This is a genomic window from Caballeronia sp. A2-2, from assembly GCF_057612605.2.
Genome location: NZ_CM172588.1, coordinates 1078497 through 1135124, shown reverse-complemented (window position 1 = coordinate 1135124; position 56628 = coordinate 1078497). Strand labels below are relative to the sequence as shown.

The window sequence follows — 56628 nt, the reverse complement described above, 5'->3', positions numbered from 1 at the left end:
ATCAAAACCGCTTTCCAACTGGAAGATTGCCTTCAGGCCACCGCCGAGGTCTTCCTGACCCTTCAAGCCCCAACGCGGGCCGGACAGCGTGCCGTTCAGCATGCCGAACTGGTGGTCGCCTGCCGTGTTGGCTGCGCTCACCCAGGCAATACCCGTATCGATCACGCCATAGAGCGTCACGCTCGTTTGGGCCTGTGCCGCGCCTGCTGCGCCGAGCAGTGCCAGCGAGAGGGACGTCAGTGCGACTCGTTTCATCGAATTCTCCACGCGAATGATTAAAATCGTTGTTGCCGGCGCAGAGAATAACGCAACGTTTCAAAACTTAAGAACTGGAAAAATAAGAGTGTCTCGAAAAACACACATATTGCGGAAACCCCGCCCGTAAAGGTTTTTGGGGTGTTTCCGGTGATTTTCGCGATGACAGGAAGACGTGGGAAAAGTTCCGGACGGAAGGCGGCCAGTAAAAAGTGCCTTCCGCTTAGCGCAGACGATTGCCTGCGATTTTGGTAACAAACGAATTAGTTCGGGCTTCGTTCAGCGTTCGCCGTGCTGGGCACCAGCGAACGCTGCGGACTCATCAGCCAGCGTCTCGCTGATTTCGGTCAACCGGCTGATCGCGCTGGGTCAGCAAGGCGACCGCCACGCCCGCGCCCGCCGCCAGCAACACCGAACGCCACGGATGCCTGCGCACCGCTGCATTGGCGTCCGACGCCCGGCGGCCCGCGCCGATCATGGCGCGCGCGGTAACCTGCGTGGCTTTCGTCTCCGCCCGCGCGATCTTGCGCGACAACTCCAGCGCCTTCGCCACGGCGGAAACCTTCTTGCGCGCCTGTCCGGTCAATTGCTGCGCGTGCTGAGCGCGCGCGCCGATCGAACGGCGCGCCGCCGCTTCCGCGAATACGTCCGGTCGTGCGCTGGCGGGCGTCGCGGGCGCGACGGTGGATGCCGCCGCCTGCAAGGGCGACGCGCTGCGTGTGGATGCCGCGAGCATCGAGCCGATCTTGGCGCGGCTGCCGGGCGGCAGGCGTCCGTTGTTCTGCATGCCCCACGCGCCGCGCGGATCGTGCATGCGTGCCCGTGCCGCCGAGAATTCCGCGCCGAGCAGCAGCACGGCGGCGGAGAAATACAGCCACATCAGCAGAACGGCCAGCGAACCCGCCGCGCCGAACGCGCTCGCGGTGCCCGCGTGCGTGAGATAAAACGCAAACAGCTTCTTCCCCGCCGAAAACAGCACGGCCGACACCAGACCGCCGACTATCGCATCGCGCCATTCGACGGGCGCATCCGGCAAAAACTTCATCAGGCCGCCGAACGCGACGGACAGAATCAGCAGGCCGGCCACCAATTGCACGATATCGCCAATGATCACGAACGGCGAATTCCCCCACAACCACATGCCGACCGCCTGAATCGCCGTATCCAGCACGAGCGAGACGATCAGCAAAAACGCCACGCCCAGCACCAGCCCGAACGAGACGAGCCGCACGCGCACCATCGCAAACACGCTGGAGCGCTGCTCGCCGGACATCGGCCACACTATATTGAGCGCCGTATTAAGCGATGAAAACGTCGCCGACGCGCCGACCGCCAGCAGCACGAACGAAATGATCGCGGCAATCCCCGTCCCGCCGCTGCGATGCGCGTTCTCGACGATGCTCTGCACGCCCGACGCCGCCTGATCGCCGAGCAACCCGTTGACCTGATGGAACAACTGTCCGCGCGCGGCTTCCGGCCCGAACACCCAGCCGGCCACGGCGATCACCATGACGAGCGTCGGCGCGAGCGAAAACGCCGAGTAGAACGCGATGCTCGCGGCCATCGCCGCGCAACGGTCCTCCGAGAACTTCTTCAGCGCGCCGATTGCCCACGACGCGTCCTTCTTCATGGTGGCTTCGAGCTTTTGCGTGGAGACGGAACTCATGACGGCCTCGGGTTTTGGATGATGTTCGATGGTTATTCGAAAGGCAAACGAGCATGTTCCATTCCAGAACACGCATTCGGCACCGGACGGTGCGCGGATTAATCTGACACCCTATACTTTGCACACCCCAGTACAAACACAACGCGCCGAGGCAATCATGCTGCACATGTCACGGCGACAGTTCCTCAAGGTCTCCGCGAGCACGCTCGCCGGATCGAGCCTGGCGGCAATGGGCTTCTCTCCGGCACCCGCGCTTGCCGAAGTCCGACAATACAAACTGTCGCGTACCACCGAAACGCGCAACACCTGCCCGTACTGCTCAGTCGGGTGCGGCATCCTGATGTACGGCCTCGGCGACAACGCCAAGAACGCGAAGGCCAGCATCATTCATATCGAAGGCGATCCCGACCATCCGGTCAATCGCGGCACGTTGTGCCCGAAAGGCGCCTCGTTGATCGACTTCATTCATAGCCCGAGCCGCTTGCTGTATCCCGAACATCGCGCGCCCGGGTCGGACGAGTGGAAGCGCATTTCGTGGGATGAGGCGCTGGACCGCATCGCCATGTTGCTGAAGGAAGACCGCGATGCGAATTTCGTCGAGAAAACGCCGGACGGCAAGACGGTCAACCGCTGGCTGACTTCGGGGTTTCTCGCGGCGTCGGCGGGCAGCAATGAAGTGGGTTACCTGACGCACAAGACCGTGCGCAGTTGGGGGATGCTCGGTTTCGACAATCAGGCGCGTGTCTGACATGGCCCGACGGTGGCAGGTCTTGCCCCGACGTTTGGCCGTGGAGCGATGACGAACCATTGGGTCGATATTCGCAACGCGGACGTGATTCTCGTGATGGGCGGCAACGCAGCCGAGGCGCACCCGTGCGGCTTCAAGTGGGTGACCGAGGCGAAGGCGCATCGGAAAACGAAGCTGATCGTGGTCGATCCGCGCTTCACGCGCACGGCATCGGTCGCGGATTTTTATGCGCCCATTCGCACCGGCAGCGATATCGCGTTTCTGGGCGGTGTCATCAACTATCTGCTGACGAACGACAAGATTCAGCACGAGTACGTGAAGAACTACACGGATATGTCGTTCATCGTCCGTGAGGATTTCGCGTTCAATGACGGACTGTATTCGGGCTATGACGCGGAGCATCGCAAGTACGACAAGACGAGCTGGGATTACGAGCTTGGCGACGACGGTTTCGCGAAGGTCGATCCGACGCTGCAGCATCCGCGCTGCGTCTACAACCTGCTGAAAGCGCATTTCTCGACCTACACACCCGAGATGGTGGAGCGCGTCTGCGGCACGCCGAAGGACAAGTTCCTCAAGGTCTGCGAGATGCTCGCGACGACCGCCGCGCCCAATCGCGCGGGCACCATTCTTTATGCGCTCGGCTGGACGCATCACTCGGTTGGCGCGCAGATGATCCGCACCGGCGCGATGGTGCAACTGCTGCTGGGGAATATCGGCATCGCGGGCGGCGGCATGAATGCGCTGCGCGGGCATTCGAACATTCAAGGTCTGACCGATCTCGGACTCATGTCGAATCTCTTGCCCGGCTACATGACCTTGCCGATGGAAGGCGAGCAGGACTACGAGGAGTTCATCAAGAAGCGCGCGACGCAACCGCTGCGGCCCAATCAGTTGAGTTATTGGAAGAACTACCGCGCGTTTCATGTGAGCTTCATGAAATCGTGGTGGGGCGATAACGCGAACGCCGGCAATAACTTCGGCTTCGATTATTTGCCCAAGCTCGACAAGTCCTACGACATGCTGCAAGTATTCGAGTTGATGGCCAACGGCAAGATGAACGGCTATATCGCGCAGGGCTTCAATCCGCTGGCTGCCGCGCCGAACAAGTCGAAGATCGGCCTCGGGCTGTCGAAGCTCAAGTGGCTCGTCATCATGGACCCGCTTGCCACGGAGACTTCCGAGTTCTGGAAGAACCACGGCGAATTCAACGATGTCGATGCCTCGAATATTCAGACCGAAGTCTTCCGTTTGCCGACGACGTGTTTCGCGGAAGAACGCGGCTCGCTGGTGAGTTCGTCGCGCGTGCTGCAATGGCATTGGCAAGGCGCGGTCGGGCCGGGCGAAGCGCGCAGCGATCTGGAGATCATGTCGGGTCTGTGGCTGCGCATGCGCAAGGCGTATCAGGAAAAGGGCGGCGCATATCCCGATCCCATCCTCAAGATGACGTGGCCTTACTCGGACCCGGAAAGCCCGACGCCCGAAGAAATCGCGATGGAGTTCAACGGCCGCGCGCTTACGGACGTCACCGATCCCACCGACAAAACGAAAGTGCTCGCGAAGAAGGGCGAACAACTCGCGAGCTTCGCATTGCTGCGCGACGATGGTTCCACGTCGAGCGGATGCTGGATCTTCTGCGGTTCATGGACGCAGGCCGGCAATCAGATGGGCCGGCGCGACAACTCCGACCCGACCGGCATCGGCCAGACATTGAACTGGGCGTGGGCGTGGCCGGTGAACCGGCGCGTGCTGTACAACCGCGCCTCGTGCGATGTCAACGGCAAGCCGTTCGACCCCACGCGCAAGCTGATCGCGTGGAACGGCGCGGCGTGGTCGGGCGCGGACATCCCCGATTTCAAGGTGGACGAACCGCCGCAGAACGGCATGAATCCGTTCATCATGAATCCGGAGGGCGTGGCGCGTTTCTTCGCGCGCGATGGCATGAACGAAGGACCGTTCCCGACGCACTACGAACCGTTCGAAACGCCGCTCGGCTACAACCCGTTCTTCCCGGACAACAAGCTCGTCACGAGCAATCCGGCGGCGCGCGTGTTCCCGGACGATCGCGCGGCGTTCGGCACCGCCGACAAGTTTCCGAATACCGCGACCACGTATCGGCTCACCGAGCATTTCCACTACTGGACGAAGCACGCGCGGCTGAACGCGATCATCCAGCCGCAGCAGTTCGTCGAGATCGGCGAGGAGCACGCGAAGGAAGTGGGCGTGGTGGCGGGCGATCGCGTGCGCGTGTCGGGCAATCGCGGGCATATCGTGGCGGTGGCACTGGTGACCAAGCGCATCAAGCCATTGAATGTGGATGGCAAGAAGGTGCATACCGTCGGTCTGCCGTTGCACTGGGGCTTCAAGGGTCTCGCGCAGCCGGGCTATCTCGTCAACACACTGACGCCTTCCGTGGGCGACGCGAACTCGCAGACGCCGGAGTTCAAGTCGTTCCTCGTGAAAGTGGAAAAGGCATAGGAGGCGGGATGGCGCTGCAATCGCTCGATATCAAACGCCTGTCGGCCACGACCACGCCGCCGCCGGGCGATCGCGTGCCGGTGACGGGCACGGTCGCGAAGCTGATCGATGTGTCGAAGTGCATTGGCTGCAAGGCGTGTCAGACGGCGTGCATGGAATGGAACGATCTGCGCGACGAAATCGGCCATACCACAGGCATCTATGACAATCCGCGCGACCTGACCGAGAAGTCATGGACGGTCATGCGCTTCACCGAGTATGAAAATCCGAAGGGCGATCTGGAATGGCTGATCCGCAAGGACGGCTGCATGCATTGCGAAGATCCCGGTTGTTTGAAGGCGTGTCCGTCGCCGGGAGCGATCGTGCAGTACACCAACGGGATCGTGGATTTTCATGAGGAGAATTGCATCGGCTGCGGGTATTGCATCACGGGATGCCCGTTCAATATTCCACGGCTGTCAAAGGAAGATCATCGCGTGTACAAGTGCACGCTGTGTTCGGATCGAGTTGCCGTGGGACAAGAGCCCGCGTGCGTGAAGACGTGCCCGACCGGGGCGATCATGTTCGGCACGAAGGTGGATATGATCGCGCAGGCGGAAGATCGCATCGAAGACTTGAAGGAGCGCGGCTTCGAGCATGCCGGACTCTATAACCCGGCGGGCGTCGGTGGCACGCATGTGATGTACGTGCTGCATCACGCGGATCAGCCGGAGTTGTATCACGGGCTGGCGAAGAACCCGCGCATCAGTCCGTTCGTGCAGTTGTGGAAAGGCGTGAGCAAGCCGCTGGCGATGATCGCAATCGGTCTGACTGCACTGGCAGGATTCTTCCATTACACGCGCGTCGGGCCGAACGAAGTGAGCGAGGAAGAAGAACTCGAAGCGCAGCACGAAGCGGAAGAAGTGCGTCGCCGTCGCGAAGGCGGACTGGAGCGAGCAGATGAAACACGATAGCGAATTGCGCGATATCAAGGGCAACCGGCTGATTCAACGCTATACGCCGAACGAGCGCACGAATCACTGGATCACGGCGATCACGTTCGTTCTGCTTGCGCTGTCGGGGCTGGCCATGTTTCATCCGTCGATGTCGTGGCTCTATGCCGTGTTCGGCGGCGGACAATGGACGCGCATTCTGCATCCGTTCGTGGGCTGCGTGATGTTTCTCTCGTTTTTGATTCTGGCGCTGCGCTTCTGGCATCACAACTATCTGGATAAGAGCGATGTTCAGTGGATGAAGCAGATTGGCGATGTGCTTGCGAATCGTGAAGATCGGTTGCCTGAAATTGGTAAGTACAACGCGGGACAGAAGCTGCTGTTCTTCACGATGGTTTTATGTCTGTTCGTGCTCTTGGTTAGCGGCGTCGTGATCTGGCGGCGGTACTTCTCGTTCTACTTTCCGATTACCGTGATCCGCATCGCGGCGCTTGCGCACGCGGCGGCGGCGTTCGTGCTGATCGTGGGGATCATCGTGCATATTTATGCGGCGATCTGGATCAAAGGCTCCGTCGGCGCGATGACGCGCGGGACCGTCACCTACGGATGGGCACGGAAGCATCATCCGAGGTGGTTTCGGGAGATTATTGGGAAGTAACGCGCTCAGTCGAGGATGGTTTGCAGACGCGCCAGCGCATCTTCTGTCGCCTCGACGGATGCGCGCTCGATTCTGCGTCCACCCCGCGCTTCCAGATCGAGCATGCGAACCATGTTCACGAGCGCGACGCCCTGAGTTTCCGTGCCGGCGCCGGAAAGCGGGACCGCGAATCCGGCAAAGCGCGCGAAGTTTCCTCCTTGCGTGATCGGCGCGACGAGCGCGACCCCCATTGAATTGAACAAACCCGAGGACAGAACAAGCACGGGACGCGAGTCGCCTTGCTGTTCGTGTCCCACGACCGGATCGAGGCTCACGCGCACGATATCGCCTCTTTCGAACTTCACGCGCTTCACCATACTTCGCGACCCTCGGGCTTGATGTCGTTCCATGCCGCGACGTCCTCAGGCAAGGGTGCCGACAGATCACACTGGGCCACGAGGTCTTTCAGCGCATATTGCGGCCGTGCCGGAATCAGCATGATGCCTTCCGCGCGTACATCAACTTCGAGCCGGTCGCCCAACTCCAGATGCGCGCGATCGAGCAAAGCAGCCGGCAAGCGAACGGCTGCGCTGTTGCCCCATTTTTGAATCATCAGTTTCATGAACGAAAAGTCTGGAAAAGGTAGAGCCATTGTAGATACCATCTTTCCTCCGAGTCAAGTTGAATGTATCCACAGCGTAGATACATGACGGCCCACGCCGTTCAATTCGACTCTATGCTGATATCCTAGGCACCGGTAGTCGGCCGAATGGCATAAGTCGTGCAATCCAATGCAATGCTTCGCGAGGAAACCCGTGGTCCAACGCATTCTCGAAGCCGCGAAAATCGAGTCGCTCGATCCTTCCGCCATTCCGCGCCTGCGCAGGCCCGACCGCGCCACTGTCTTCAGCGCACGCGCCGCGCGTCTCCTGCAACTCGCGAACGCGAGCAATCCCATCGCCGGTTATCTTCGTCTGATGGCCGCGCTGGCGGACGCCCAGCAACGCGCGCTTTCCACCTTCAGCGCCACCATGCCGGAACGCGCGAGCATCGAACTGAACCAGCGTCATTCGATGCCGATCATCCCCGCGCTCACCGATACCCGCTCGCCCGCCTGGCGCGATGTGCTGTTCCTGCTGCTCGACGGCATCGAGTCTGCCGGCGCGCTCACGCCCGCGCTCGTGCAACTGGTGGCGCGTCTGCGCGCGATGGACGCATCCACGCTTGATACCCAAGCCGACGCCATACTCGCGCTGCGCTTCGCCGAAATCGATCCGGCCACCGCGCCCTTCATCATGGCCGCGTTGCAAGTGGTGTGGACGGACCTCGCCAGCCGCATCGACATGAAGGATGTGCCGTATCTCGACGCGCCCGGCGTGTGTCCGGTCTGCGGCGCGATGCCGGTGGCGAGCCTCGTGCGCGTGGGCGGCGCGTATGACGGTTACCGCTACGTGCAATGCGGATTGTGCTCGACGGAATGGCACGTCGTGCGCGCCAAATGCACGAATTGCGATTCGACCAAAGGCATCGCCTATCACGCCATGCGCACGGACGACCCGCACGGCGAAACCGAGGAAGAACTGGCCGAACGCGCGCGACAAGCGCCGCTCAAAGCCGAGTCATGCGATGAATGCGGCACGTATCGCAAGATCGGCTATCAGGACAAGGCCTACGATTTCGACGCCAGCGCCGACGATCTCGCCAGCCTCACGCTCGATCTGCTGATGGGCGATGCCGGTTATAAGCGCGCCGCGCCGCATCCGTGGCTCTGGCCTGAACAAGCCGAAGAACAAGAACAAGCACAAGCACCGGGCGGCGCGTCATGAGCAATCTTCAAGGCAGCGACGGCGGCGAACTGCGCGCATTGATGGCGCGCGTGCCTTCGGTGGAACGCGTGTTGGCATCGGCGGAATTCGCGCCTGTCATCGCGCAATACGGACGCACGCAGGCACTCGCCGCGCTGCGCTCGACGCTCGATACATGGCGCGCCGATGCGCAAAGCGGCCGCGCCTCCATCGATGCCCTGACCAACACGATGCTCGCGCACGCGGTGAACTTCGCGCTCGCGCGACGCGCGCAAAGCAGCGTGAAAACGGTCTTCAATCTCACCGGCACGGTGTTGCACACGAATCTGGGCCGCGCGCTGTTGCCCGATGAAGCCGTGCGTGCCGTCACGGAAGTGCTCACACGTCCTGCCAATCTCGAATTCGATTTGCGCAGCGGCACGCGCGGCGACCGCGACGATCTCATCGACGGGCTTGTTTGCGAGCTCACCGGCGCGCAAGCGGCCACGGTCGTGAACAATAACGCGGCGGCGGTGTTTCTCATGTTGTCCGCGCTCGCATCGCGGAAAGAAGTGGTTGTGTCGCGTGGCGAACTCGTGGAGATCGGCGGCGCGTTTCGCATTCCCGACATCATGAGCCGCGCGGGCGCGAAGTTGCGCGAAGTCGGCACGACCAATCGCACGCATCTGAAGGATTACGAAGAAGTCATCGGGCCGCGCACGGCGTTGCTCATGAAAGTGCATTGCAGCAACTATGCCGTGAGCGGCTTCACGAAGGAAGTGACGGTCGCGGATCTCGCGCCGCTTGCGCGTGAACGTGGCGTGCCCGTTGCCGTGGATCTGGGCAGCGGCACGCTCGTCGATCTCGCGCAATACGGTTTGCCGCGCGAAGCGACCGTGCGCGAAACCGTGGAGGCGGGCGCGCAACTCGTCACGTTCAGCGGCGATAAATTGCTGGGCGGACCGCAGGCGGGATTGATCGTCGGCGACCGCGCGCTCATCGCGAAGATCAAGAAGCATCCGCTCAAGCGTGCGCTGCGTGTCGGCAAGCTGACGCTCGCGGCGCTCGAAGCCGTGTTGCGGCTGTATCGCGCGCCGGAAGCGTTGCCCGAACGTCTCACCACATTGCGCCTGCTCACGCGTCCCGCCGATGCCATGCGTCTCGCCGCCGAGCGCATACAACCCGCGCTGCAACGCATGCTGGGCAATGCGTGCATCGTGAGCGCCGAGCCCATGTTCAGCCAGATCGGCAGCGGCGCGTTGCCCGTCGATGTGTTGCCGAGTCACGGTCTCGTCGTGCGTTTGAACAATGGAAAACGCACGGGCAGCGCGTTGAATCGCATCGAAAAGAAACTGCGGGATTTGCCGCGCCCGGTGATCGGACGTATTGCGGATGGCGCGCTGTGGCTCGATCTGCGCTGTCTCGAAGAACGCGACGAATCGTCATTCATCGCGCAACTGGAAGGGCGGAGCGAAGGCGCATGATCGTCGGGACGGCCGGGCATATCGATCATGGCAAGACCACGCTCGTGCGCGCGCTGTCGGGCGTGGACACGGACCGCCTGAAGGAAGAAAAGGCGCGCGGCATTTCCATCGAACTCGGCTATGCGTATGTGCCGGTGAAGAACGGCGCGGGGACGCTCGGTTTCATCGACGTGCCCGGTCACGAAAAGCTCGTTCACACGATGGCGGCGGGCGCGTGCGGCATCGACTTCGCGCTGCTCGTGATCGCCGCCGACGATGGCGTGATGCCGCAAACGCGCGAGCATCTCGCCATTCTCCAATTGCTGGGTGTTAAGCAAGGTGCGGTCGCGGTAACTAAAACCGATCGCGTCGATGCCGCCCGCGTGCGCGAAGTGCATGCGCAGATCGAAGCGCTGCTCGCATCCGGCCCGCTCCATGACGCACCGCTCATCGACACGAACGCTACGCACGACGACGATTCCGGCGTCGCCCGCCTGAACGAATATCTGCATGATTCGGCATCCCGATGGAATGCGCGGCGCGATGACGGATTTTTCCGTCTCGCGGTGGATCGCGTATTTACGCTCGCAGGGCAAGGCACCATCGCGACGGGAACCGCATTCGCGGGCCGCGTGAATGTGGACGATACGCTCGTTCTTGCGCCACGCGAGACGCACGAACCCGTGCGCGTGCGCTCGATCCACGCGCAGAATCGCGCGACGCAACACGGCCACGCAGGCGAACGATGCGCGCTCAATCTCGCGGGCACGCCGAAAGAAGCGCTGACACGCGGCGATTGGATCGTGGATGCGCGGCTTGCGCGTGCGTCTGAACGCATCGACGTAGAACTCATGCTGCTCGATGACGCCGCGCTCACGCTGACGCACTGGACGCCTTTACACGTTCATCTCGGCACCCTGCATCGTGTCGCGCACGCCGCGCTGCTGGAAGGCGATACGCTCGACGCCGGACAACACGCCCGCGTACAACTCGTTTTCGATGCACCCGTCTGCGCGCTGCCGGGCGATCGCTTCATCGTGCGCAATGCGCAGGCGAATCGCACCGTGGGCGGCGGACGCGTGCTCGATCCGTTCGCGCCCGCGCGCAAGCGTCGCGCGCCGCCGCGCCGCGCGTGGCTCGATGCGCTCGTCGCGCTGCTCGACACCGGCCGCGCCGATGCATTGTTCGCCGAAGCACCGCATGGTCTGCCGCGCTCGCTGATCGAGCATCTGTGCGGCAAGGCCATCGATCAGACGATACTGCCTTCTGGTCTGCACACGGTGCCCATGCAGGACGATGCCCTTCTGATCGCAGCATCGTCATGGAATGCCATGCAAACCCGTCTCATCGATGCACTCGCCGCCTTCCACGAACGTTATCCCGATGAACAGGGCGTCGATGCCGCACGCCTGCGCCGCATGACCGCGCCGCTCGCGCCGGATGCGCTGTGGCGCGCGCTCATCGACGATGCAGTGAAGCAGAACACCGTGGCGCGCAGTGGTCCGTGGCTGCATTTGCCCGCGCATTCTGTGTCGCTCGATGCGAAAGAAGAAGCGCTGGCGCGAGACGTGCTGTTATCCATCGAAAGCGGCCGTTTCGAACCGCCGTGGGTGCGCGATCTGGCGGCGACGCATGGCACCACGGAGGACGATATGCGTCGCTTGTTGAAGAAGCTCTCGCGTCGTGGCGATGTGTTTCAGGTCGTGCGCGATCTGTTCTACTCGCGCGCGGCGGTCAGCGAACTTGCGCGCCTCGCGGCGAGCGAAGCGCAAAGCGGCGGCGGTGCGGTCGGCGCGGCGGCCTTCCGCACGGCCAGCGCGCTCGGACGCAAGCGGGCCATTCAGGTTTTGGAATTCTTCGACCGCGTTGGATACACTCGATTTCACCGCGACCTGCATCTGTTGCGCGCCGACAGCCAGTGGCACGAAACGATTTGACCATCTGAACATTTGCCTCGGGGGCGTGCGTCTGTCGATCCGATGGAGCATTGGTACTTCACACTTCTGCATCTTCTCTCGGGCCACCCGGAATGGGCGCTCGCCATCGTGCTGCTCGCATCGTTTCTCGAATCGGTCGCGTTCATCGGAACATTCATACCCGGCAGCACGGCGATGTTCATCGCGGGCGCGCTGGTCGGCACCGGCGCGCTGAATCTCGGCTGGGTATTCGTCTGCGCACTCGCGGGCGCCATTGCAGGCGACGCGGCGAGCTTCTCGTTCGGCAAGCATTACGCGGATTCCATCGCGCGCATGTGGCCGTTCCGGCAGCATCCGGGCGCGCTCGCCGCGGGCCGCAAATACTTCGATGCTCACGGCGCAAAAAGCGTGGTGCTCGCGCGTTTCGTCGCGCCCATGCGCGCGGTGGTGCCGGTCGTCGCGGGTCTCTCGGGCATGACGCCCATCCGCTTTCTGGCGGTCAATATCCTGAGCGCGGTGATCTGGGCGCCGCTGCATATTTTGCCGGGCGTGGTGTTCGGGGCATCGATCGAACTGGCGGGCGCGGTGTCGGTCCGGCTCGTCGTGATTCTCGTGATCGCGGCGGCGCTCGGGTGGGTCGTGTGGAATCTCGCGTGCGTGGTCGTGTCGCACGCGAAGGGCTGGACGGCGGCGTCGCGTGAAAGACTGGTCGCGTGGGGGCAATGTCATCAGGGCTTGTCCGCACGGTTGATCGCGCGCGCGCTCGATCCGGCCAATCCGGCGACCGGCCTCATCGTGATGATCTCCGTGCTGCTGCTCGTCTCGGCAATGGTCTTCTTCTCCGTGATGTCGAATGTCGCGCGCGGTGCGTCCATCGTGCAGATCAATGTCTCGACTTACCGCTTGCTTCAGTCGTTCCATTCGACCTGGGCCGATTCCATTCTCGATGCCGCCGCCTCGCTCGGCAGCACGCCGACGCTGCTCGCGGTGTCGGTGCTGGTGGTCGTGTGGCTGGTGTTCGAGCGGCGCTGGCGCACGCTCACGTACTGGATTTGCGCGGTCGCCTTCTCGCAACTGCTGGTGATGGCGATCCGCTTTACGGTGCATCGGCCGGTGCTGGAATCGTTCACGCAGACCGATCACCTTTATCCGAGCACCCATCTTTCGGCGACGGTCGTGATCTACGGCTTTCTCGCGTTCTTGCTGCTGCGGCGCGTGGGTTTGCTGACGGGCGTCATCATCGCGACGGCGACTTCGGCTATCGTGACGGCGGTGGCGCTCGCGGGACTGTACTTCGGCCGCTTCATGATCTCGGATGCGCTCGGCAGCGCGGCGCTCGCGGCCATCTGGGTGTTTCTCGTCGCGTTGACTGCCGTGTGGCGCAATCCCGTCAAGCCGCGTCCACGTCCGCTGATGCCGGTCGCCGTGCTGGCGGTGATCGGCGCGAGCGTCGTGCTGCAAACCACCGACGAGTCGGAAGCGCACAGTGCGCCGCCGCCGACCGTCGTCGTATCGCCGATTCAATGGACGGATGCCGTGTGGCGCACGTTCTCGTGCTATCGCGCGAGCATGGATGGCGACCGGCTCGAACCGATCACCGTGCAATGGGCCGCGACGCCCGCGCAGATTCGCGCGCAGCTCGCTAGCCGCGGATGGAGCGAGGTTCATGGCGTGTCGATGCGCAGCATTTTGTCCGTGGTGTCGCCGAATGCGCCCGCCACCGCCTTGCCGGTGCTGCCGCGTTTGAACAACGGCGAGCCATCGACGCTGGTGTTCACGCGCTCGCCGCGCGGTCCGGAAGAGCGCGACGTGCTGCGCTTCTGGCCGACGAATTACGCCGTGCGCGGGCCCGAACACGCGGCGCCCGTGCCGATCTGGCTCGGCTCGGTGGTGCATGAGCGCATCCGCCGTCCGACGTGGCCGTTCAACGTGCTGCGCCCGGACCGCCGCGTCGATCCGATGGCGTTCGACCGTGGCCACGATTCGCCATGGGGCGGCATCGAAATTGCGAGCAGCGAGGGCTGTGGGAGCGTGCCGGTGATGCTGCTCGAATCGCGGGCGGATTAACGTACGTGTATCGGCCTCGACCATCCGGTTTACTTTCCAAGAGGTGCGCTTGATCCAGATTCCGCCGTCGGCCATCGAGGAGTGGGGCGCTGCCGCCGTGTTTCTGAATGTGCTGCTCACGCGTCTGGGCGTGCCCTTGCCTTCCGCGCCAATGCTGCTGCTGGCGGGGTCGGCCGTGACGAGCGGCCGGCTTTCCTTCGTTCACGTATTCGCGGCGGCTGTCGCGGGCGCGCTGCTCGGCGACACGGTCTGGTTTTCGGCGGGCCGCATTTACGGGCGAAAGCTCATCGCTGCGCTCTCGCGGCGTTCGTATGCGGTCGAGTCGGGCATGCGCAAGACCGGCGAATTGTTCGAAAAGCACGGTGCGCCGATCGTTGCGGTGTCTAAATTCGTTCCGGGGCTCGGACTCGTCACGCCGCCGCTCATGGGCACGACGCAGATCGGCGTGCCCGCTTTCTATCTCTGGGATGCAGTGGGCGTGCTTGCCTGGGCCGCGTTCTGGCTGGCGGGCGGGGCGCTGTTCCAGCGTCAACTGCATTTCGCGGTGATGGAACTCCAACTTCATGGCGCGACGGTCATCGATGTTCTGGTCGTGGCCGCGCTTATCTATTTCGCCTACCGGCTGATGCGTCGGCGTGCGCCACGCGAGCGGGCGCGCGGCGACGGGCGCTCGTGAATATCGGCCCGTTATAATCGGCCGGCATCAAATTGCGGGAGGGCATCCGTATCCGGTGGTACGGCTGGGCTTCAAACCCAGTTGGGGATGTCAGACATTCTCAGGTAGGTTCGACTCCTGCTGCCCTCCGCCAAATATAGTTATTCAATAGATGTTCTTTGGCAGCAAAAGTTAGGAATTTTAAATGATGGTTTAATACGAGCCAGCGTGTAAGATGATTTCGCTCCCGATACTGCGAGAAAACTAGTAAGGCATTCTTAATGTTAAAGGAAGCGAAGGCGTTTGCCGCTGTCTCGTCGGCCTGTAGGCCTGTCATTTGAAGAAGGTATTTGAAGCATGATCAAAATCAATCGTTCAATGCTGGTGCAATCGAACATTGCCGGTGGCGCATCGAAGCCTGCCGGTTACGAGTGCCCGGCCGATTCCACCGTGAGCACGCCGTCCGTCTCGTCGAGTAGCAAGGTTGTCGTCAACGGGCAGACTGTCGTCGACCAGACAGTCAATCTTTGATCGAAAGCCATTTCGACCAAGAGAAGGCGGACCGTGGGGTCCGCCTTCTCGAACGTTGTCATGCGGAGTGTGCTGTTTTAGCGGCCTGTTTCGGCAGGTTCTGCGTCGTGCGATCTTCGCCATTCGGCAGCCAGCCGGGCGGGCGCAGCAGGAAGGCGACTGCATCGCTCAGGCTTTTCGCGCGGAACATGTCCTTTGCGAGACTCGTCCAGTGCTCCGTTTCCACGACTATCGGATTGCGGGATGTCGTCGGCGTGGTCAGTCCGTAACGGCACGGTTCATCGGCGCGCTCCGCGGCATAGGTGCCGAAGATGCGGTCGAAGACAATCAACACGCCACCGAAGTTCTTGTCGAGATACACGTCGTTCGATGCATGATGCACGCGGTGCGACGAAGGTGTGTTGAACAAATGCTCCAGCCATCCGAGCCTGGGAATCCAGGTTGCGTGCAGCCAGAATTGATAGAGCAGATTGATGGACACGACCGCGAGCACCACTTCGGGCCGCACGCCGAGCCACGAAAGCGGTGTGAAGAAGATAGCCGAGCCGGTGAGCTTGGTGAACCATCCGAGCCGATAGGCGGACGACAGTGTCAACTGGTTCGGTGAATGGTGAACCGCGTGGTTCGCCCAGAAAAAGCGCACCGTATGCGCGATCCGGTGATACCAGTAATAGCAGAACTCCTGTCCGATAAAGAGCAGGAAGAACGTCAGCACGCCGTTCGTCGTGACCGTGTGAATGCGGTGCTCCCATGCGAGATTGAACACGGGCGTCGCCAGCGAAAGCGGCAGCAGCGCGAGCAGCTTGCGGCCCACGAGATCGGCCAGCGAAATCCAGTACTCGTGCCAGTCGAACGCGTCTTTCGTGCCGCGTCGCTTGTAATGCAAGACGATGGCCTCGACGATCGAAGCCGCGAGAACGACGACCATCATGACCGTCGTGATTGTCTGAATCAGTTGCATGTCCGGGCCTGTTAGAAGTGGGTGGCGAATGAGGTCACTTTAGCCATCGGCCCGGTCGAAAACCACGCGCAACTTATTTCACGGCATGTCAGCGCGTGACCCCGGACATCGTGCGACATGGCCAAATGAGGTTGACCTTACGTTTGCCTTGCCGCAACGCGCGCCACTCTATAGAATGCGAACCATTCCTATTTGCGTGGACCGTTTGTCATGATAGATGTCGCGAACCTTTCCTGCTCCGAACCCCGCCGGACATGAGGCCGATTCTGGTTCGCCTGCATCGCTGGCTGGGTATCGCGACGGCGCTGTTCCTCTTCGTGTCGGGCCTGACGGGCGCGATCATCGCGTGGGATCACGAGATCGACGCGATGCTCAATCCGTCGTTCTTCGAAGCGAAAACGCACGCCGCGCCGCTGCCGCCGCTCGAACTCGCGCGACGCATCGAAGCCGCCGACCCGCGTGTGCAGGTGACGTATCTGCCGTTGTCGGTGGAAGCGGGGCATACCACGCAAATCATGGTCATGCCGCGCACGAATCCGGCGACGAACGCGCCCTTCGATGTGGACTACAACCAGATTGCCGTCGATCCCGCCACCGGCGAGGTGCAGGCGCGGCGTTTCTGGGGCGCGGTGTCGCTGGCGCGCATCGATCTGATGCCGTTCCTCTACAAGCTGCATTACACCTTGCATCTGCCCATTGTCGGCGGCTTCGATATCGGGACGTGGCTGCTCGGAATCGTGGGCATCATGTGGTTTTTCGATAGCGGCATTGCGCTGATTCTGTCGTTTCCGAGCGTGAAGGCGTGGCGCAAATCCTTCGCGTTTCGCGTGAAGCGCGGCGGCTATGCGCTCACGTTCGATCTGCACCGCTCGGGCGGCGTGTGGATCTGGGGCGTGCTGCTGATGCTCGCGCTGACATCGATTTCGATGAACCTGAGCGAGCCGGTCATGCGCCCGGTGGTATCGACGTTCTCCACGCTTTCGCCTTCGTTCTTCGATAACGCCGCGCTCGTCGCGCCCGGCCCGAAGGGACGTCCCGACGCCACGCCCGAGCAGATTCTCGCCACCGCCGCGCGCGATGCGAAGCGTCTGGGCATCGATGCGCCAATGGGCGCGCTCTACTACGTGCCGGCGTGGCAAGCCTATGGCGTCGGCTTTTTCGCAGCAGGCATGGAGCACGGCGATGTCGGCCTCGGCAACGCCTGGCTCTACTACAACGGCCATACCGCGACGCTCGCGGGCACCTCGATTCCCGGACGCGGCACGGCGGGCGACATCTTCATGCAGGCGCAGTTTCCGCTGCACTCGGGGCGTATTGCGGGTGTGGCGGGGCGCATCGCGATCAGCATCGTCGGCGTCTTGGTGGCGATGTTGAGCATCACCGGATTGATGATTTGGCTGAAGAAGCGCGGGGCGCGGCGGCGTTCGTCGGCGCCGGTGGCGAGGAGCGCGCGTGTCAGTGTCAAAGCCGCCGAAACTGCCGTTGCACGCAACGTGGATCGAGAAGAATCGCACCATGCGCACGGAGAGCAGGTCGAAAGCACTGAAAGATAAGAAGAATTAACGAGAAGAAAATTCTCGAATAAAGCAGCAATACGACGCGGTAGATCAATGAGATGTTGCGTCGGTGCAAAATCATTGATTTGTAAACGATAACGAATCGCATTTAATTTATACTCACGGCATTAGAGATTCGCGGCATCGACGCGTCAGCGGTCGAAGCACCGCGATTCCAGCCAATGCCGCCCGGATTCCATTCGCGCCCCGGGACGGAAGACCGACCTTCACCGAAATCGTCCCGATTCATGCCCGTTTCCCACTCGCACTCCTTGCAGGCCGCGCCTGCGAAGGCGCTGATTTGTCGCGCCGTCATTGCCGCCATCGCGGTGCTGTTTTCCTTGTCCGCACATGCGCAGACGACCGATGCCGATACGTCGAACACTGCCGCGCTTCCCGCCGTGAAAGTGCAAGGCGCGCGTGACACGCTGCCGGGCGATCTCGCGCCGTCCTTCGCGGGCGGTCAGGTCGCGCGCGGCGCCGATTTCGGCGTGCTCGGGCAGCAGAAGAACATCGACGTGCCGTTCAGTATGACGACCTACACGTCGAAGCTGATCGAAGACCAACAAGCGCGCACGCTCTCGGACGTGATGGCCAACGATCCGGCCGTGCGCACGACTTACGGCTTCGGCAACTTCTCGGAGCAGTACATCATTCGCGGCTTCCTGCTGGAAGGCGACGATATCTCGCTCAACGGCCTATATGGCATCACGCCACGTCAGCTCGTGGCGACGGATGCGCTCGAACGCGTCGATGTCTTCAAGGGCGCTAACTCGTTCCTGAATGGCGCATCACCGGCGGGTTCGGCGGTCGGCGGCGGCGTGAATCTGCAACTGAAGCGCGCCGACGACAAACCGCTGACGCGCGTCACGCTGGAAGGCGAGACCTCGGGTGTCATCGGCGCGCATGTGGATGTGGGCCGCCGCTTCGGCAGCGAAGGGCAGTTCGGTATCCGCGTGAATCAGGCGAATCATGATGGCGAAACCGCGACCGATGGCGAACATCGCCGGGATAACACAACGGCCGTGGCGCTCGACTGGCGTGGCGAGAAAGTGCGCCTGTATGGCGATTTCCTCTACCAGCGTCAGCGCGTGAACGATGGCCGTCCGACCGTCAACGACTTCGCCAACTTCATTCCCGAGCCGCCTTCCGCCACGCATAACTACGCGCAGACGTGGAGCTTCAGTTCCATCGAAGATACCGTTGGTATTTTGCGTGCAGAATACGATTTCCTGCCGGGCTGGACGGCGTACGTGACGGGCGGCGTGCGTCACACGGACGAGCACGGCGAATACTCGTCGCCGAATATCAATGCCGATGGCTCGACCACGGCCACGCGTCTGGGCGTGCCGCACAAGGAAGACGGCACGTCCGCCGAAGCGGGCGTGCGCGGCCGCTTCAACACGGGACCGGTGTCGCACTTCGTGACGGCGGGCGCGTCCATCGTGCGGGTGGATTCGAAGTCGGCCTTCACGTTCAGCAATTCGTTTCCGACGAGCCTCTACGACACACCGAACGCGCCGTTCCCCGCGACCACGCTCACCGGCGGCAACAACGCCGATCCGCAGACCACCGCGCTCAATCTCATGCGCAGCGTGTCGGTCTCGGACACGCTCGGCTTCCTCAACGACCGCGTGTTGTTCACCATCGGCCTGCGTCATCAGGATCTGCATTCGACCGGTTTCGCCTATACCGGCGAGCAGAACGCGTTCTATAACGATTCGATCACCTCGCCGCTGTTCGGCCTCGTCGTGAAGCCGTGGCAGAACGTGTCGTTCTTCGCGAATCATAGTGAAGCGCTCGCCATCGGCGATCAGGCGCCGACGACGGCGCTCAACTTCGGCCAGCAACTCGCGCCGCAGAAGTCGAAGCAATGGGAAGTGGGCGCGAAATACGACAACGGACAGTATGGCGGCCAGCTTTCCGCGTTCCAGATCGAGAAGCCGCTGACCTTCACGAACAGCGCGGATATTTTCGTGCAGGACGGCACGCAGCGGCACCGCGGTGTCGAATTGTCGGTGTTCGGCGAGCCGGTCAAGGGCGTGCGCCTGATCGCGGGCGCGACCTATATCCACGCGGTTCAATACGGTTTGAGCGATTCCACCGCGGATGGCAACAAGCCCATCGGCGTCCCGACGATGCTGTTCAACGTCAACGCCGAATACGACGTGCCCGTGCTTCAGGGTCTGACGGTGACCGCACGCTGGATTCACACCGGCTCGCAGTACTTCAACACCACGAACACGTTGTCGATTCCGGCGTGGGACCGTTTCGACCTCGGCGCGCGCTACGCCACTGTGCTGTTCGGCAAGCCGACGACCTTCCGCGCCAACGTGCTCAACGTGACGAACAAGTCCTACTGGGCCTCGTCGATCGGCGGTTATCTGACGCAAGGCGCGCCGCGCACGGTGCTGCTTTCGATGACGACGGATTTCTGATCGAGCGCATCGCGATGCGTTTTTTTTGCATGCATCATGCAAAATGCGATCTTGCATGATGCATGCAAAATACCTTAAGCCGCGCGTCCCGTCTTGCGGGGCTTCGAATCCGGCGGCAACGAGGCCACTCGTTGCAGATGCGCTTCCAGCCGCTTCGCTTCGTCGATCAATTGCTTTCCGAGCACGGCTTGCCGCTCTTTAGGTAGCCGCGATTCGACCGCCGCGATCGTCAGCGCGCCGACCACATCACCCGAAGGACCGTGCACGGTGGCGGCCACGCCCCACGATCCGCTCACAACGTGACCTTCGTTCACCGCGTAACCTTGCGCACGCGTGAGCGCGATTTCCTCACGCAACGTCGCCGCCGAAAAATACGGATAACTCTGCGCGAGCAGCGCGGCGTTCTCCGTCATGCAGCGTTCGACGTCCTCATCATCCATCGATGCGAGCATCGCCAGACTCCCCGCGCCCACGCCCAGCGGATGCCGCGTCCCCGGTTGAAGCACATGCGTCTTCAGCGGAAAGTCGCCATCCTCGCGCAGCACGCAAACGGCGAAGACATCGCTTCGAATGGAAAAGAACGCCGAGTCGCCCGATGAGCGCGCCAGCCGCGCGACCGTATCCACGGCTTCGCGCCCCAGCCCGAAGCGCTCGCTCGCGATGCCGCCGAGCACATAGCACTCGCGCCCGACGAAATAGCGCAGCGAAGCGCGGTCCTGCTCGACCATGCCTTCGGCCATCAGCGCAAGCAACAAGCGATGCACGGTCGGCTTGTTCAGCCCCGTATCGCGCACTAGTTGCGCGAGATTGACGCCTGCCGTGCGCGTGCGGGCCACCGCGCGCAGCACGCACAACGCACGCGACACGGCCTGAGCGCCGGGAATGGCTTCCATGAATGCTCCTAATGGATCGATCGAAGGTCCATATTGTGACACCATCGTTAACCCGGAAAACAACTGCAAAGCGCTGTTAAAGCCAAAGCAGCTTGTTTAGCATGATTATCACGCCAGAAGCGTAGCAGATAAAAGGTTCACTATATGGACCTATACGAAAAACCGCCTCATCGGAGGAGACACATGTCGAGCATCAAGGGTATCGCGCATCCGGGCGTTGCAAGCCAGACGGACGAAGCGCGCGTCTATGCAAAAGTCACATGGCGGCTTATTCCGCTGCTGTTCATGTGCTACGTGGTCGCCTATCTGGACCGCGTGAACGTGGGCTTCGCCAAGCTGCAAATGCTGCGCGACTTGCAATTCAGCGAGACCGTTTATGGGCTCGGCGCGGGGATCTTCTTCATCGGATATTTTTTGTTCGAAGTACCGAGCAATATCATCCTGCACAAGGTCGGCGCGCGCGTATGGATTGCGCGCGTAATGATTACGTGGGCGATCATCTCCGCCGCGACCATGTTCGTCACCACGCCCACGATGTTCTATCTCGTGCGCTTCCTGCTCGGTCTCGCGGAAGCCGGCTTGTTTCCCGGCGTGATTCTCTATCTCACGTACTGGTATCCGTCCAAGCGCCGCTCGAAGATGATCGCGCTGTTCATGACGGGCATTCCGGTGGCGGGCGTGATCGGCGGTCCCGTGTCCGGCTGGATCATGCATTCGATGGCGGGGCTCAACGGCTGGGCCGGCTGGCAATGGCTCTTTCTGATCGAAGCAATTCCTTCGGTCGTCATGGCCGTCGCCGTGCTGATCTGGCTCGACGATCGCGTGAGCGACGCCAAGTGGCTCACGGATGACGAACGCAAACTCATCGAACGCGACATCGCGCAGGACCAGACGCAGACGCAATCGCACAGTCTGCGTGACGGCTTCACGAATCCGCGCGTCTGGCTTATGTGCGGCATCTACTTTTTCTTTGCGATCGGTCTGTACGGCACGGGCTTTTTCCTGCCGACGCTCATCAAGAATTCGGGCGCGACGGACCCGCTTCTGATCGGCATGTTGAGCATGCTGCCTTACGCTGCGGCGACCGTTGTCATGATTCTCGTGTCGCGGTCTTCAGACGCGTTACGCGAGCGCCGCTGGCACATCACCGCGCCTGCGTGGATCGGCGCGCTGGCGTGGCTTGTTGCAGTAGCCTTCAGCCATAACCTCGTAATCGCGATGATCGCGCTCACCGTCGTGACAAGTTGCGTGGTCGTCACCATCTCGCAGTTCTGGTGCTTGCCGACCGCGATTCTTTCGGGCGCGGCTGCGGCGGCGGGCATTGCCGTCATCAATTCACTCGGCAATCTGTCGGGCTTTCTCGGCCCGTTCTTTATCGGCTGGGTCAGCGACAAGACGCATTCGACCGATATCGGTCTCTATGTGATGGCGGCGTCTATCGCGATAGGCGGCGCGCTCGTTCTGCGCGTGAAGAAAGAAATGGTCAATCGATGAATTCCGCTTTCCTAAACGTTTTCAGCAAGGGGCATTAAATCATGCAAGCATCCATCATCGGCTGGAGTCATCTTCCGTTTGGCAAACTCGATGCACTCGAACCGGAGGACATGATCGCCATGAGCGCACGCGATGCCCTCACGCACGCGGGCATCGATGCAAGCGTTGTCGATTCGGTGCATGTGGGCACCTTCAACGGCGGCTTCGTATATCAGGATTTCCCCTCGGCGCTCGTATTCAATGCGATTCCCGAGTTGCGTTACGCGTCCACCGTGCGTTGCGAAAACGCCTGCGCGACCGGCTCCGCCGCCGTGTATTCCGCAATCGATGCCGTGCGCGCGGGCCGCTCGAAAGTCGCGCTCGTGATCGGCGTGGAAAAGATGAACGGCCTGCCGACGAAGGAAGTCGGCGACGTGCTGCAAAAGTGCTCGTATGCGAAGGAAGAAGCGGGCGTGCCGGGCGGTTTCGCGGGCATCTTCGGCACCATCGCGCAATCGTACTTCGACCGTTACGGCGATCAGTCGGATGCGCTCGCGGCGATTGCGGCGAAGAACCATCGCAATGGCATGGCGAATCCATATGCGCATATGCGGCGCGATTTCGGTTTTGATTTCTGTCGTAATGTATCCGAGAAAAACCCCTTCGTGGCAGGCCCGCTCAAGCGTACTGACTGCTCGCTCGTGTCGGATGGCGCGGCGGCGCTCATCATCGCTTCGCCGGATTTCGCGCGCGATGCGAAGCGCGTGATCGACTTTCGTTCGACGACTCAAGTAAGCGATTTCCTGCCGTTGTCGAGACGCGATCCCACGGAATTTTCCGGTGCGCGTCGCGCATGGCAACGCGGTTTGAGCGATGCAAAGCTCACGCTGGACGATCTCGCGTTCGTCGAAACGCACGATTGCTTCACCATTGCTGAATTGTTGGAGTACGAAGCAATGGGCTTGGCCGAAAAAGGCCAGGGCGCCCGCGCGATTCTCGATGGCGTGACGACGAAGGAAGGCCGCTTGCCGATCAATCCTTCCGGCGGCTTGAAATCGAAAGGGCATCCGATCGGCGCGACCGGTGTATCGATGCACGTCATGGCCGCGATGCAACTCGCGAACGAAGCAGGCGACATGCAGGTTCCGAACGCGAATATCGCAGGCGTGTTCAACATGGGCGGCGCGGCGGTGGCGAACTATCTGAGCATCCTCGAACGACGCGCCTGAAGCGTCGGTGCCATTCATTCGGAGGACAGAATATATGCTCACTACGGTCATGAATCTGGGCGATCTACTTACGCAGGCCGCTCGCCGTTTGCCTGAAGAACCGGGCTTCATCACGCCATCGAACACACATACGTGGGGCGAAATCAACCGGCGTGTGGATGCCGTGTGCGCGGCGTTGCGTGCGCTCGGCGTCGGCCAGGGCGACAAGATTCTCGTGCATTCGCGCAATAACCTGCCGTTGTTCGAGAGCGCATGGATCGCGTTCAAGCTCGGCGCGATATGGGTGCCGACGAACTATCGCGTCGCACCGCCCGAAGCCGCGTATCTCGCGAAATCGAGCGGCGCGCGCGTGATGATCTACGACCGTGGCTTCGCGCATTACGTCGATGCCGTGCGCGATGCATCGGATGCGCTCGAACATGTCATCGCGCTGGATTCGCCCCGTTTGGGCGAGCTAAATTACGAAGCGCTGGCTGCATCGACCGATCAGCCGTTCGCCGCCGTCGATGTCGATCGCGACGATCCGCTGTGGTTTTTCTATACATCGGGCACGACGGGCTATCCGAAGGCCGGCACGCTCACGCATGGGCAAATGGCGTTCGTCGTCACGAATCACCTCGCGGATTTGATGCCGGGCATCACGCATCAATCGCGTTCGCTTGTGGTCGCGCCGCTCTCGCATGGCGCGGGCATTCACGCGATCGTCAACACGGCGCGTGGTGCAGCGCATGTGTTGCCTGCATCCGAGAAGATGGATGCGGAGGAAGTGTGGGCGCTGGTTGAGAAGCATCGCGTGGACAATATGTTCACTGTGCCGACCATCGTCAAGATGCTGACCGAGCATGAGAGCGTGGACCGTTACGATCATGCATCGCTCAAGTTTGTGATCTATGCGGGCGCGCCAATGTATCGCGCCGATCAGAAGCATGCGCTGAAGAAGCTCGGGCGCGTGCTCGTGCAGTATTACGGACTGGGTGAGGTGACGGGCAATATCACGGTGCTGCCGCCCTCGCTTCACGAGGAAGACGACGACGCGCCGAATTGTCGCGCGGGGACGTGTGGGCATGCGCGCACGGGCATCGATATCGCTATTTTCGATGAGGCGGGGAATCGATTGCAGCCGTTTGAAACGGGTGAAATCTGCGTGCGTGGGATGGCGGTCATGCTTGGGTATGACAACAATCCGGAGGCCAACGAGAAGGCGTTCAAGCATGGCTGGTTTCATACCGGCGATCTTGGGCATCTGGATCGCGCGGGTTTTTTGTACATCACCGGACGTTCGTCGGATATGTATATTTCGGGCGGCTCGAATGTTTATCCGCGTGAAGTGGAGGAGGCGCTGCTGACGCATCCGGCCGTTCATGAGGCGGCGGTGTTGGGCATGCCCGATCCGAAGTGGGGTGAACTGGGCGTCGCGGTGATCGTGTGCAGGCCCGGTCAGCGTGTGGACGCGGAGGCGTTGCTCGCGCATCTCGATGGCAAGCTCGCGCGGTACAAGTGGCCGCGTCATGTGGTGTATTGGGATGCGTTGCCGAAGTCCGCTTATGGGAAGATTACGAAGAAGGATGTGAGGGCGGAACTGGCGAAGGAATGGGAGAGGGTGTGTGCGGGGCAGGTGGTTTGAGAGGTAGCCAGCGGCGCTTGAGGTGTTGGTTTTACTGTCGTTGGTGAGTTGGGGTTTGGTGTTCTTTCGTGCAAGGGGCTTCTTTTGTTTGGGTTGTTTATTGCAGTAGCCGCCTCCCCGGCGGGGGGGTAACTTTCTTTGCTGCTGCAAAGAAAGTCACCAAAGAAAGCAGCTTTTACCCCCATGCACGATGGCTGGAGAGGGTGGTCTGGTTTAACGAAGCAGTGGCCGCAATAGGACTTCCTTCGCTTAACAAGCACGTAGGCAACCTGGCGATTTCGCGCTCGAATTCTTAAACCTTAGTGGACCGCATTCATTCATTCGGCCATGCGCTACGCGCGCCGAGAGCTTTAGAACGGAATCCCGCAGCCTATTAGCGCCCAGACAACTCACACCTCGCCGCTATGTCGTTATTCGGCCCTAACTTGGTAAGTGCTTCTAGGCAAAGCGTGCATACCAACGCAAGTCACCTTTCAGTCGGAGCACTAACCAAGGTAGGACCGAATAGCAATCTTGCGGGGAAGCATGATGTGGCTGGGCGCTTATAGGCTGCGGGATTCCGTTCTAAAGCTCTCGGCGCGCGAAGCGCATGGCCGAAGGAATGAATGCGGTCCACTAAGACCAGAGAGTTGGAGCCCGCAATCGCGAGGTTGCCTAAAGCGGCTCGTGATGCGTGGCAGGTCCTATTGCGGCCACTGCATCGATTAATCCAGACCAACCCTCTCCAGCCATCGTGCATGGTGTAAAAAGCTGCTTTCTTTGGTGACTTTCTTTGCAGCAGCAAAGAAAGTTACCCCCCCGCCGGGGAGGCGGCTACTGAATAAAAAGCCCAACCAACAGCAGCCCCTTGCACGACATGTAGACAGCCGCTGTCCGATAAACCGAGCACCGGCTAACACCCGTTACCCATTCACACACCGAAAGCCCGCATAAACATACTGATAATGCCCCTGAAACCAGTTACGAAAACTTGGCCTCAACATACACGCAGCCGTCCGCGGCGATCCACCCTTGATAACAAAGTGCTTCCCATCGAAGAAATTCGCCGAATACCCGAGATAGAACGGAAACGGCTCAAACCCCTGCAAAGGCCCGAAAACCGTCGAAGTCCATTCCCACCCATTCCCGAACTGCCCTTCGACACCGAATGCACTGCGATTCTCCCCGTGCGCCTGCACCGGCGACGGATCCCATCGGCGGAAATCGAAGTTACCTTCCGCGACGTGTGGCGCACCTTCCGCCGCGCGTTGCCATTGCGCTTCGCTCGGCAGTTTCTTGCCCGCCCAACGCGCATACGCATTGGCTTCCGCATAACTCACATACACCGGCCAGTCGCGCGGCAGATCGATTTCCTCGAACATCGTGCGCAGCTTCCAGCCGCCGTCATGTGGAATCCAGAACGCGGGCCGCTCGATATGTTCCGCTTCTTTCCACTGCCAGTCCGCATCCGTCCATAGCGCGCGATTCGCATAACCGCCCGCATCGACGAAGCGCAGGTAATCGCCGTTCGTCACCATATGGCGGTCGATTTCGAACGCAGGCACATCCTCGCGCATGGCACCGAATTCGTTATCCCAGCCGAATGAACCGCTTTCGCGCGTGAGACCGAGCGTGACCGAACCCGCCGGAATCTTCACGCTTTCATGCGCAAGTTCACGCGCCGAGGTCCGCTCCGAACCCAAACCCGATGGTGCAATTTTTCTATCGACCGGCAATTGATGCAGCATGTACGCCAGCGTTTCGGCATGCATCAACCGATGCTCGATGGCCACTTCCAGCAATTGCGCAGACGATTCGATGTCGGACGCCGTGACCTTCACCGGATCGAAGTGCGCATCGATATCCGCGCGCGCACGGTCGCGATACGCGCGCACTTCGTCGAGCGTCGGCCAGTCGGCGGGCTGATCGGTCGGCAATCCGCCATCCACCGGATCGATGCCGAAGGCGAACAACTGATCGTAGGCGGGATTGAAGTCGGGCAGGTCGAACAAACGCTTGTCGAACAGATTGCGGTCGAACGCTTCGAGATGCCCGATATAGAACACGATGCGGTGACGTTCCGCGATCGGTCTGTCGTACAAATGCTCCGGCTTCACGATGCCAAAGAGTTCATCGGTGACGCGGCGCGCCTCGGCGAGACGCTCAAGCAAGGGGTGACGCAGGGACGGTTCGCGATTCATGTCGCTCGATCTCCGTATGGCGGGCCAACATTGGAGACTAAACGGTAGCGAACCGCATGCCAACAGAATTATGCGGGGCGTTTATTCGTTCTGACGCAACAATCGGATGCGCCTCCTCACCGGAAAAGGCGCGGCGCGAAGTTGGTCAGATCGCGCGAAGTCCCTCGAAATCGTGGATGCGGATGGACTTGCCCTGCGCCTCGATCAACCCGAGCCGCGTGAGACGCGACATCGTGCGGCTCACGGTTTCGAGCGTCATGCCGAGATAGCTGCCGATATCGTCGCGCGTCATGCGCAGGGTGAACTCGCCCGCCGCGTAGCCGCGATGCGCGAGCCGCGCCGACAGATCGAGCAGCAGCATGGCCACGCGCTCGTCCGCGCGCAACATGCCGAGCCGCACGACATGGCTTGCCTCGCGATTGAGCGCCTGGCTCATCATGCGGTGCATGCGCTTTTGCAGCGCGCTGGAATCGCGGCAGACGCGCTCGAACAGCGCGTAAGGCACGACGCACACCGAACTGTCTTCGAGCGCGATGGCATCGCATTGGTGCCGTCCGTCGCCTATTCCGTCGAGACCCAGGGCATCGCCGGCGAGCAGCAGGCCTGTCACCTGCTCGCGGCCTGCATCGTGCGTGATCGTGGTCTTGATCGAACCGGAGCGCACGGCGTAGAGCGAATCGAACGCGTCGCCGGTGCGGAAGAGTTTGTCGCCGCGCCGCACCCGCCGCGTCACGGTGATGACTTGTTCGAGACGAGCGATGTCGCTGGCGCACAGGCCTTCCGGCACGCAAAGATGGCGCATCGCGCAGTTCGTGCAGTGCGCGCCACTGCGCGATGCTTGAGCAAGTTCGGACATGACGATCGTTCCTTGATATTCGACAAGAAGATTGTCACACGCCGAAACTTGCACGCCCCGCGTGGAAATGTCGCGCCCCCGCGCGCAACTTTTGCCTGTCAGGCTGAGTCGTCCGAGGTTCCGGCTGCCGATGGAATCAACAAAACGGGCAGCGTGGCCTGCCGCAAACACTGCTCCGCGATGCTTCCCAGAAGCAGCCGCTGAAACCCCTTGCGGCCATGCGTGCCCATCACCAGCACATCCGCGCCGAATTTTTTCGATGCCGCGATCACGAGCGAGGCGACGTCATCGGCGGCGGTGGCCTCGACGGTCACCACTTCGCCATGCACGCCGCGCGCCTTCATCTTGTCGGCCGCCTCGCGCGCCAGCGTCGCACCGCCTTCCATGAGACTCGCGTGCAGCGAACTGGGATCGTAGCCGGGCACGTCCATGTACAACGGCCCGCTTTCGACGACGTAATACGGCTGCAATTCGGCCTGATGCGTGACGGCAAGCTCGATGGCGGCATCCAGCGCGCGCTGCGAAGTGCGGCTGCCGTCGATGGCGACGAGTATGCGTTTGAACATTTTGCGTTCTCCTTGGGCGGGTGGCTTTGTGCGTCCCGTTCAGCATAACGGCTCCCCGCGTATTTTTGCGACGCGTCGATTCGCCGCAAAGCAGCACGTACAATTCGGCTTTCCCGGTATTCCAGTCCGCGCATGTCCACGACCAGCCCGCAGCAGACGCAGCCTTCGCCCGCCTTGTCCTTCAAGACCGCCTTGTACGCGATGCTCGGCATCGGCCTCGTCAACATGCTCGTGGCGCTGGATCAGACGGTGGTCAGCACGGCGCTGCCATCCATCGTCGCGGAACTCCACGGCTTCGAGTTCTATGCGTGGATTGCGAGCGCGTATCTGCTGGCGTCGGTCGTCACGGTGCCGGTGTTCGGGCGGCTCGGCGATTACTTCGGGCGCAAGCGCTTCGTGATCGCGGCGGTCATCACGTTCACGGTGGCGTCGGTGTTGTGCGGACTCGCGCCGAGCATGCTGTTTCTGGCGCTTGCGCGTGGTTTGCAAGGCGTGGGCGGCGGCATGATGGTCGGCACGGCGTTCGCCGCGATTCCCGATCTCTTTCCCGATCCGCGCACGCGCGTGCGCTGGCAGGTCGTGCTGGCGGCGGCGTATGGCATCGGCACGGCGGCGGGGCCGTCGCTCGGCGGCTGGATGAGTCAGCACTGGGGCTGGCGCTCGACCTTCCTCGTGAATCTGCCGGTGGGTGCGGCGGCGTTGTATTTCATCTGGTCGCATCTGCCGAATCTGCATCGACCGCGCGAGGGCGATGTGAAGATCGACTGGCTCGGCACCGCGCTCGTCGCGCTCGTGCTCGGCGGTTTTCAGGCGTTGATCGAGGCGTTGCCGAAAGAAGGGCTGTCCACGGGCAATCTCGCGCTCGGTGGCGTGGTGGCGGTCGCGGCGGTCGCATTGTATGTGTGCGAAAAGCGCGCGACGCATCCGATCATTCCGCTCGATATTTTCCGCGATCCGCAGTTGAACACGCTTTTCACCCTGTCGTTTCTTGCGGGCTTCGTGATGTTCTCGCTGATCTTCTTCGCGCCGCTTCTGCTGCAAGGCGGGTTCGGTTTGTCGCCGCAGGAAGCAGGGCTGCTCGCCACGCCGATTGCCGCGTGTATCGCGCTGGGCAGCTTCATCAACACGCGCATCGTGATTCACCTGAAGAAGCCGACGATGATCCTCTCCATCGGCTTCACGCTGTTGCTGATCGCTTCCGTGGCGCTCTCGTTCGCGCGTGCGTCGATGGCGCATGTGTGGATCGAATTGCCGATGGCGGCAATCGGCATCGGCCTCGGCTTCGTGCTCAACAACATGAATATTTTCGGGCAGGAGATCGCGGGGCGTGAGCGCTTCGGCATCACCACGGCGCTGCTGCAATCCACGCGCATGGTGGGCGGCATGCTGGGGACGAGTATCGTCGGGACCATCGTCGCGCATCACTATGCGGATGTCATGGAACGCACGGTCAGCGTGCTCGGTGCGGCTACATCGGCGCAATGGACGCCGCGTCTGGCCGATCCGCGCATTCTCGTCGATGAAGCCCTGCGCGACACGCTGCTCGGCGAACTCGGCCGCGCGGGGCTGGATGCATCCGCGCTATTCGACGCCGCGCGCAATGCGCTCGTCCAGTCGATTCATATCGGAACGATGCTGACGGCAGTGGCCGCGTTGGTCGCGGCGCTGCTGGTGCGGCGCATCGCGCATATCGTGTTTCGCAAGGTCAGTACCGCAAGCACGACCGACACGCCGCCCGCGCACTGAATTTTTCGGCGCGTTATCTTTGGCCTCCTGACAACGAGGAGGCACGAGCATGGGCATGGATGCGAAGAAGGGCGACCGGCTCGCCGGGAAAGTGGCAATCGTGAGCGGCGGCGCGGGCGGATGTGGCGCGGCGGCATCGGAATTGTTCGCGTTGCAGGGCGCGAAGGTGGCGATCATCGACCGCGATGCCGATGCAGCCACCGCGCTCGCTTCCCGCTTGCGTGATTCGGGCCTCGAAGCCATCGGTCTTGGCGCGGACGTGTCGCGTCAAGCCGAAGTCCAGCAAGCCGTCGATGCCGCGCGCGCCGAATACGGCAATGCAGACGTTCTTTTCAATCACGCGGGCACGCTGATCGTGAAGCCGTTTCTCGATATCGAGGAATCCGAATGGGATTGGCTCATGGGCGTGAACGTCAAGAGCATGTTCCTCATGACGAAGGCCGTGCTGCCGCAGATGCTTGAGAAAGGGCGTGGCAGCATCGTCTGCACGTCGTCGATATCGGCCGTTTATGCGACGCCCGGCGAAGTGCTTTATGACGCAACCAAGGGCGCGTGTCATATGTTCGCGCGGGCGATTGCGGTGGAATATCGCGACCGCGGCATTCGCTGCAATGCGGTCGCGCCGGGCTTTATCCGCACGCCGCACGGCATGCGCGAACTGAAGGAACTTCAGGCGATGGGCGTCGATGCGACGGAGGAAGCCATCGCGCTTCAGCAAGGACGGTTATGCGAGCCGCACGAAGTGGCGTCGGCGGCGCTGTTTCTCGCTTCCGATGAAGCGAGCTTCGTGAACGGCACGCATTTGTTCGTCGATAACGGGTTTTCTGCTGTGTAGTGATTGTGAGCGCGATTTAGACCGCGCGATCCGCGTCCGCTTCGATCTCGCGGAGGCGGTCGATGTTGTCATCGGACTTCATCGACGGCGGTCCCTTGAACGACTTGCGCACGCCGAGCACATACCAGATGACGAGCAGCGCGGCCACGAACCCGATCAGCACGTAGAACACTTTTTCGTTCGGCGGCTGAATGCCGACATACGCCAGCACCAGCGCGCCCAAGGTGGCGAGCAGCGCGCACGGCTTGGACCACACGCCGAGTTGGAACGGGCCTTTCTCGGTCCACGAATGGCCTTCCGCGAACATGCCGCAGGCGAGCGGCATCGCGTAGGAAATGTAGAGGAACACGGCGCTGCCCGCGCTTAATACGGAAAACGCATCGCCATACAACGTAATGACGATGGCGAGAATCGCGCAGGTCCAGATGGCTGCGCCCGGCGTGCGATGCGTCGGGCTCACCTGACGCAGGAACTTCGAGCCGGGCAGGCCGCCATCGCGCGCGAAGGCGTACATCATGCGCGAAGTAGACATGATCGCCGCCAGCCCGCATACGTAGTTGATAAAGAACATCGCGAGTTCGAGCACGACGCGAAAGCCGGCCGGAATCGGCGCGAGAATGGCCTCGAAAAAGCCTGTGCCTTGCTTCATGCCGGCGGTCAGATCGGGCATGACGAGCACGAAGCTGCAGACCATCACATAGCCGAACACGGCGGACCAGAACACCGAACCGATGATGCCCTTCGGCACGTTGCGCGCGGCGTCGTGTGTTTCTTCCGAGGTGTGCGCGGAGGCATCGAAACCGGTGATGGTGTAGGTCACGAGCAACAGGCCCGAGAGAAACGCGAGCGGCGTGGCCTGCTTGGGCCAAGCGCTGGCCTCGTTGCCGGTGAAGTTGGTGAACGTGAACAGCCGGCTCAGATCGAACTTCACAGGCGACCAATACAGCAAGGCGGCAATCAGCACGATGGTGACAATGAAGATCAGATATCCTGACAAATCCGTGATCTTGCTGGCGATCTTGATGCCGCGCTGATTCAGCAACGCCTGCGAGAGCGTGATGAACGCGAGAAACGCGGTCTGATGCCACCACGTCAGACTATCCGGTGCGATGCCGAACATCGGCGCGATCAAGGTCTTGAAGAAGGGATCGTAGGTGCCGAAGTTGATCGCGCTGATGACGAAGATCAGGCCGATCAGGTTGAGCCATGCGGTGAGCCATCCCCAGCTTTTGCCGCCGAGAATCGAGCCCCAGTGATAGAGGCCGCCCGCCGTCGGAAACGCCGATGCGATCTGCGCCATCGATACCGCGACGATCAGCGCGAACAGCGAGCCGAGCGGCCAGCCGAGTCCGACGGATGCGCCGCCTGCTGCTGACAGTGCGAGTTGAAACGCCGTGATGCCGCCGGAGAGAATGCAGATGATTGAAAACGACACCGCGAAATTCGAGAAGCCGTTCATGCGGCGGGAGAGTTCCTGCGCGTATCCCATCTTGTGCAACAGGTTCAGGTCGTGGTCGGTGCTTGCATCGGTGGGGTGCTTGGCGTCCATGGCGACTCCGGTGGATGTTCTTGAGGAACGCGGAGACGGGTTTTTTTCGCCTGCGGCGTGCGGTCTCCAGTCTGATGACGGTAAGTGAACAAATTTAGTTACACCATTTATTTTTTTGCTTTCGCGGGGGGGGGTGGGGTGGTTTGGTCTTTCGTGCAAGGGGCTGCTGGTGTTTGTGTCTTTATTGCAGTAGCCGCCTCCCCGGCGGGGGGGTAACTTTCTTTGCTGCTGCAAAGAAAGTCACCAAAGAAAGCAGCTTTTTACACCATGCACGATGGCTGGAGAGGGTTGGTCTGGATTAACGGATGCCGTGGCCGCGATAGGACGTCCCGCGCATATCTTGACGCTTAGGCAACCTCGCGATTTCGTGCTCGAAGAATCAACGCTTAGTGGACCGCATTCATTCATTCGGCCATGCGCTGCGCGCGCCGAGAGCTTTAGAACGGAACCCCGCAGCTTATAAGCGCCCAGCCACCTCACGCTTCTTCGCAAGATTGCTATTCGGCCCTACCTTGGTTAGTGCTCCGACTAAAAGGTGACTTGCGTTGGGTGTGCACTTTGCGTCAAAGCGTTTGCAACGGTAGGGCCGAATAACAATATAGCGATGTGGTTTAGGGTGGCTGGACACATGCATGCTGCGGGATTCCGTTCTTACTTTCTCGGCGCGCGCAGCGCATGGCCGAATGAATGAGCGCGATCCAATGAGCTTTGCTTATTCGAGCGCGTAATCGCGAGGTTGCCAATCCGAGTAGCCGAACGAGGGAAGTCCTATTGCGGCCACTGCATCGATTAATCCAGACCAACCCTCTCCAGCCAGCGTGCATGGGGTAAAAAGCTGCTTTCTTTGGTGACTTTCTTTGCAGCAGCAAAGAAAGTTACCCCCCCGCCGGGGAGGCGGCTACTGCAATAAAAGCACAAACAACAGTAGCCCATTGCACGACGATAACTCCCAAAAAACCACGCGGCACATTCCATGCGTCCACCGAACTAACGACCATCCCCCTCCAAATCGAGGAGCAAAAAATTGAACATCACTGGAGAAATGCTAATCGGCGCATCAGTAGTGCGGGGCACTGAATCCACGCTCCACGCCTACGATCCCGCTCGCAACACCGACCTCGACCCCCCATTCGGCGGCGGCAGCAAAAAAGAAATCGCACAAGCCTGCGAACTGGCCGAAGCCGCATTCGACCCCTACCGCCAGGCACCGTTAGAAACCCGCGCCCAATTCCTCGAAGCAATCGCCGACAACATCATCGCCCTCGGCGACAGCTTGATAGACCGCGCACAAGCCGAATCCGCGCTGCCGAAAGCGCGCCTCGAAGGCGAACGCAGCCGCACCATCGGACAATTGCGATTGTTCGCATCACTGGTGCGCGAAGGGCGCTGGCTGGACGCGACGCTCGATTCCGCGCAACCCGACCGCAAGCCGCTGCCGCGCCCGGACCTGCGCCTGCAAAAAATTCCCCTCGGACCCGTCGCCGTGTTCGGCGCAAGCAACTTTCCGCTGGCGTTTTCGGTGGCAGGCGGCGACACCGCATCGGCGCTCTCGGCGGGCTGTCCGGTTGTCGTGAAATCGCATCCGGCACATCTAGGTACATCGGAACTGGTTGGCCGGGCAGTGCAAAAGGCAGTAGCTGACAGCGGCTTGCCCGAAGGCGTGTTCTCGCTCGTGCTCGGCGCAGGCAATGCAATCGGCGAAGCGCTCGTCGCGCATCCGGCCATTCAGGCGGTTGGTTTCACCGGCTCGCGGCGCGGCGGTCTCGCGCTCGTCGATATCGCAGCGAAGCGGCAAGTGCCCATCCCCGTGTTCGCTGAAATGAGCAGCGTGAATCCCGTCTTCGCGTTGCCTGCCGCGTTGGCTTCGAACGGCGACACGCTGGCGGCAGGCTTCATCGATTCGGTGACGCTCGGCGTCGGCCAGTTCTGCACGAGTCCCGGTCTCGTATTCGCGCTCGAAAGCCCGGACCTCGATGACTTCATCGACTATGCAGCCGCCGCCATCGCCAAAAAGGAAACACAGACGATGCTGACCGCCGGCATGGCGAAAGCGTATGCGAGCGGCATCGAGGCGCGCGATGCAACGGGCGCTTCGCGTATAGCGGATGGCGTGAAAGGCAAGGCCGCAAGCGGCGCGCTGCCGGCGTTGTATCGCGTGAGCGCGGAGCAGTTTTTCGCCACGCCCACGCTCGCGGAAGAAATCTTCGGACCGACTTCGGTGATCGTCGGTTGCCGCGACGAGGACGAGATGATCGCGGTCGCGCGCCGTCTCGAAGGGCAGCTTACCGCCACGTTGCTGATGGGAAGCGACGACACCGAACTCGCGCGTCGACTCTTGCCCGTGCTCGAACGCAAGGCGGGCCGCATTCTCGCGAACGGTTTTCCGACGGGCGTGGAAGTGTCGTACGCGATGGTCCACGGCGGGCCGTTTCCCGCCACCTCCGACAGCCGTTCGACCTCGGTCGGCGCGATGGCCATCGAGCGTTTTCTGCGCCCGGTGTGCTATCAGGATTTGCCAGCGGCGCTCTTGCCGGAAGCGCTCGCGGATGACAATCCGCTGAACTTGTGGCGGTTGAGGGATGGGGAGTTAGGGCCGAATTGATAGTCGCCAAATATCTGCTACACAAATAAAATACGAATATTCGTGTGACAGATATTTAACCATTCAAGCACTTATCTTTGACGGATATCTGTGAAACGAATAAAATGCATTTATTCGTCTCACGGATATTTCCATGGAACGTGTCATCGTTTCCCCGGCGCAAATGGGCAACGTGCTGGCCGCAGGCCGCAAGCGCGCGGGCCTGACGCAAGCGCAAGCGGCGGCGCGTCTCGGCATCAGCCAAAGCCGTATCTCGACTTTGGAACGCGAAACCGGCGCGCTCACGCTCGACCAGCTTCTCTTCATGCTCGGCGCTTACGGACTCGAACTGATCGTGCAGGATCGCGTGGAGCTGAACGATCTGCCTCCGGGCGAAGCGCAATGGTGACGAGCACCGGAACGCGTTCCCGCGCGCTTTCGGTGTGGGCGAACGGCCAGCGCGTCGCCACATGGCGGATGCCCGCGCGCGGGGCTGCCGAACTGATCTACGACGCCGACTGGCTCCGGTCAGCGGAGGCTCGTCCGCTATCCTTATCATTGCCGTTACCGTTGGCACACGCGCCTTTGAGAGGCGATGCCGTCGTCAATTACTTCGACAATCTGCTACCCGATAGCGAGTCGATCCGAAGACGCATCGCGCAGCGCTTCAGCACGGATACGCTCGATGCGTTCGATCTGCTGAAGGCTATCGGCCGCGATTGCGTCGGCGCGGTGCAATTGCTGGCGGAAGACGAATCGCCAACCGATGTCCACCGTATCGAAGGCACGCCGCTCGATGAGCACGAAGTCGAGCGTCTGCTGAATCAGGCAGCCGCCGGAGACCCTTTCGGCATCGACGATCACGACGACTTTCGCATTTCGCTCGCCGGCGCGCAGGAAAAGACCGCGCTGCTGTTCGATGAAGGACGTTGGCTGAAACCGCACGGCGCCACGCCGACCACGCACATACTCAAGCTGCCGCTCGGACTTGTCGGCAATCGCCGCGCCGATCTCACGACTTCCGTTGAAAACGAATGGCTTTGTCTCACGCTGCTCAAGGCATTCGGTCTGCCCGTCGCCCATGCGAGCATCGCGGATTTCGGCGCACGTCGCGTGCTCGTGGTCGAACGTTTCGACCGCGTGCGCAGCGCGGATGGTCGATGGATCGTCCGGCTGCCGCAGGAGGATTTCTGTCAAGCCAACGGTTTGCCATCGCATAAAAAGTATGAAGCCGATGGCGGGCCGGGCGTGCTGGACCTTGCCCGCGTGCTGCATCAATCGGTCGAAGCTCGTAAGGATCTCGAAACATTGGTATCCGCGCAGATCATGTTCTGGATGCTTGCGGCACCGGACGGACATGCCAAGAACTTCAGCCTGCGACTCTTGCCACGCGGGCGCTATCATCTGACGCCGCTCTACGATGTCATGTCCATCTGGCCCGTCGAAGGCGATGGCGCGAACCAGTGGTCGTGGCACAAAGCCAGACTCGCGATGGCCATTCCGGGCAAGAGCCGCCACTATGCCTTCAGAGACATCAAGCGTCGTCACTTCGACGCGATGGCGCGCAGGTGCAACTACGGCGAGAGTGCCGAGCCGATCATCGAGCAGATTCTTGCGCGCATGCCGGCAGTCATCGACACCGTGAAGAACGTGCTGCCGGAGCGCTTTCCCGGCCGCCTTGCCGAACGCATCTTCGACGGCATGCGGAAATCGGCCGCACTGCTCGAATCGATGCCGGACGACTGAAGCCCATCATCCCGAAACAGGACCCCGCATGCCCAGCCTCCGCTACCCCGACCCCGCCATCCGCGTACTCGACCCGCGCTTCAACGCATTGCGCCTGCCTTCCGCATCGGTCGAATGCCTATACCAAGGCACGCGCTGGTCCGAAGGCCCGGTGTGGTTCGGCGACGGCCGCTACGTGCTGTGGAGCGACATCCCGAACAACCGAATCCTGCGTTGGGGCGAGGAAAGCGGCGAAGTCGGCGTGTTTCGCAAACCGTCGAACTTCGCCAACGGCAACACGCGCGATCGCGAAGGGCGGCTCGTGACCTGCGAGCATCTGACGCGCCGCGTCACGCGCACGGAATACGATGGCTCGATCACCGTGCTCGCCGACAGCTTCGAGGGCAAGCCGCTCAATTCGCCCAACGATGTGGTCGTCAAGTCGGATGGCTCGATCTGGTTCACGGACCCGCCGTTCGGCATCAACGGTTTCTATGAGGGCGAGCAGGCCGCGCCGCAACTCAAGCCGTGCGTGTATCGCATCGACGGGCAAAGCGGCGCGGTGACGGTGATGATCGATGACTTCATCGGTCCGAACGGGCTGGCGTTTTCGCCGGATGAAAGCGTGCTGTACGTGGTCGAATCGCGCTCGTCGCCACGCACGATCTGGGCGTTCGATGTCACGGGCGATGGCCGCACGCTCGGCGAACGGCGGCTCGTCATCGACGCCGGACCCGGCACGCCGGATGGCTTTCGCATCGACGTGCAGGGCAATCTGTGGTGCGGCTGGGGCATGGGCGATGCCGAACTCGACGGCGTGCGCATCTTCACGCCGCAGGGCGAAGCGATCGGCCATATCGATCTGCCCGAGCGATGCGCGAACGTGTGCTTCGGCGGACGGCATCGCAACCGGTTGTTCATGGCGGCGAGCCACGGGCTTTACGCGCTTTACGTGAACACGCAAGGCGCGAAAGGCGGCTGACGCTCAGTGCACCGTGTAGACGCGCCCGGTTTCCGCGCCTTCGACACTCCGGCTATACGCCAACGCCACGCGCGCTCCACTAGCCGCCTCGAACCCACGAAAATACGGCCCAAAGCTCTCGCGCGCCTCTTCGAGCATGGTCGGGCTGATCGCGTTGATGCGCAGCCCGCGCGGCAGTTCAATCGCCGCGCCTCGCACGAAGCCTTCGATCGCGCCGTTCACCGCCGCCGCGCTCGCGCCCTGAAAGATCGGCTCCGCGCCGACGATGCCGCTCGTCAGCGTGAACGACCCGCCATCGTTAAGATGATCGCGCGCGGTGAGCACGAGGTTGACCTGTCCCATGAGCTTATCGTCGAGGCCCGTTTTGAACTGCGCGGGCGTCATCTCAACGAGCGGTCCAAAATGCACGTGGCCTGCGGTCGCGACGATCGCATCGACACGTCCGATGGTTTCGAACAAACGTTTGATGCTTTCCACATCCATCAAATCGACACGATGCGTACCACGCGTCGCACCGATCTCGATGACTTCGTGACGGGCTTTGAGTTCGGTGCAGACAGCCTGACCGACCGTTCCGGTCGCGCCGATGACAGCGATTTTCATGAGCGTGCTCGCTTGCGTTGTTGAGGGAGTGCAACGCATTGTGCGCGCGAGCGCGACTCGATAAAAGCCGCGTGTGCTTCAAGGAATGCAAAGCACGAGTTTGCAATCCGTCGTCGGCGAAATGAATCAGCCGTGCGTGCGCTCCGGCATCCGCGAAAGCAGACAGAGCGATGCAGCGAAGCGGCACACCAGCGCCGCGCCGCACGTGACGGCAGCGGCGGGGAACACGTGCCATTGCAGCGCCAGCGTCGGCGCGACGAACACCACGCTCACGAGCCCGATGCCAACGGTCAACCAGCGCGCCCATTGCAGCCGCGCCGCGACGCATAGATAAAGCAGCGCGACGAGCAAACGCGACACGATAGACGCCGCCAGCGGATGGTTCGCCAGATCGCCGGGAAACCCTATGGCAAGCGCCAGCGCAAATTCCATCCAGGAGAGCGCGTAGGCCGCGCCGAGGCATGCAAGAGCAAACGCAAAACGTTGCTCGGCCGATGTACGCGGACGCGCTTGCGCCTGTGCGCCGTCGCCGGCGAACGTGTCGATCGTGGTCATGTGGTCTTCCTCTTTCGCTTTTTTCGAGGCACCACCGCATACGGCGTGCCAGCTCGATCGGCTGTGAGGAATAACCGTTGCTCCGCTCTTTGGAAGCCATCTCAAAGGAGCCAGTCATGAGCAAAACGAAAGAGCAGCACCCGCATTCCGAGCGCGATGAAGACACCGTCGATCGTGCTGTCGAGGACACTTTTCCTGCGAGTGATCCGCCATCGACGGGCGGCGTGACGCGCATCGAACCGGATGAGGATTCGAAGGACAAGGACGAAAAACCGCGCGAGTGAGCGCGGTTTTTTCATCACCTCCGTTCATGCGATGACGTGTTACGTGATCCCCACGAAACACGTCACGTCGCAATCACGAACGTTCCAGCTCGATCAGACGCGCGGGGCGCAAATGATTGATCGCGTAATGTTTGCGGCCGCGTAGAGAGTGGCCGTGCGCATCGCGTCCTTCGAGGCGCAAACGATCTTCTACCTCGGGAATCGCTGGCGCGACCATGCCGCGATCGATCATGCGGTAGCCTTTTTCTAGCATCAGCAGCACGCCATTACGTCCCGGTCGGCTGTCGAAGCCGCCCAGTCCGTCGCTCTGCACGGGAACATGATTCACCGTCGTCGCGTTCGAATTGATGACGGCATCCGGCTCGCGGCCCATCATCTCCTCGTAGTGTTTCGCCTGATAACTTTTGCCATCGGCATCGACGGTGTCGTCCAGCGTGTCGTCGTTGATGACATCCGCGCCGCGCGGCAAGCCTTCCGGGCGTCCGTCAGGGCCGATCACCATGCCGACCGGCGGCGGCGCATCGTTGCGTGTGCTGCGCGCGTTCGCGCCGGCGTGCGCTTCGCCGCCGCTCGCGGCCTTCGCGGCATCGCTCATCTTCACGTGTGCTGTTTCGGCGCTCGGCGTCTTGATGGGACTGTCGGCGGCCTGCTGGGTCTGCTTTTCTTTCGGGTCGTTGGATTCGGCGTTGTTCATCGCAAATGCTCCCGTGGATCAATGAGTCGTGGTGACATCACGCAAGACTTGTTCCGGCTTTATAGCGCCGGAACCGCGAGCCGCTTCGCAAGGACGCCTGCAAAGCATTCAATTTTTCGATGTTTTTTTTCGGCCCCAAGCCGATTTCATACAAGTATGATTTGGAACCTGTCGGAGGCGTTGCGCAATACGCGAGGCATCGAAAAGGATATGAGCGAGCGCGGCGCGAGCAACAGGAGGGCGCGCCGGGTACGGCCTTCGACACGCAGGCAATACAAACAGCAGGGCACTTTCTGCACAGGTGACTCATGCAACACGACGCAGCCTTTTCACATCGAGGCTACCTTCTGAACTGCGCGCCCGCCCGGTCCGGAGATGGCAGCTATCAACCGTATGTCGTGATTTCGCGCACGAGCGATGGCGAACTCGTGGCGAACCGCTTCTTTCCGGCTGAACTGCGCTTCGGCAACGAAGGCGATGCCATCGCGCACGCGCGCGACTGGGCCGTGCGCTGGATCGACGCCAGCAACCGCAACGTGCGATGACGCGCGCCTCGACCATCCGCCGCATGCGTCGAAAGCGACGACCGGCAAGCGCGTTCAAAACCGGTTAATCTTGAGATCTGACCCGTCGCGCGCACTCGAGCGCCGTGGCGGCCGTTTCATTCGTCTCATGTCCGGACATGCAAAACAAGCCACCGCTTGCGGCCGCGCCGCCGCACGCCATTCAGGACGATCAAAGTCCGCTCGCGCCCCACGAATGGGGCTTATCGCGCATCGTCGCGGATTTGCGGCAGTCGCGCGAGGAGTTGCATCGCACGCGGCATCCGCTCGGCATTCGCGAGTTGCCATCGCGGGAAGCCATCGTTCGTATCGTCAACGGTCTGCGGTCCGCGCTGTTTCCCACGCATTACGGCGCGCCCGATCTGACCGATGAAAGCGTCGATTACTACGTGGGGCAAACGCTCGAAAGCACGTTGCGTTTGCTGCACGAGCAGATTCGCCGTGCGCTGCGCTTTTTGCCAGAACATCGCGATACGGCGGATGCCGAGTTGAGTGCGCAGGCGTTCGCTATCGCGCGTGAGTTCGGCTCACAGTTGCCGCAGATTCGCGCGCTGCTCGTATCCGACATTCAAGCTGCATTTACCGGCGATCCTGCGGCGCAGCACATCACCGAGATTTTGCTGTGCTATCCGGGTATTTGGGCGATGACGCATCATCGGCTTGCGCATGCTTTACATGAACTGGGCGTGCCGTTGCTGGCGCGTTTTATCAATGAGATCGCGCATTCGCTCACCGGTATAGACATTCATCCGGGCGCGACCATTGGGCCGAGCTTCTTTATCGATCACGGTACGGGTGTTGTCATTGGCGAGACGGCGATCATCGGGCAGCACGTGCGCGTGTATCAGGCGGTGACGCTGGGCGCGAAAAGCTTTCCGTCGAATGGCGATGGCACGCTCGTGAAGGGCAATGCGCGGCATCCGATTGTCGAGGACGATGTGGTGATTTACGCAGGCGCGACTATTCTCGGGCGTGTGACGATTGGGCAGGGGTCGGTGATTGGGGGCAATGTTTGGCTCACGCATAGTGTGCCGCCGGGGAGTAATGTTTCGCAGGGCAAGGTTCGGGAGGGTTGTGGGCCGGAGGCGGATGGTTATGGTGCTTGAGGGAAGGGGCTACTTCTGTTTGTGTTGTTTATTCAGTAGCCGCCTCCCCGGCGGGGGGGTAACTTTCTTTGCTGCTGCAAAGAAAGTCACCAAAGAAAGCAGCTTTTTACCCCATGCACGCTGGCTGGAAAGTGTTGGTCTGGATTAACGATACAGTGGCCGCAATAGGACTTCCCTCGTTTGGTCTAGCGTGTGGGCAACCTAACGATTACGCGCTCGAATCCTTTGGTTTTAGTGGACCGCATTCATTCTTTCGGCCATGCGCTTCGCGCGCCGAGAACGTAAGAACGGAATCCCGCAGCGTATGAGTGCCCAGTCACATCACACCGTATCGCACCTCTCCCATTGGGCCCTACCTTGGTAAGTGCTTCGGGTTAAAGCTCGCACACTAACGCAAGTCCCTTTTAGTCGGAGCACTAACCAAGGTAGGGCCAAATAGCAATTTTGCGGAGAAGCGTGAGGTGGCTGGGCGCTTTTAGGCTGCGGGGTTCCGTTCTTACGTTCTCGGCGCGCGAAGCGCATGGCCGAAAGAATGAATGCGGTCCACTAAGCGTTGATTTCTCAAGCGCGTAATCCCGAGGTTGCCTAAGCGGCGAGTTATGCGTGGAACGTCCTAACGCGGCCACTGTATCGTTAATCCAGACCAACCCTTTCCAGCCATCGTGCATGGGGTAAAAAGCTTTCTTTGGTGACTTTCTTTGCAGCAGCAAAGAAAGTTACCCCCCCGCCGGGGAGGCGGCTACTGCAATAAAAGCCCAAAAACCAGCAGCCCCTTCCACGACATAAACACACCAGCTAAGTATTCGCCACACTAAACGCATTCGAATTCCCCACAATCGACAAGAATTCGCGCCGCGTCGAAGGATCATCCCGAAACGACCCGAGCATGCGCGATGTCACCATCGACACACCCGCCTTATGAACACCACGCGTGGACATACATTGATGCGCGGCCTCCAGAATCACGCCCACGCCAATGGGTTGCAGCACTTCGTTCAAAGTATCCGCAATCTGCGCAGTCATCTTCTCCTGAATCTGCAATCGCTTGGCGAAGGCATCGACCAAACGCGCAAGCTTGGAGATACCGACTACACGTTGATTCGGCAGGTAAGCCACATGCGCCCGCCCGATGATCGGCACCATGTGATGCTCGCAATAACTCTCGAAGCGGATATCCTTGAGCACGATCATTTCGTCATACCCTTGCACCTCGGAAAAAGTGCGGGCGAGAATGGCGTGCGGATCTTCCTCGTAGCCCTTGAAGAATTCCTCATAAGCGCGCACGACGCGTCCGGGCGTGTCGATGAGACCTTCGCGCCGCGGATCGTCGCCGGCCCAGCGCAGCAGAACACGGACGGCGGCTTCGGCTTCTTCGCGGGTCGGACGATCGGCGGAAGCAGGCATGTCCGAGCCGGAAAGATGATGTTTGCGCGGGGCGCTCATTGAAAGCTCCTGTCAGTTCGAGAATGCAAAAGTGCGGGATGCTGTTCGCACCCCGCATTGTTTCACGAATCTGAAGCCCCGCTTGCGGGTCAGGTTTTTCCGCCGCCGTCGATGCCCGAACCGGTGCGCCACGCATCCTTGCCGCGCTCGCTCAGTTCGCCGCAGCTGCGGTCCTTGTCGGCCTCGGTGCCGGGACGCGCCATGTCGCCGCCGGACTGTTCCTGCGCGGTCTGCTTTTGCTGCTTGTCACGCGCGATTCGATCTTCCTGTGACCGGCCAGCGTAGTCGTTACTCATGTCGCCTCTCCTTTCGAAAGATACGTGGAGAAAGCGCGCAAGGGCCGTTCCCGCGAGTCCGGGCAATGAACTCACGCAGGCCGCGTTTCCACGCCGCCCAGCACCATCCACGAGACGCCGAATTTGTCCTGAACCATGCCGAAGCGCTTGGCGAAGAATGTTTGCGTCATGGCCATCTGCACCTGACCGCCAGTGGACAACGCGGCGAAATGCTTTTCGGCCTGCTGAGGATCGTCGGTCGTGAGCGAGAGCGACACGCCCTGAAAATTCGGCTTGCCGCTACACATGCCATCCGACGCCATGAGCATGGAGTCGCCGATGGTGAAAGCCGAATGCATGATCTTGTCTTCCGATCCCGGCGGCATGCCGCAACCGCTCGCGGCTTCGGCCTTTCCGCCGTCGGGATTGTCGCGGTAGCGCATGGACATGACCACTTGCGCGCCGAGATGTTCGCGATAGAACGTCAGCGCTTCCTCGCAACGGCCTTCGAAGAACAGATAGGGTTGAACTTGCATGTCGGCTCCTGATTCAGGTTGTCGGTGTATCGGGTGTATCCACGGGAAACGGCACGGAACTGTGCGTGTGCGCGATAAGCCACTCGCCGCCGATTACCACGAACACGATCGTGGTGCGCACCATGTCCTGCTGATCGCCGATGGTGACGCGCGTCATGCAGAGCGCGGTGGCCAGTTCGGCGCTGGTCAGGATGGTGGCGTTCAGCACTTCGAGGCCGAGATCGCCGCTCATGCGGTCGAACCATGCCTGCATCTTCGCGCAATGCAAATCGGCGCCCTGATACGACAAAGGCGGCACGATATCGAAGACGATGACATCGTCCGTGTAAAACCGCCTGAGTTCCTGCGCGTTCTTTCGCACGTAGGTGTGGCACCAGTCATTCAACAGCGAATGGATGACCGTTTCATTGCTTGCAACGGGATTCGAACTCGGCTCAGTCATGGTGATCTCCCTGGCGACATGAATCGAAAGAGGAATCTCATGGTGCCAAGTTCGCTCGCGCCAGCGAAAGCATTCGGTGCAACACTGAATTTTGTCGGCCGTTCCGCAAAACTACAGTAGCAAATAAAATGGACAGCGTCCACATTTGCAGCTTCCGAGGAAAAAACATGACAAATGCGAAGCCGCGAAGCACTTACCGGCATGGCGATTTGCAGCGTGCATTGCTCGATGCGGGCATCGCGCTCGCGCGCGAGGGCGGACCGCAAGCGGTTGTTCTTCGCGAGGCGACGCGTCGCGCGGGCGTGGTGCCGAATGCGGCGTACCGGCACTTCGACAGCCGCGAGCAATTGCTGGCGGCGGTACGTTCGGCGGCGCTGTCCGCGGTGGCAGCGGCGATGGAAAAGGAACTTGCCCGACGCCCAAAAAAGCGCCGCCGCGCGGATGCCGCGAAGGACAACTTACGCGCAGTCGGCACGGGTTATTTGCGCTTTGCGCAAGCCGAGACGGGTCTGTTCCGCACTGCCTTCGCCGCGCCTGCCGGAGAGTGGCGCGAGCATGACGCCGACCACGGCAAGGGGCCGAGCGGACTGAATCCGTTCGAACTGCTCAGTCGTGCGCTCGATGAAATGGTTGAAGCGGGCGCGCTCGATGCCGCACGCCGCGCGCAAGCCGAATATCTTGCGTGGAGCGCGGTGCATGGCTTCGCGTTGTTGCTGATCGAAGGGCCGCTGCAAGGGTTGAAGCGTGCGCAGGTGGAGGCGCTGGCGGAGCGTTTGCTGGATATGGTGGAGAAGGGCCTATAACGGAGAGGTTTTTTTTGCGCATGAGAAGCGCAGGCGCATATCGCCGATAATGACGGCTCGCCCGCTCGACATCACTCATGCTCGCCAACCTTCTCGCCCAACTCATCAACGGCCTGGCCGATGCATGCGCGTTCTTTCTCGTCGCCTCGGGTCTGTCGCTCATCTTCGGCGTCACACGCATCGTCAACTTCGCGCATGGTTCGCTGTACATGCTCGGCGTGTATGTCGGCTATAGCCTGACGAGCCGTTTCGGCGGCAGCGTCGCGGGGTTCTGGCTATGCGTGATCGCATCCGCGCTCGTGGTCGGCGTGTTGGGCGCGCTGATCGAATGCGTGGTGTTGAGGCGCATCTACCGCGCGCCGGAACTTTTTCATCTGCTCGCCACCTTCGCGCTCGTCCTGATCCTGCACGATGCCACGCTTTTCCTCTGGGGCCCGGAAGACCTGTTCGGACCGCGCGCGCCCCATCTCGCGGGCGCGATTCACGTGCTCGGCCACGCGTTGCCCGCTTACGATCTCGCGCTGATCGTCATCGGCCCGATGGTGCTGCTCGCGCTCTGGTACGCGCTGACGAAAACGCGCTGGGGCACGCTCGTGCGCGCGGCGAGCATCGACCGTGAAATGCTCGGCGCGCTCGGCGTGAATCAGGCGTGGCTCTTTACCGGCGTGTTCTTCGTCGGCGCCATGCTCGCGGGTCTGGGCGGCGCGTTGCAGGTGCCGCGCATGTCCGCGAATCTCTCGCTCGATCTCGATACCATCGGCAATGCATTCGTGGTCGTCGTGGTCGGCGGCGTGGGTTCGATACCGGGCGCGTTCGTCGCGGCGCTGCTGATCGCGGAGATCAAGGCGCTGTGTATCGGCATCGGCCATGTATCGATATTCGGCGTGGATTTCGCGCTGTCGAAGTTCACGCTCGTCGCCGAATTCGCGGTGATGGCCGTCGTGCTCGTGCTGCGTCCGTGGGGCTTGTTCGGGCGTGCTCAGTCGATCGCACGCACGGCCGCGCCCGCCGACACGCCCCTGCGTCCCGCCACGCGCAACGCAAAGATAAGCACCTGCGCCGTGCTCTTGCTGCTCGCGCTCGCGCCGCTTCTCGCGAACATGTTCCCCTACATGCCCGTGCTGATGGTCGAGATCATGATCGCGGCGATCTTCGCGGCGAGCCTGCATTTCATCATGGGACCGGGCGGCATGCATTCGTTCGGTCACGCGGCGTACTTCGGCCTCGGCGCATATGGCGCGGCGCTGTTCCTGAAAGCCCTGTTCTTGCCGATGGAAGCCGCACTCGTGCTCGCACCGCTCATCGCTGGCATGGGCGCGATCGTCTTCGGCTGGTTCTGCGTGCGGCTCTCGGGCGTGTATCTCGCGATGCTCACGCTGGCCTTCGCGCAGATCGTCTGGTCCGTGGTCTATCAGTGGGATGCCGTCACCGGCGGCAGCAACGGCATACTCGGCTTATGGCCCGCGCCGTGGCTCGCCTCGCCGGTGGCGTTCTATTACCTCACGCTCGTGGCCGCGATCATCGGCGTGTGGCTGTTGCGGCGCATGCTGTTCGCGCCGTTCGGGCTGGCCCTGCGCGCTAGCCGCGATTCACCGTTGCGCGCCGAAGCCATCGGTTTGCATGTGGCGCGCGTGCAATGGGTCGCGTTCGTCGCGGCGGCGCTCGTGTGCGGGCTCGCGGGCGCGCTCTACGCGTTCTCCAAGGGCAATATTTCGCCCGATGCCATCAGCGTCGCGCGTTCCGTCGATGGCCTTGTGATGGTGCTGCTCGGCGGCATCCAGACGCTCGCCGGGCCGCTAGTCGGCGCGGCCGTATTCACGTGGCTCGAAGACACCGTCGCGCGGCAGACCGACTACTGGCAAGCCTTGCTCGGCGCGATCATCCTGTTGCTCGTGATGGCGTTTCCGCAGGGCATCGCGGGCTTCGTGCGCGCGCGTTTCGCGGAGCCGCAATGAGCCTGCTCGTCGTGGATCGTCTGTCGAAATCGTTCGATGGCGTGAAAGCCGTCGATGACGTGTCGTTCGCGCTGGAAGCGGGCGAACTGCTCGCGCTCATCGGTCCGAACGGCGCGGGCAAGTCCACGTGCTTCAACATGATCAACGGGCAACTCGCGCCGACCTCAGGTTCGATCCGCTTCGAAGGACGCGAGATCGCACGCATGCGTCCGCGCGATATCTGGCGGCTCGGCATCGGTCGCACGTTCCAGATTGCCGCCACCTTCAACTCGATGACCGTCCTCGAAAACGTGCAGATGGCGCTGCTTTCGCGCGAACGGCGCGTGTTCGATCTGTTCGGGCGCGTCGGCGCATGGAAGGAGGACGAAGCGCTCGATCTGCTTGCGCTCGTGGGCATGGCGGACCACGCAAAACGCAGTTGCGGCGTGCTCGCATATGGCGATGTGAAGCGCGTTGAACTGGCGATTGCATTGGCGAATCGACCACGACTTTTACTCATGGACGAACCCACCGCAGGCATGGCCCCACAGGAACGCAACGCGCTCATGGCGCTCACCGCGCGGCTCGCGAAGGAACAGTCGATCGGCGTGCTGTTTACCGAGCACAGCATGGACGTGGTGTTCGAATACGCGGACAGGCTCATCGTGCTGGCGCGCGGCAAGCTGATCGCTCAAGGCAACGCCGATGAAATCCGCAACGACGCCCGCGTGCGCGAAGTCTATCTCGGCCGAGGCGTCGCACCGTGACCTCGCTCCTGAACGTGCAAGGACTCGACGCGTACTATGGCCGCGCACAAATCCTCTTCGATGTAAACCTCGACGTCGCGCGCGGCGAAGTGGTCGCGCTCATGGGCCGCAACGGCGCGGGCAAGTCCACGACGATGAAGGCCATCATGGGCCTCATGCAGAACAAGTCCGGCGCGGTATCGTTCATGGGTCAAGACATCAGCGCATGGCCTGCGTATAAGATCGCGCGGGCGGGCTTGGGTTTCGTGCCCGAAGACCGACGCGTGTTCGGCGATCTCACGGTGATGGAAAATCTCGACACCGGCCGGCAGCCGCCGCGCGAGGGCGCGCCGCACTGGACGCCGGAAAAACTGTTCCGCGTCTTCCCGAATCTCGGCGAGATGCGCGGACGGCGCGCATCTCGCATGAGCGGCGGCGAGCAACAGATGCTCACCGTCTCGCGCACGCTGATGGGCAATCCGCTCGCCGTGTTGCTCGACGAGCCATCGGAAGGCGTGGCGCCCGTCATCGTCGATGAGATGGCGGAGATGATTCTGGCGTTGAAGCGGGAAGGCATCGCGATCCTGCTTTCCGAGCAGAATCTGCATTTCGCGGAGCGCGTGAGCGACCGCGTGTATGTGCTGGAGAAAGGGCAGATTCGTCACGCGGACACCATGCGCGCCTTCGCGCAGGATGAAGCCGCGCGGCGCGCATATCTTGGCGTATGAAGTTCATCGGCATCACATCGAAAGGAGAGCGTTCCATGATTCATCGAGCAGGCGCGCGCATGCGCCTGAGCCTGAGTATCGCGGCCGTCAGTGCGGGTCTGAGCGTGAGTTTCACGGCGCGCGCGGACACCATCAAGATCGGCGAGATCAACAGCTATAAAGTGGTGCCCGCGTTCCTCATGCCGTACAAGAACGGCTGGAATCTGGCGCTGGATCAAATTAACGCGGCGGGCGGCATCAATGGGAACAAGCTCGAAGTCGTCTCGCGCGATGACAACGGCAATCCCGGCGACACGGTGCGCGTGGCGCAGGAACTCGTCACGCGCGAGCAAGTGAAACTGCTGTTCGGCGGCTATTTGTCGAACACGGGTTTGGCGCTCGCCGACTACGCGAAGCAGCGGCGCATTTTCTTTCTCGCCGCCGAGCCGCTCACCGACAAGATCGTCTGGCAGGACGGCAACAAGTACACGTACCGGCTGCGGCCATCGACCTATATGCAGGTGGCGATGCTCGTGCCCGAAGCCGCGAAGCTGCACAAGAAACGCTGGGCGCTGGTGTATCCGAACTACGAGTACGGGCAATCGGCGGTGGCCACGTTCAAGCGCTTGCTGAAGGCCGCGCAACCGGATGTGGAGTTCGTCGCGGAGCAGGCCGCGCCGCTCAACAATATCGATGCAGGCGCAGTCACGCAGGCCCTCGCGGATGCCAAACCCGACGCCATCTTCAACGTGCTGTTCAGCGGCGATCTCGGCAAGTTCGTGCGTGAGGGCAACACGCGTGGTCTCTTCAAGGACGTGAAAGTCGTGTCGCTGCTGACGGGCGAGCCGGACTATCTCGACCCGCTCGGGGCGGAAGCGCCGGTTGGCTGGATCGTCACCGGTTATCCGTGGTATGCCATCGATACGCCCGCCAACAAGCAATTCGTCGCGGCGTATGAAGCGAAGTATCACGACTATCCGCGCCTCGGTTCCGTCGTCGGTTACACGGCGATGATGTCGCTCGCCAACGGCCTGAAGAAAGCCAACTCGACCGACTCCGACAAGCTTGCTGCCGCTTTCAAGGGCTTGTCCGTCGATACGCCGTTCGGGCCGATCGTCTATCGCAGGCAGGACAATCAATCGACCATGGGCGCGTATGTCGGCACGACCGCGCTCAAGGACGGCAAGGGCGTGATGACATCGTTCCGTTATATCGATGGCGCAAGCGTGCAGCCATCCGATGACGAAGTGAAGAAGCTGCGTCCCGCCGATTGAAGCATCAACGTTTGGGAAAGGGCTTGCTGACGAACTTCGAACCGGCAAGCCCGAAACGCCACGGCACATCCATCGCCTTGGTGATGCCGATGCGCGGTCCGCTCACGATCTCGAATGCTTCCTCTGGCGCTTCGATATGAAAGGGCGTCTCGAACAGCGACATGCCGTTGTTCCTGTGCGTGATGCCAAGCGCCTGCGCGAGCCGCCCCGGTCCCGAGCACAGCAGCCTGACAGGTTCGAGCCCGCGCCGTTCGCGCATCGTCTCGATGCCGGTCAACGGTTCGATTGCGCGTATCAACACGCCCGCGCCATGACCCGCTTCACGGCACACGAAGTTGAGGCACCAGTGAATGCCATACGAGCGATACACATAAGCATGCGCGGATGGCCCGAACATGACCGCATTGCGCGGCGTGGGTCCGGAGAAAGTATGCGAGGCCGGGTCTTCGCGATCGTAGGCTTCCGTCTCCACGATCCTTCCGCCGATGCCATCCACCGTCACGATCGCGCCGATCAGACGTTGCGCGACTTCTTCGGCGGGTGCATCGAAATCTATCGTCATGGCGTTTGAACTCATGCGCTGTATTCTAGCCAAGGTCGAATCGAATGCTCACGGAGACGCGCGATGAAAAAGTCCTGGTTCCTCAAGTTCTCGAATGCACTCGCTCAGACAGCGGGCCATGCTTCGACCTTCGTCGTCGCCGTGTTGCTGGTGATCGTATGGGCGATATCGGGACCGTTCTTTCACTTCAGCGATACATGGCAGCTCGTCATCAATACATCGACGACCATCGTCACGTTCCTCATGGTGTTCCTGATTCAGAACACACAGAATCGCGATACCGCCGCCATGCAGATCAAACTCGATGAACTCATTCGCGCAGTAGACAAGGCGCATAACGCATTGCTCGATCTCGAAGAACTCGACGAGAAAGATCTCGCGCGTTTTCGCAAGGCTTATGAAAAATTGGCTAGAGATGCACGAGAAGATTTGCGCGATGCAAGCATAGAAGTAACGCTTCCGGATACAGGTTCACGTTCTTGAGCCGTAAACATTCGGGCGATAAAAAAGTCAAGCCAGCCGTTGCATGAAAAACGCGCCTTAAATTTTTTTCAGGCAAACGTGCCGCATTGCCAATTCAATGGCACTATAGATCTCAGTGTGATGCGCGCGAACAACGGACAAAAGCAAAACAGCCGCAAATGCCAACGCAGGGTCTTCCCAAGCCTCAAAAACTAAGATCCGGCAAACGTTTTACGGTCTTTTCCGGGCCTTGAAGGCCTCGTAAAAAAGCCCGGTTTTTTCGAAAAAGCAAGATTCTCCTCTCTCAAGTTTTCCGCTTTTTTGCCGATTGGCGGGCTTTGAAAAGCCATTCTCAACAGCCGAAATGAGGCCATTTCCACCCTCATTCCGCACGATTATTTCTTTCGTTAATCGCTAGGATGTGTCGTACTCGGATCCACTCCCGGGCCGGGGACACAACCAACGTTTCAGCTAAAGGAATAACTCAAAATGACCAAGTTTGTTAAAGCCTTTGCCCGTGATGATCGTGGCGTCAGCGCCATGGAATACGCAATCCTCGCAGGCATCATCGTGGTCGCCCTCACGGCGTCGATGGGCACCTTCAAGACGGCATTCACCGGCTTGTGGACGACCATCACGAACGACGTCAAGGCAGCAGGCAAGTAATAGCGGCACCTCCGGAGACCGGGCGCCTCTCTCGTCCGGATCTCCGCTTCATTCGTTATTCGATTCTTCAATCACCACGCGGCCCATCGTGCAGACCCTGTCCCTCGCCATTCGTCTCGTCGTGCTGTGCGCGCTGTTGTGGCTCGCGCTCAACGACATTCGCGTGCGGCGCTTGCCGACGAACATCGTCCTCGGCATCGGGGCGCTGTTCTTCGTGGACGCGATTTCGCGCGGCATGCCGCTCGACCAGATGCTCGCGCATCTGCTGCTGGCGGCCGGCGTCTTTCTGGGCTGCGCGGTGCTGTTCGCGGCGCGCATGCTCGGCGGCGGCGATGCCAAGCTCGCGGCGGTGATCTTTTTGTGGGTGGGCGTCGGGCTGTCGTTGCCGACGCTCACCTTGATTTCGATGATCGGTCTGTTCGTGTCGCTCATCAGCCTCGCAACACGAAACATGAATCCGGACCAGCGCTCGACTCCCATGCGCGCGCTGGCGTTGTTTTCCGGAGCGCGCGGCGTGCCTTACGGCGTCGCACTGGCCTTTGGCGGCATTGCCGTCATCGTTCTGCCAGCCGTGCTCCCCTTGATTTTGACGCGATAGGACGGCGTCGCTATGTCCAACATCATCAAATTTGCCGTGCTGCTGGTCGGCGCACTCCTCATCGCGCTGATCGTGCGCGTCGTCATTGCGAGTTCGGCCAAACCGAGCGAGGTCAAGATCACCACCGAAAAAGTGTTGGTGAGCGTGGCCGACTTGCCGCAGGGTCTTCTTCTGCGCGATGAAGACCTCGGCTGGAAAGCCGTGCCCGCGTCAGACATACCGCCCAGTTCCATCGTGCAGGGCACGCCCGGCGCGCCCGATCTGAAGGGCGCGCTGTTGCGCCATCCGGTGACGAGCGGCACGGTGCTGGTCGCCGACGATGTGATTCTGCCGAGCGCGCCGGGCTTTCTGGCCGCGACGCTCAAGCCCGAAATGCGCGCCGTGTCGGTCGCGGTGGACGATGTCTCCGGCAACGCCGGGCTGATCCAGCCGGGCGACTACGTGGACTTGCTGCTCACTCAACAGATGGACCGCCGCACCGATTCGCCGGACCTCGCGGTATCGAGCGAAACCGTGGTCGAGCATGTTCGCGTGCTGGCGGTGGGTTCGGAAATCAAGCGTCCCAAGAACAACGGCGTCGCGCCCGAAACGGTGACGCCGGCCCGCACGGTCACGCTGGAAGTTTCGCCGCGCATGGGCGAAGTGGTGGCGGTGGCCGCGCGTCTGGGCAGCCTGTCGCTTGCGCTGCGCAGTTTCGCCACCGTCACGCGCGATCCGGCGGCGTCTGCCGCGGTCGCGACTTCATCGCCGGAACGCGCGCCGATCTGGGCGGGCGATATCTCCCGTGCCGTGCGCGCGCTGCCTCACGCCCGTGGCGAGCAGACGAGTTCGGCGGGTCCGTCCGCGCCGCCGCTGCCGCACACGGTGACCATCTATCGCGGTTCGGAGAAGGCCGACAGTTCGGGCGGTCAGGAAAGCGCTACCGGTGGCACCACCACGGTCGCCGCAAATACTGCCGCCAATGCACCGCCGCTCCCTACAGTACCCGCGCGCTGATGCCGTAAGCACGGGTACAGAGTGAATCGCCAGGAAATCCAGTCATGAAAAAGCAGTCGAGTCCGATTCGTGTCGAAGCAAACGTTACGGCGAAAGCCGTGGCGTGCGCGAGCGCGCTGGCCGCAGCCCTTGCGGCGACGCTGCCCGCGCCGGCTTTCGCCGCCGAGCCGAACGCCGCGCAGCAAGCCTATCTTGCCCAGACGCGCGGCACGAACCGGCAGGCCGCGCCCGCCGCAGCCGCCGACATGCCGGTGACCGCAGCAGACAACCAGAGCCCGCTCGCCATCGATGCAGGCAAGGGCACGCTGCTGCGTCTGAACGAAGAAGCCACCGCCGTGTTCGTCGCCGATCCGACCGTGGCCGACGTGCACGTGCCGTCGCCGAAAGCGGTCTTCGTGCTCGGCAAGAAGTCCGGCACGACGACGCTCTACGCGCTCGGCGCCAACAACAAGCCGGTCCTGCAACGCACGATCGTGGTGTCGCGCGACATGCTGCTCCTGCGCAATACGATTGCCGCGCGCTTTCCCAACCTGAACGTGCAGGTCGCCACGAGCCTCGGTTCGCTGGTGTTGACCGGTCAGGTGCATACGTCGCTCGAAGCCGACGCCGTGGTGCAGGCCGTCACGCCGTTTCTCGCCGACAAGGAAGTGCTGGTCAACCGCATGACGGTGGATCGTCCGCAGCAAGTGCAGTTGCGCGTGCGGATCACGGAAGTGGATCGCAACGTCACGCAGCAGCTCGGCATCAACTGGCAATCGATTGGCAACGCGGCGGGCAACTTCTTCGGCGGCATCTACAGCGGCCGGCCGATCTACAACCTGTCGCAGCCGCTCACCAACGCGGCGGGACAAACCACGTATCCGGTCAGCCTGCCGACCAACAACGCGTACTCGCTGTTCGGCGCGTTCCACACGAACAACACCGACATCCGCGCGATGATCGACGCGCTGAATCAGGAAGGCCTGCTGACCATTCTCGCGGAGCCGAATCTGGTCGCGTTGTCCGGTCAGACGGCGAGCTTCCTCGCGGGCGGCGAATTCCCGATTCCGGTGTCGCAGGTCAACGGCGCGATCAGCGTCGAATTCAAGCAGTTCGGCGTCAAGCTCGATTTCACGCCGACCGTGCTGGACGAACATCGCATCAGCCTGAAGGTGCGCCCGGAAGTGAGCCAGATCGATTCGTCGGTAAGCGTCACGACCGGCGGCATCACGGTGCCGGGTTTGAGCGTGCGCCGCGCCGATACCACGGTGGAACTCGGCAGCGGCCAGAGCTTCGCCATCGGCGGACTTTTGCAAAGCAATACCTCGGACCTCGTTTCGCAAGTGCCGGGTCTGGGTTCGCTGCCGGTGCTGGGCAAGCTGTTCTCGTCCACGAACTATCTGAACAACAAGACCGAGCTGGTCATCATGGTGACGCCGTATCTGGTCGAACCGACCGATCCCGCGAAGCTGCGCTCGCCGCTCGATTCGCTGACTTCGCCCAGTTCGGATGTCGAATACGGCTTCCAGCGCAGGAGCGGCATCGACACGCCGGCCGCCGGCGATCCACGCCTCGTCGGCGCTGCCGGCTATGTCTACTGAGCGCCACGTCATGAAACACGCACGCATTCTCACGCTGTTATTTCTCTGCTTGTTCGCGGCCGCCGCCGCTGGCTGCTTCAAGCCGCCGCGCGACATGCCGAACGAATCGGTCATCGGCTATGACGGCAAGAACGCCACGCCGCCCGATTGCGAAAGCCTGTCGCGCGCCTCGCTCCTGACCGATGCGGGCATCCGCCGCCCGAGCATGCAATGGGGCTGCGCGACCTATACGAATCTCGCCGCCCAACTGGCGCATCCGGAGGACATCGTTCATCCGCAGACCCTGGGGCCCGCCGATGCCGCCGTCGCCGCAAGCGCCGCGCATCGCTATCAGACCGAACACGTGACGCCGCTCGACACATCGACGTCGCGCAGTTCGAAGTGATGCGGGCCACGTTGAGCGAATCAGGACCACGAGCAGGACCACGAGCACGAACATGAGCACGACAGACCTCACTTTCCTGAAGAACAAGAACAAGGCCGCCGCGCGCGCCGCGGACTTCATCGCGTTCGTCTCGGACCGCAAGACCGAGCAGGTCCTCAAGAGCTTCGTGCTCGAACAGGCGATGCCGCACGTCCATATCGCGGTCGGCACAGTGGACGACGCGATTGCCTACATCGAGAAGATCGAGCGCTCGCCGCTGTTCCTGATGATCGACCTGCAAGACTCGGTGATGCCGCTGTCCGACCTCGGACGCCTCGCCGAAGTCTGCGAGCCGTCGGTGCAGGTCGTGGCGCTCGGCGAGCGTAACGATGTCGGCCTGTTCCGCAGCCTGCTCAAGCTCGGCGTGCGTGACTATCTGGTCAAGCCGCTGACGGTCGAACTGCTCAAGCGCACGGTCAGCGTCGCGGACGGCAAGGTCAGCGAAGTCGTGATGTCGCGCGCGGGCAAGACGATTGCCTTCGTCGGCTCGCGCGGCGGTGTCGGCGTGACGACGCTTGCGCTCAACGTGGCGCGTTACCTGTCGGATGAGACGCATCGGCGGGTGGCGTACATCGACCTGAATTTTCATAGCAGCGCGGCGAACGTGATGCTCGGCCTGCAAAGCAACAACGGTCTGTCCGACGTGCTGGAAAACGTGCACCGGCTGGACCCGCAATACGTGGACCGCACGCTCGTGGCCAAGAACAGCCGCCTGTTCATGTTGTCCGCCGAACTCGAATACGGTGCGGTGACTGCGTTCGAGGCGGGTTCGCTCGCGCGCGTGGTGCAACTGCTGTGCGACAGCTTCCACTACGTCATCATCGATATCGCGAATCCGGCGGACCCGCTCGCGGCCGAAGTGTTCGATACCGCCGCGCGCTGCTATATCGTCGCGGACCGCTCGGTGCATTCGACGCGCGAGACGGTCAAGCTGCTGCGTCATATCGAGGATCGCGACAACAACCCGCCGACTTCGCTGCTGCTGAACAACCCCAACGCATCCACGGCGGGCAAGGTGCAGCCGACGGATTTCATCACCGCCATCGGAC

General features: G+C 61.6%; 53 protein-coding genes and 1 tRNA gene (2 of these 54 running past the window's edge). 36 read left to right on the top strand and 18 right to left on the bottom strand.

From position 1 onward, the window contains the following. Both ACZCWR_RS21565 and ACZCWR_RS21560 read right to left on the bottom strand, forming a co-directional pair. Positions 1-255, bottom strand: partial view of a porin gene (locus ACZCWR_RS21565; RefSeq protein ID WP_487303659.1) — the start only. 903 nt of this gene lie to the left of the window's left edge; only the first 255 of its 1158 coding nucleotides appear in the window; it begins with the start codon at positions 253-255; its stop codon lies beyond the left edge, outside the window. Positions 256-577: 322 nt separating this feature from the next. Continuing rightward, the gene (locus tag ACZCWR_RS21560; RefSeq protein WP_487303658.1) at positions 578-1921 is read right to left on the bottom strand and encodes a YihY/virulence factor BrkB family protein; all 1344 of its coding nucleotides are present in this window, start codon (positions 1919-1921) and stop codon (positions 578-580) included. 157 nt (positions 1922-2078) lie between these two features. Here ACZCWR_RS21560 and fdnG point away from each other — a divergent pair, with 157 nt between their 5' ends. The 3 genes from fdnG to ACZCWR_RS21545 are packed head-to-tail and all read left to right on the top strand — an operon-like array spanning position 2079 to position 6737. Continuing rightward, the gene (fdnG, locus tag ACZCWR_RS21555; protein ID WP_487303657.1) at positions 2079-5147 is read left to right on the top strand and encodes a formate dehydrogenase-N subunit alpha; all 3069 of its coding nucleotides are present in this window, start codon (positions 2079-2081) and stop codon (positions 5145-5147) included. 8 nt (positions 5148-5155) lie between these two features. After that, positions 5156-6100 (top strand): formate dehydrogenase subunit beta, encoded by a 945-nt coding sequence (gene fdxH, locus ACZCWR_RS21550; RefSeq protein WP_487303656.1) that lies wholly within the window; start codon positions 5156-5158, stop codon positions 6098-6100. Continuing rightward, positions 6087-6737 (top strand): formate dehydrogenase subunit gamma, encoded by a 651-nt coding sequence (locus ACZCWR_RS21545; RefSeq protein ID WP_487303655.1) that lies wholly within the window; start codon positions 6087-6089, stop codon positions 6735-6737. Before fdxH ends, ACZCWR_RS21545 begins: the two co-directional genes overlap by 14 nt. Before the next feature lie 5 nt (positions 6738-6742). On the opposite strand, the gene ACZCWR_RS21540 is transcribed toward ACZCWR_RS21545, so the two are convergent. Continuing rightward, positions 6743-7093, bottom strand: a complete 351-nt coding sequence (locus tag ACZCWR_RS21540; protein ID WP_487303654.1) for a type II toxin-antitoxin system ChpB family toxin — start codon at positions 7091-7093, stop codon at positions 6743-6745. After that, entirely contained in the window at positions 7087-7338 is a 252-nt protein-coding gene (locus ACZCWR_RS21535) for an AbrB/MazE/SpoVT family DNA-binding domain-containing protein (protein WP_487303653.1), read from the bottom strand. Before ACZCWR_RS21535 ends, ACZCWR_RS21540 begins: the two co-directional genes overlap by 7 nt. Before the next feature lie 193 nt (positions 7339-7531). Here ACZCWR_RS21535 and fdhE point away from each other — a divergent pair, with 193 nt between their 5' ends. The 7 genes from fdhE to ACZCWR_RS21500 all read left to right on the top strand — a co-directional run bounded on the left by fdhE (position 7532) and on the right by ACZCWR_RS21500 (position 15132). Continuing rightward, positions 7532-8542 (top strand): formate dehydrogenase accessory protein FdhE, encoded by a 1011-nt coding sequence (fdhE, locus tag ACZCWR_RS21530; RefSeq protein ID WP_487303652.1) that lies wholly within the window; start codon positions 7532-7534, stop codon positions 8540-8542. Continuing rightward, positions 8539-9984, top strand: a complete 1446-nt coding sequence (gene selA, locus ACZCWR_RS21525; RefSeq protein ID WP_487303651.1) for an L-seryl-tRNA(Sec) selenium transferase — start codon at positions 8539-8541, stop codon at positions 9982-9984. The genes fdhE and selA overlap by 4 nt, the downstream gene beginning before the upstream one ends. Then, the gene (gene selB / locus ACZCWR_RS21520) at positions 9981-11900 is read left to right on the top strand and encodes a selenocysteine-specific translation elongation factor (protein WP_487303650.1); all 1920 of its coding nucleotides are present in this window, start codon (positions 9981-9983) and stop codon (positions 11898-11900) included. Before selA ends, selB begins: the two co-directional genes overlap by 4 nt. 42 nt (positions 11901-11942) lie before the next feature. Next, positions 11943-13946, top strand: a complete 2004-nt coding sequence (locus tag ACZCWR_RS21515; RefSeq protein ID WP_487303649.1) for a VTT domain-containing protein — start codon at positions 11943-11945, stop codon at positions 13944-13946. A gap of 49 nt (positions 13947-13995) precedes the next feature. Further along, positions 13996-14622, top strand: coding sequence for a DedA family protein (locus tag ACZCWR_RS21510; RefSeq protein WP_487303648.1), 627 nt, complete (start codon positions 13996-13998; stop codon positions 14620-14622). A gap of 37 nt (positions 14623-14659) precedes the next feature. Next, positions 14660-14755: transfer RNA gene (locus ACZCWR_RS21505), tRNA-Sec, on the top strand. A gap of 203 nt (positions 14756-14958) precedes the next feature. Continuing rightward, positions 14959-15132 (top strand): hypothetical protein, encoded by a 174-nt coding sequence (locus tag ACZCWR_RS21500; protein ID WP_487303647.1) that lies wholly within the window; start codon positions 14959-14961, stop codon positions 15130-15132. A 58-nt stretch (positions 15133-15190) separates the two neighbouring features. On the opposite strand, the gene ACZCWR_RS21495 is transcribed toward ACZCWR_RS21500, so the two are convergent. Further along, positions 15191-16093, bottom strand: coding sequence for a sterol desaturase family protein (locus ACZCWR_RS21495; protein WP_487303646.1), 903 nt, complete (start codon positions 16091-16093; stop codon positions 15191-15193). Positions 16094-16347: 254 nt separating this feature from the next. Here ACZCWR_RS21495 and ACZCWR_RS21490 point away from each other — a divergent pair, with 254 nt between their 5' ends. Further along, positions 16348-17646 carry a PepSY-associated TM helix domain-containing protein gene (locus ACZCWR_RS21490; protein ID WP_487303645.1) on the top strand — a complete coding sequence of 433 codons (1299 nt, stop codon included), beginning with the start codon at positions 16348-16350 and terminating at the stop codon, positions 17644-17646. Between the two features lie 251 nt (positions 17647-17897). Further along, on the top strand, positions 17898-20087 hold the full coding sequence (locus ACZCWR_RS21485; protein WP_487303644.1) for a TonB-dependent receptor: 2190 nt from the start codon (positions 17898-17900) through the stop codon (positions 20085-20087). A gap of 74 nt (positions 20088-20161) precedes the next feature. On the opposite strand, the gene ACZCWR_RS21480 is transcribed toward ACZCWR_RS21485, so the two are convergent. Next, entirely contained in the window at positions 20162-20980 is an 819-nt protein-coding gene (locus ACZCWR_RS21480) for an IclR family transcriptional regulator (protein ID WP_487303643.1), read from the bottom strand. Positions 20981-21163: 183 nt separating this feature from the next. Between ACZCWR_RS21480 and ACZCWR_RS21475 the strand changes: the two genes are divergently transcribed. The 3 genes from ACZCWR_RS21475 to ACZCWR_RS21465 are packed head-to-tail and all read left to right on the top strand — an operon-like array spanning position 21164 to position 25306. Further along, positions 21164-22474, top strand: a complete 1311-nt coding sequence (locus ACZCWR_RS21475; protein WP_487303642.1) for an MFS transporter — start codon at positions 21164-21166, stop codon at positions 22472-22474. 41 nt (positions 22475-22515) lie between these two features. Beyond that, positions 22516-23682: an acetyl-CoA acetyltransferase gene (locus ACZCWR_RS21470; RefSeq protein ID WP_487303641.1), complete on the top strand. Its 1167-nt coding sequence runs from the start codon at positions 22516-22518 to the stop codon at positions 23680-23682. A 34-nt stretch (positions 23683-23716) separates the two neighbouring features. Further along, positions 23717-25306 (top strand): acyl-CoA synthetase, encoded by a 1590-nt coding sequence (locus tag ACZCWR_RS21465; protein WP_487303640.1) that lies wholly within the window; start codon positions 23717-23719, stop codon positions 25304-25306. A 902-nt stretch (positions 25307-26208) separates the two neighbouring features. Here the strand turns inward: ACZCWR_RS21465 and ACZCWR_RS21460 are convergent. The 3 genes from ACZCWR_RS21460 to ACZCWR_RS21450 all read right to left on the bottom strand — a co-directional run bounded on the left by ACZCWR_RS21460 (position 26209) and on the right by ACZCWR_RS21450 (position 28908). Next, a complete protein-coding gene (locus ACZCWR_RS21460; protein ID WP_487303639.1) occupies positions 26209-27486 on the bottom strand; it encodes an SUMF1/EgtB/PvdO family nonheme iron enzyme in 1278 nt (425 codons plus the stop codon). A gap of 145 nt (positions 27487-27631) precedes the next feature. Continuing rightward, on the bottom strand, positions 27632-28342 hold the full coding sequence (locus ACZCWR_RS21455; RefSeq protein ID WP_487303638.1) for a helix-turn-helix domain-containing protein: 711 nt from the start codon (positions 28340-28342) through the stop codon (positions 27632-27634). Positions 28343-28440: 98 nt separating this feature from the next. Continuing rightward, positions 28441-28908 (bottom strand): universal stress protein, encoded by a 468-nt coding sequence (locus ACZCWR_RS21450; protein ID WP_487303637.1) that lies wholly within the window; start codon positions 28906-28908, stop codon positions 28441-28443. Between the two features lie 201 nt (positions 28909-29109). Between ACZCWR_RS21450 and ACZCWR_RS21445 the strand changes: the two genes are divergently transcribed. After that, positions 29110-30654, top strand: coding sequence for an MFS transporter (locus ACZCWR_RS21445; protein WP_487304767.1), 1545 nt, complete (start codon positions 29110-29112; stop codon positions 30652-30654). Positions 30655-30709: 55 nt separating this feature from the next. Beyond that, the gene (locus ACZCWR_RS21440; RefSeq protein WP_487303636.1) at positions 30710-31489 is read left to right on the top strand and encodes an SDR family NAD(P)-dependent oxidoreductase; all 780 of its coding nucleotides are present in this window, start codon (positions 30710-30712) and stop codon (positions 31487-31489) included. A gap of 16 nt (positions 31490-31505) precedes the next feature. Here ACZCWR_RS21440 and ACZCWR_RS21435 read toward each other — a convergent pair whose 3' ends face one another. Then, positions 31506-33038, bottom strand: a complete 1533-nt coding sequence (locus ACZCWR_RS21435) for an amino acid permease (RefSeq protein WP_487303635.1) — start codon at positions 33036-33038, stop codon at positions 31506-31508. Between the two features lie 1024 nt (positions 33039-34062). Between ACZCWR_RS21435 and ACZCWR_RS21430 the strand changes: the two genes are divergently transcribed. The 4 genes from ACZCWR_RS21430 to ACZCWR_RS21415 all read left to right on the top strand — a co-directional run bounded on the left by ACZCWR_RS21430 (position 34063) and on the right by ACZCWR_RS21415 (position 38326). Then, positions 34063-35640, top strand: a complete 1578-nt coding sequence (locus ACZCWR_RS21430; RefSeq protein WP_487303634.1) for an aldehyde dehydrogenase (NADP(+)) — start codon at positions 34063-34065, stop codon at positions 35638-35640. A gap of 133 nt (positions 35641-35773) precedes the next feature. Next, positions 35774-36028 (top strand): helix-turn-helix transcriptional regulator, encoded by a 255-nt coding sequence (locus ACZCWR_RS21425; protein WP_487303633.1) that lies wholly within the window; start codon positions 35774-35776, stop codon positions 36026-36028. Beyond that, positions 36022-37365: a type II toxin-antitoxin system HipA family toxin gene (locus tag ACZCWR_RS21420; protein WP_487303632.1), complete on the top strand. Its 1344-nt coding sequence runs from the start codon at positions 36022-36024 to the stop codon at positions 37363-37365. Before ACZCWR_RS21425 ends, ACZCWR_RS21420 begins: the two co-directional genes overlap by 7 nt. Before the next feature lie 28 nt (positions 37366-37393). Then, positions 37394-38326, top strand: coding sequence for an SMP-30/gluconolactonase/LRE family protein (locus ACZCWR_RS21415; RefSeq protein ID WP_487303631.1), 933 nt, complete (start codon positions 37394-37396; stop codon positions 38324-38326). Between the two features lie 3 nt (positions 38327-38329). On the opposite strand, the gene ACZCWR_RS21410 is transcribed toward ACZCWR_RS21415, so the two are convergent. Both ACZCWR_RS21410 and ACZCWR_RS21405 read right to left on the bottom strand, forming a co-directional pair. Continuing rightward, the gene (locus tag ACZCWR_RS21410; RefSeq protein ID WP_487303630.1) at positions 38330-38929 is read right to left on the bottom strand and encodes a short chain dehydrogenase; all 600 of its coding nucleotides are present in this window, start codon (positions 38927-38929) and stop codon (positions 38330-38332) included. A gap of 126 nt (positions 38930-39055) precedes the next feature. Then, positions 39056-39484, bottom strand: coding sequence for a hypothetical protein (locus ACZCWR_RS21405; RefSeq protein ID WP_487303629.1), 429 nt, complete (start codon positions 39482-39484; stop codon positions 39056-39058). Between the two features lie 116 nt (positions 39485-39600). On the opposite strand from ACZCWR_RS21405, the gene ACZCWR_RS21400 reads away from it, so the two are divergent. Beyond that, a complete protein-coding gene (locus ACZCWR_RS21400; RefSeq protein ID WP_487303628.1) occupies positions 39601-39768 on the top strand; it encodes a hypothetical protein in 168 nt (55 codons plus the stop codon). Between the two features lie 73 nt (positions 39769-39841). On the opposite strand, the gene ACZCWR_RS21395 is transcribed toward ACZCWR_RS21400, so the two are convergent. Beyond that, a complete protein-coding gene (locus ACZCWR_RS21395; RefSeq protein WP_487303627.1) occupies positions 39842-40462 on the bottom strand; it encodes a DUF3005 domain-containing protein in 621 nt (206 codons plus the stop codon). Positions 40463-40770: 308 nt separating this feature from the next. Between ACZCWR_RS21395 and ACZCWR_RS21390 the strand changes: the two genes are divergently transcribed. Beyond that, a complete protein-coding gene (locus tag ACZCWR_RS21390; RefSeq protein WP_487303626.1) occupies positions 40771-41007 on the top strand; it encodes a hypothetical protein in 237 nt (78 codons plus the stop codon). Between the two features lie 137 nt (positions 41008-41144). Next, a complete protein-coding gene (gene epsC / locus ACZCWR_RS21385) occupies positions 41145-42131 on the top strand; it encodes a serine O-acetyltransferase EpsC (RefSeq protein ID WP_487303625.1) in 987 nt (328 codons plus the stop codon). A gap of 795 nt (positions 42132-42926) precedes the next feature. On the opposite strand, the gene folE is transcribed toward epsC, so the two are convergent. The 4 genes from folE to ACZCWR_RS21365 all read right to left on the bottom strand — a co-directional run bounded on the left by folE (position 42927) and on the right by ACZCWR_RS21365 (position 44827). Further along, a complete protein-coding gene (folE, locus tag ACZCWR_RS21380) occupies positions 42927-43574 on the bottom strand; it encodes a GTP cyclohydrolase I FolE (RefSeq protein WP_487303624.1) in 648 nt (215 codons plus the stop codon). An 89-nt stretch (positions 43575-43663) separates the two neighbouring features. Next, complete coding sequence (locus ACZCWR_RS21375; RefSeq protein ID WP_487303623.1) at positions 43664-43870, bottom strand: hypothetical protein; 207 nt, start codon at positions 43868-43870, stop codon at positions 43664-43666. A gap of 71 nt (positions 43871-43941) precedes the next feature. Beyond that, the gene (locus ACZCWR_RS21370; RefSeq protein ID WP_487303622.1) at positions 43942-44385 is read right to left on the bottom strand and encodes a VOC family protein; all 444 of its coding nucleotides are present in this window, start codon (positions 44383-44385) and stop codon (positions 43942-43944) included. Between the two features lie 13 nt (positions 44386-44398). Beyond that, positions 44399-44827: a nuclear transport factor 2 family protein gene (locus ACZCWR_RS21365; protein ID WP_487303621.1), complete on the bottom strand. Its 429-nt coding sequence runs from the start codon at positions 44825-44827 to the stop codon at positions 44399-44401. Between the two features lie 167 nt (positions 44828-44994). Between ACZCWR_RS21365 and ACZCWR_RS21360 the strand changes: the two genes are divergently transcribed. The 5 genes from ACZCWR_RS21360 to ACZCWR_RS21340 all read left to right on the top strand — a co-directional run bounded on the left by ACZCWR_RS21360 (position 44995) and on the right by ACZCWR_RS21340 (position 50291). After that, positions 44995-45630: a TetR/AcrR family transcriptional regulator gene (locus ACZCWR_RS21360; protein WP_487303620.1), complete on the top strand. Its 636-nt coding sequence runs from the start codon at positions 44995-44997 to the stop codon at positions 45628-45630. 77 nt (positions 45631-45707) lie between these two features. After that, the gene (locus tag ACZCWR_RS21355; RefSeq protein WP_487303619.1) at positions 45708-47585 is read left to right on the top strand and encodes an ABC transporter permease; all 1878 of its coding nucleotides are present in this window, start codon (positions 45708-45710) and stop codon (positions 47583-47585) included. Continuing rightward, on the top strand, positions 47582-48331 hold the full coding sequence (locus tag ACZCWR_RS21350) for an ABC transporter ATP-binding protein (protein ID WP_487303618.1): 750 nt from the start codon (positions 47582-47584) through the stop codon (positions 48329-48331). The genes ACZCWR_RS21355 and ACZCWR_RS21350 overlap by 4 nt, the downstream gene beginning before the upstream one ends. Then, positions 48328-49038, top strand: coding sequence for an ABC transporter ATP-binding protein (locus tag ACZCWR_RS21345; RefSeq protein ID WP_487303617.1), 711 nt, complete (start codon positions 48328-48330; stop codon positions 49036-49038). Before ACZCWR_RS21350 ends, ACZCWR_RS21345 begins: the two co-directional genes overlap by 4 nt. Before the next feature lie 35 nt (positions 49039-49073). After that, entirely contained in the window at positions 49074-50291 is a 1218-nt protein-coding gene (locus tag ACZCWR_RS21340) for an ABC transporter substrate-binding protein (RefSeq protein ID WP_487303616.1), read from the top strand. Positions 50292-50295: 4 nt separating this feature from the next. On the opposite strand, the gene ACZCWR_RS21335 is transcribed toward ACZCWR_RS21340, so the two are convergent. Beyond that, a complete protein-coding gene (locus tag ACZCWR_RS21335) occupies positions 50296-50868 on the bottom strand; it encodes a DNA-3-methyladenine glycosylase (RefSeq protein ID WP_487303615.1) in 573 nt (190 codons plus the stop codon). A 48-nt stretch (positions 50869-50916) separates the two neighbouring features. On the opposite strand from ACZCWR_RS21335, the gene ACZCWR_RS21330 reads away from it, so the two are divergent. From ACZCWR_RS21330 to ACZCWR_RS21300, 7 genes are all read left to right on the top strand, one after another. Further along, on the top strand, positions 50917-51336 hold the full coding sequence (locus tag ACZCWR_RS21330; RefSeq protein ID WP_487303614.1) for a low affinity iron permease family protein: 420 nt from the start codon (positions 50917-50919) through the stop codon (positions 51334-51336). 468 nt (positions 51337-51804) lie between these two features. Beyond that, positions 51805-51981, top strand: coding sequence for a Flp family type IVb pilin (locus ACZCWR_RS21325; RefSeq protein ID WP_487303613.1), 177 nt, complete (start codon positions 51805-51807; stop codon positions 51979-51981). An 88-nt stretch (positions 51982-52069) separates the two neighbouring features. After that, on the top strand, positions 52070-52579 hold the full coding sequence (locus ACZCWR_RS21320) for an A24 family peptidase (RefSeq protein ID WP_487303612.1): 510 nt from the start codon (positions 52070-52072) through the stop codon (positions 52577-52579). Positions 52580-52591: 12 nt separating this feature from the next. Further along, positions 52592-53575, top strand: coding sequence for a Flp pilus assembly protein CpaB (cpaB, locus tag ACZCWR_RS21315; protein WP_487303611.1), 984 nt, complete (start codon positions 52592-52594; stop codon positions 53573-53575). A 245-nt stretch (positions 53576-53820) separates the two neighbouring features. Next, positions 53821-55155: a type II and III secretion system protein family protein gene (locus tag ACZCWR_RS21310; RefSeq protein ID WP_487304766.1), complete on the top strand. Its 1335-nt coding sequence runs from the start codon at positions 53821-53823 to the stop codon at positions 55153-55155. A 10-nt stretch (positions 55156-55165) separates the two neighbouring features. Next, positions 55166-55540: a CpaD family pilus assembly lipoprotein gene (locus tag ACZCWR_RS21305; RefSeq protein WP_487303610.1), complete on the top strand. Its 375-nt coding sequence runs from the start codon at positions 55166-55168 to the stop codon at positions 55538-55540. A 52-nt stretch (positions 55541-55592) separates the two neighbouring features. Then, positions 55593-56628 carry the 5' portion of a CpaE/TadZ family protein gene (locus ACZCWR_RS21300; RefSeq protein ID WP_487303609.1) on the top strand. It continues 191 nt past the right edge of the window, so 1036 of the gene's 1227 nt are visible here — the first part of the coding sequence; its start codon is at positions 55593-55595; the stop codon falls past the right edge of the window.

Excerpts from the sequence above, each read along its gene's own strand:
- ACZCWR_RS21455 (WP_487303638.1), bottom strand. The coding sequence starts at position 28,342 with ATGTCCGAACTTGCTCAAGCATCGCGCAGTGGCGCGCACTGCACGAAC.
- ACZCWR_RS21535 (WP_487303653.1), bottom strand. The coding sequence starts at position 7,338 with ATGAAACTGATGATTCAAAAATGGGGCAACAGCGCAGCCGTTCGCTTG.
- selB (WP_487303650.1), top strand. The coding sequence starts at position 9,981 with ATGATCGTCGGGACGGCCGGGCATATCGATCATGGCAAGACCACGCTC.
- ACZCWR_RS21395 (WP_487303627.1), bottom strand. The coding sequence starts at position 40,462 with ATGAACAACGCCGAATCCAACGACCCGAAAGAAAAGCAGACCCAGCAG.
- ACZCWR_RS21460 (WP_487303639.1), bottom strand. The coding sequence starts at position 27,486 with ATGAATCGCGAACCGTCCCTGCGTCACCCCTTGCTTGAGCGTCTCGCC.
- ACZCWR_RS21495 (WP_487303646.1), bottom strand. The coding sequence starts at position 16,093 with ATGCAACTGATTCAGACAATCACGACGGTCATGATGGTCGTCGTTCTC.
- ACZCWR_RS21330 (WP_487303614.1), top strand. The coding sequence starts at position 50,917 with ATGAAAAAGTCCTGGTTCCTCAAGTTCTCGAATGCACTCGCTCAGACA.
- ACZCWR_RS21540 (WP_487303654.1), bottom strand. The coding sequence starts at position 7,093 with ATGGTGAAGCGCGTGAAGTTCGAAAGAGGCGATATCGTGCGCGTGAGC.
- ACZCWR_RS21370 (WP_487303622.1), bottom strand. The coding sequence starts at position 44,385 with ATGCAAGTTCAACCCTATCTGTTCTTCGAAGGCCGTTGCGAGGAAGCG.
- ACZCWR_RS21475 (WP_487303642.1), top strand. The coding sequence starts at position 21,164 with ATGTCGAGCATCAAGGGTATCGCGCATCCGGGCGTTGCAAGCCAGACG.
- ACZCWR_RS21450 (WP_487303637.1), bottom strand. The coding sequence starts at position 28,908 with ATGTTCAAACGCATACTCGTCGCCATCGACGGCAGCCGCACTTCGCAG.
- ACZCWR_RS21560 (WP_487303658.1), bottom strand. The coding sequence starts at position 1,921 with ATGAGTTCCGTCTCCACGCAAAAGCTCGAAGCCACCATGAAGAAGGAC.
- ACZCWR_RS21435 (WP_487303635.1), bottom strand. The coding sequence starts at position 33,038 with ATGGACGCCAAGCACCCCACCGATGCAAGCACCGACCACGACCTGAAC.
- ACZCWR_RS21350 (WP_487303618.1), top strand. The coding sequence starts at position 47,582 with ATGAGCCTGCTCGTCGTGGATCGTCTGTCGAAATCGTTCGATGGCGTG.
- ACZCWR_RS21415 (WP_487303631.1), top strand. The coding sequence starts at position 37,394 with ATGCCCAGCCTCCGCTACCCCGACCCCGCCATCCGCGTACTCGACCCG.
- ACZCWR_RS21365 (WP_487303621.1), bottom strand. The coding sequence starts at position 44,827 with ATGACTGAGCCGAGTTCGAATCCCGTTGCAAGCAATGAAACGGTCATC.
- ACZCWR_RS21515 (WP_487303649.1), top strand. The coding sequence starts at position 11,943 with ATGGAGCATTGGTACTTCACACTTCTGCATCTTCTCTCGGGCCACCCG.
- ACZCWR_RS21360 (WP_487303620.1), top strand. The coding sequence starts at position 44,995 with ATGACAAATGCGAAGCCGCGAAGCACTTACCGGCATGGCGATTTGCAG.
- ACZCWR_RS21405 (WP_487303629.1), bottom strand. The coding sequence starts at position 39,484 with ATGACCACGATCGACACGTTCGCCGGCGACGGCGCACAGGCGCAAGCG.
- ACZCWR_RS21310 (WP_487304766.1), top strand. The coding sequence starts at position 53,821 with ATGCCGGTGACCGCAGCAGACAACCAGAGCCCGCTCGCCATCGATGCA.
- ACZCWR_RS21305 (WP_487303610.1), top strand. The coding sequence starts at position 55,166 with ATGAAACACGCACGCATTCTCACGCTGTTATTTCTCTGCTTGTTCGCG.
- ACZCWR_RS21325 (WP_487303613.1), top strand. The coding sequence starts at position 51,805 with ATGACCAAGTTTGTTAAAGCCTTTGCCCGTGATGATCGTGGCGTCAGC.
- ACZCWR_RS21335 (WP_487303615.1), bottom strand. The coding sequence starts at position 50,868 with ATGAGTTCAAACGCCATGACGATAGATTTCGATGCACCCGCCGAAGAA.
- ACZCWR_RS21445 (WP_487304767.1), top strand. The coding sequence starts at position 29,110 with ATGCTCGGCATCGGCCTCGTCAACATGCTCGTGGCGCTGGATCAGACG.
- ACZCWR_RS21490 (WP_487303645.1), top strand. The coding sequence starts at position 16,348 with ATGAGGCCGATTCTGGTTCGCCTGCATCGCTGGCTGGGTATCGCGACG.
- ACZCWR_RS21420 (WP_487303632.1), top strand. The coding sequence starts at position 36,022 with ATGGTGACGAGCACCGGAACGCGTTCCCGCGCGCTTTCGGTGTGGGCG.
- ACZCWR_RS21400 (WP_487303628.1), top strand. The coding sequence starts at position 39,601 with ATGAGCAAAACGAAAGAGCAGCACCCGCATTCCGAGCGCGATGAAGAC.
- ACZCWR_RS21340 (WP_487303616.1), top strand. The coding sequence starts at position 49,074 with ATGATTCATCGAGCAGGCGCGCGCATGCGCCTGAGCCTGAGTATCGCG.
- fdxH (WP_487303656.1), top strand. The coding sequence starts at position 5,156 with ATGGCGCTGCAATCGCTCGATATCAAACGCCTGTCGGCCACGACCACG.
- ACZCWR_RS21545 (WP_487303655.1), top strand. The coding sequence starts at position 6,087 with ATGAAACACGATAGCGAATTGCGCGATATCAAGGGCAACCGGCTGATT.
- ACZCWR_RS21410 (WP_487303630.1), bottom strand. The coding sequence starts at position 38,929 with ATGAAAATCGCTGTCATCGGCGCGACCGGAACGGTCGGTCAGGCTGTC.
- folE (WP_487303624.1), bottom strand. The coding sequence starts at position 43,574 with ATGAGCGCCCCGCGCAAACATCATCTTTCCGGCTCGGACATGCCTGCT.
- selA (WP_487303651.1), top strand. The coding sequence starts at position 8,539 with ATGAGCAATCTTCAAGGCAGCGACGGCGGCGAACTGCGCGCATTGATG.
- ACZCWR_RS21500 (WP_487303647.1), top strand. The coding sequence starts at position 14,959 with ATGATCAAAATCAATCGTTCAATGCTGGTGCAATCGAACATTGCCGGT.
- ACZCWR_RS21425 (WP_487303633.1), top strand. The coding sequence starts at position 35,774 with ATGGAACGTGTCATCGTTTCCCCGGCGCAAATGGGCAACGTGCTGGCC.
- ACZCWR_RS21355 (WP_487303619.1), top strand. The coding sequence starts at position 45,708 with ATGCTCGCCAACCTTCTCGCCCAACTCATCAACGGCCTGGCCGATGCA.
- ACZCWR_RS21440 (WP_487303636.1), top strand. The coding sequence starts at position 30,710 with ATGGATGCGAAGAAGGGCGACCGGCTCGCCGGGAAAGTGGCAATCGTG.
- ACZCWR_RS21485 (WP_487303644.1), top strand. The coding sequence starts at position 17,898 with ATGCCCGTTTCCCACTCGCACTCCTTGCAGGCCGCGCCTGCGAAGGCG.
- ACZCWR_RS21465 (WP_487303640.1), top strand. The coding sequence starts at position 23,717 with ATGCTCACTACGGTCATGAATCTGGGCGATCTACTTACGCAGGCCGCT.
- cpaB (WP_487303611.1), top strand. The coding sequence starts at position 52,592 with ATGTCCAACATCATCAAATTTGCCGTGCTGCTGGTCGGCGCACTCCTC.
- ACZCWR_RS21480 (WP_487303643.1), bottom strand. The coding sequence starts at position 20,980 with ATGGAAGCCATTCCCGGCGCTCAGGCCGTGTCGCGTGCGTTGTGCGTG.
- ACZCWR_RS21375 (WP_487303623.1), bottom strand. The coding sequence starts at position 43,870 with ATGAGTAACGACTACGCTGGCCGGTCACAGGAAGATCGAATCGCGCGT.
- epsC (WP_487303625.1), top strand. The coding sequence starts at position 41,145 with ATGCAAAACAAGCCACCGCTTGCGGCCGCGCCGCCGCACGCCATTCAG.
- ACZCWR_RS21390 (WP_487303626.1), top strand. The coding sequence starts at position 40,771 with ATGCAACACGACGCAGCCTTTTCACATCGAGGCTACCTTCTGAACTGC.
- ACZCWR_RS21470 (WP_487303641.1), top strand. The coding sequence starts at position 22,516 with ATGCAAGCATCCATCATCGGCTGGAGTCATCTTCCGTTTGGCAAACTC.